Source organism: Maribacter spongiae, from assembly GCF_047345125.1.
Taxonomy (GTDB): Bacteria; Bacteroidota; Bacteroidia; order Flavobacteriales; family Flavobacteriaceae; genus Maribacter.
The window spans coordinates 1-57,671 of the sequence record NZ_JBLFEQ010000010.1; the positions used below are offsets into that span (position 1 = coordinate 1).

Annotated in this window: 51 protein-coding genes (1 of these 51 running past the window's edge); 17 read left to right on the forward strand and 34 right to left on the reverse strand. The window is 38.4% G+C overall.

The features are described 5' to 3' along the window. Positions 1–244: 244 nt before the first annotated feature. The 11 genes from lgt to ACKWB9_RS13095 form a co-directional block, all read right to left on the reverse strand. Positions 245–1,075, reverse strand: coding sequence for a prolipoprotein diacylglyceryl transferase (gene lgt, locus ACKWB9_RS13045; protein ID WP_414003461.1), 831 nt, complete (start codon positions 1,073–1,075; stop codon positions 245–247). A gap of 336 nt (positions 1,076–1,411) precedes the next feature. Beyond that, positions 1,412–1,783, reverse strand: coding sequence for a hypothetical protein (locus ACKWB9_RS13050; RefSeq protein ID WP_414003462.1), 372 nt, complete (start codon positions 1,781–1,783; stop codon positions 1,412–1,414). Positions 1,784–1,951: 168 nt separating this feature from the next. Next, positions 1,952–2,266 carry a transposase gene (locus ACKWB9_RS13055; protein WP_414003463.1) on the reverse strand — a complete coding sequence of 105 codons (315 nt, stop codon included), beginning with the start codon at positions 2,264–2,266 and terminating at the stop codon, positions 1,952–1,954. A gap of 186 nt (positions 2,267–2,452) precedes the next feature. Further along, positions 2,453–4,606 carry an ATP-dependent helicase gene (locus tag ACKWB9_RS13060; protein ID WP_414003464.1) on the reverse strand — a complete coding sequence of 718 codons (2,154 nt, stop codon included), beginning with the start codon at positions 4,604–4,606 and terminating at the stop codon, positions 2,453–2,455. Positions 4,607–4,673: 67 nt separating this feature from the next. Next, on the reverse strand, positions 4,674–5,411 hold the full coding sequence (gene rnhA, locus ACKWB9_RS13065; protein WP_414003465.1) for a ribonuclease HI: 738 nt from the start codon (positions 5,409–5,411) through the stop codon (positions 4,674–4,676). A gap of 174 nt (positions 5,412–5,585) precedes the next feature. Next, entirely contained in the window at positions 5,586–6,347 is a 762-nt protein-coding gene (locus ACKWB9_RS13070; protein ID WP_414003466.1) for a hypothetical protein, read from the reverse strand. Positions 6,348–6,417: 70 nt separating this feature from the next. Further along, positions 6,418–7,413 (reverse strand): redoxin domain-containing protein, encoded by a 996-nt coding sequence (locus ACKWB9_RS13075; RefSeq protein WP_414003467.1) that lies wholly within the window; start codon positions 7,411–7,413, stop codon positions 6,418–6,420. A gap of 346 nt (positions 7,414–7,759) precedes the next feature. Continuing rightward, the gene (locus tag ACKWB9_RS13080; RefSeq protein WP_414003468.1) at positions 7,760–8,197 is read right to left on the reverse strand and encodes a GNAT family N-acetyltransferase; all 438 of its coding nucleotides are present in this window, start codon (positions 8,195–8,197) and stop codon (positions 7,760–7,762) included. Positions 8,198–8,340: 143 nt separating this feature from the next. Next, on the reverse strand, positions 8,341–8,976 hold the full coding sequence (locus ACKWB9_RS13085; protein WP_414003469.1) for a hypothetical protein: 636 nt from the start codon (positions 8,974–8,976) through the stop codon (positions 8,341–8,343). A 142-nt stretch (positions 8,977–9,118) separates the two neighbouring features. Continuing rightward, a complete protein-coding gene (locus tag ACKWB9_RS13090; protein WP_414003470.1) occupies positions 9,119–9,775 on the reverse strand; it encodes a hypothetical protein in 657 nt (218 codons plus the stop codon). A gap of 348 nt (positions 9,776–10,123) precedes the next feature. Beyond that, complete coding sequence (locus ACKWB9_RS13095; protein ID WP_414003471.1) at positions 10,124–11,698, reverse strand: PorP/SprF family type IX secretion system membrane protein; 1,575 nt, start codon at positions 11,696–11,698, stop codon at positions 10,124–10,126. An 83-nt stretch (positions 11,699–11,781) separates the two neighbouring features. On the opposite strand from ACKWB9_RS13095, the gene ACKWB9_RS13100 reads away from it, so the two are divergent. After that, on the forward strand, positions 11,782–12,324 hold the full coding sequence (locus tag ACKWB9_RS13100) for a phosphoglycerate mutase family protein (RefSeq protein ID WP_414003472.1): 543 nt from the start codon (positions 11,782–11,784) through the stop codon (positions 12,322–12,324). Here ACKWB9_RS13100 and ACKWB9_RS13105 read toward each other — a convergent pair. After that, positions 12,302–13,093: a DUF6503 family protein gene (locus ACKWB9_RS13105; RefSeq protein ID WP_414003473.1), complete on the reverse strand. Its 792-nt coding sequence runs from the start codon at positions 13,091–13,093 to the stop codon at positions 12,302–12,304. The genes ACKWB9_RS13100 and ACKWB9_RS13105 overlap by 23 nt on opposite strands. A gap of 99 nt (positions 13,094–13,192) precedes the next feature. Between ACKWB9_RS13105 and smpB the strand changes: the two genes are divergently transcribed. Continuing rightward, positions 13,193–13,654 carry an SsrA-binding protein SmpB gene (smpB, locus tag ACKWB9_RS13110; RefSeq protein WP_414003474.1) on the forward strand — a complete coding sequence of 154 codons (462 nt, stop codon included), beginning with the start codon at positions 13,193–13,195 and terminating at the stop codon, positions 13,652–13,654. 7 nt (positions 13,655–13,661) lie between these two features. Here the strand turns inward: smpB and ACKWB9_RS13115 are convergent, their stop codons facing one another. Next, positions 13,662–14,303, reverse strand: a complete 642-nt coding sequence (locus ACKWB9_RS13115; protein WP_414003475.1) for a protein-L-isoaspartate(D-aspartate) O-methyltransferase — start codon at positions 14,301–14,303, stop codon at positions 13,662–13,664. A 135-nt stretch (positions 14,304–14,438) separates the two neighbouring features. Between ACKWB9_RS13115 and ACKWB9_RS13120 the strand changes: the two genes are divergently transcribed. From ACKWB9_RS13120 to ACKWB9_RS13150, 7 genes are all read left to right on the forward strand, one after another. Continuing rightward, positions 14,439–15,428 carry a Gfo/Idh/MocA family protein gene (locus tag ACKWB9_RS13120; protein WP_414003476.1) on the forward strand — a complete coding sequence of 330 codons (990 nt, stop codon included), beginning with the start codon at positions 14,439–14,441 and terminating at the stop codon, positions 15,426–15,428. 69 nt (positions 15,429–15,497) lie between these two features. Further along, positions 15,498–16,388, forward strand: coding sequence for a 3-hydroxybutyryl-CoA dehydrogenase (locus ACKWB9_RS13125; protein WP_414003477.1), 891 nt, complete (start codon positions 15,498–15,500; stop codon positions 16,386–16,388). 25 nt (positions 16,389–16,413) lie between these two features. Continuing rightward, a complete protein-coding gene (locus tag ACKWB9_RS13130) occupies positions 16,414–17,067 on the forward strand; it encodes a YggS family pyridoxal phosphate-dependent enzyme (protein WP_414003558.1) in 654 nt (217 codons plus the stop codon). A 51-nt stretch (positions 17,068–17,118) separates the two neighbouring features. Beyond that, on the forward strand, positions 17,119–18,492 hold the full coding sequence (locus tag ACKWB9_RS13135) for an exonuclease domain-containing protein (RefSeq protein WP_414003559.1): 1,374 nt from the start codon (positions 17,119–17,121) through the stop codon (positions 18,490–18,492). A gap of 68 nt (positions 18,493–18,560) precedes the next feature. Further along, positions 18,561–19,352: an ion transporter gene (locus tag ACKWB9_RS13140; RefSeq protein WP_414003560.1), complete on the forward strand. Its 792-nt coding sequence runs from the start codon at positions 18,561–18,563 to the stop codon at positions 19,350–19,352. Continuing rightward, positions 19,345–20,265: a tRNA (adenosine(37)-N6)-dimethylallyltransferase MiaA gene (gene miaA, locus ACKWB9_RS13145; protein WP_414003478.1), complete on the forward strand. Its 921-nt coding sequence runs from the start codon at positions 19,345–19,347 to the stop codon at positions 20,263–20,265. The genes ACKWB9_RS13140 and miaA overlap by 8 nt, the downstream gene beginning before the upstream one ends. A gap of 3 nt (positions 20,266–20,268) precedes the next feature. Beyond that, a complete protein-coding gene (locus tag ACKWB9_RS13150) occupies positions 20,269–20,751 on the forward strand; it encodes a gluconokinase (protein ID WP_414003479.1) in 483 nt (160 codons plus the stop codon). A 52-nt stretch (positions 20,752–20,803) separates the two neighbouring features. On the opposite strand, the gene ACKWB9_RS13155 is transcribed toward ACKWB9_RS13150, so the two are convergent. The 13 genes from ACKWB9_RS13155 to ACKWB9_RS13215 all read right to left on the reverse strand — a co-directional run bounded on the left by ACKWB9_RS13155 (position 20,804) and on the right by ACKWB9_RS13215 (position 33,194). After that, complete coding sequence (locus tag ACKWB9_RS13155; protein WP_414003480.1) at positions 20,804–21,520, reverse strand: response regulator transcription factor; 717 nt, start codon at positions 21,518–21,520, stop codon at positions 20,804–20,806. Between the two features lie 5 nt (positions 21,521–21,525). Further along, a complete protein-coding gene (locus ACKWB9_RS13160; RefSeq protein ID WP_414003481.1) occupies positions 21,526–23,106 on the reverse strand; it encodes a sensor histidine kinase in 1,581 nt (526 codons plus the stop codon). An 82-nt stretch (positions 23,107–23,188) separates the two neighbouring features. Beyond that, positions 23,189–23,770 (reverse strand): dephospho-CoA kinase, encoded by a 582-nt coding sequence (coaE, locus tag ACKWB9_RS13165; RefSeq protein WP_414003482.1) that lies wholly within the window; start codon positions 23,768–23,770, stop codon positions 23,189–23,191. Continuing rightward, positions 23,767–24,729 (reverse strand): CdaR family protein, encoded by a 963-nt coding sequence (locus tag ACKWB9_RS13170; protein WP_414003483.1) that lies wholly within the window; start codon positions 24,727–24,729, stop codon positions 23,767–23,769. Before ACKWB9_RS13170 ends, coaE begins: the two co-directional genes overlap by 4 nt. Continuing rightward, the gene (locus ACKWB9_RS13175) at positions 24,726–25,742 is read right to left on the reverse strand and encodes a glycosyltransferase family 2 protein (RefSeq protein ID WP_414003484.1); all 1,017 of its coding nucleotides are present in this window, start codon (positions 25,740–25,742) and stop codon (positions 24,726–24,728) included. Before ACKWB9_RS13175 ends, ACKWB9_RS13170 begins: the two co-directional genes overlap by 4 nt. 53 nt (positions 25,743–25,795) lie before the next feature. After that, entirely contained in the window at positions 25,796–26,602 is an 807-nt protein-coding gene (locus tag ACKWB9_RS13180; protein WP_414003485.1) for an enoyl-ACP reductase FabI, read from the reverse strand. Positions 26,603–26,684: 82 nt separating this feature from the next. Continuing rightward, positions 26,685–28,337, reverse strand: coding sequence for a DNA repair protein RecN (gene recN / locus ACKWB9_RS13185; protein WP_414003486.1), 1,653 nt, complete (start codon positions 28,335–28,337; stop codon positions 26,685–26,687). Between the two features lie 54 nt (positions 28,338–28,391). After that, positions 28,392–29,279 (reverse strand): type IX secretion system protein PorD, encoded by an 888-nt coding sequence (gene porD / locus ACKWB9_RS13190; RefSeq protein ID WP_414003487.1) that lies wholly within the window; start codon positions 29,277–29,279, stop codon positions 28,392–28,394. After that, positions 29,272–30,477: a bifunctional phosphopantothenoylcysteine decarboxylase/phosphopantothenate--cysteine ligase CoaBC gene (coaBC, locus tag ACKWB9_RS13195; RefSeq protein ID WP_414003488.1), complete on the reverse strand. Its 1,206-nt coding sequence runs from the start codon at positions 30,475–30,477 to the stop codon at positions 29,272–29,274. The genes porD and coaBC overlap by 8 nt, the downstream gene beginning before the upstream one ends. A 4-nt stretch (positions 30,478–30,481) precedes the next feature. Next, positions 30,482–30,808 (reverse strand): DNA-directed RNA polymerase subunit omega, encoded by a 327-nt coding sequence (locus ACKWB9_RS13200; protein WP_414003489.1) that lies wholly within the window; start codon positions 30,806–30,808, stop codon positions 30,482–30,484. Positions 30,809–30,825: 17 nt separating this feature from the next. Next, positions 30,826–31,659, reverse strand: coding sequence for an outer membrane protein assembly factor BamD (locus ACKWB9_RS13205; RefSeq protein WP_414003490.1), 834 nt, complete (start codon positions 31,657–31,659; stop codon positions 30,826–30,828). A 109-nt stretch (positions 31,660–31,768) separates the two neighbouring features. Further along, positions 31,769–32,659, reverse strand: coding sequence for a 4-hydroxy-tetrahydrodipicolinate synthase (dapA, locus tag ACKWB9_RS13210; RefSeq protein WP_414003491.1), 891 nt, complete (start codon positions 32,657–32,659; stop codon positions 31,769–31,771). Between the two features lies 1 nt (position 32,660). Next, complete coding sequence (locus ACKWB9_RS13215; RefSeq protein ID WP_414003492.1) at positions 32,661–33,194, reverse strand: DUF6913 domain-containing protein; 534 nt, start codon at positions 33,192–33,194, stop codon at positions 32,661–32,663. A 45-nt stretch (positions 33,195–33,239) separates the two neighbouring features. Between ACKWB9_RS13215 and ACKWB9_RS13220 the strand changes: the two genes are divergently transcribed. From ACKWB9_RS13220 to ACKWB9_RS13230, 3 genes are all read left to right on the forward strand, one after another. Then, entirely contained in the window at positions 33,240–34,025 is a 786-nt protein-coding gene (locus tag ACKWB9_RS13220; RefSeq protein WP_414003493.1) for a 5'-nucleotidase C-terminal domain-containing protein, read from the forward strand. After that, the gene (locus tag ACKWB9_RS13225; RefSeq protein WP_414003494.1) at positions 34,026–34,934 is read left to right on the forward strand and encodes a bifunctional metallophosphatase/5'-nucleotidase; all 909 of its coding nucleotides are present in this window, start codon (positions 34,026–34,028) and stop codon (positions 34,932–34,934) included. Positions 34,935–35,234: 300 nt separating this feature from the next. Continuing rightward, a complete protein-coding gene (locus ACKWB9_RS13230) occupies positions 35,235–35,858 on the forward strand; it encodes a hypothetical protein (RefSeq protein ID WP_414003495.1) in 624 nt (207 codons plus the stop codon). 293 nt (positions 35,859–36,151) lie between these two features. Here the strand turns inward: ACKWB9_RS13230 and ACKWB9_RS13235 are convergent, their stop codons facing one another. The 6 genes from ACKWB9_RS13235 to ACKWB9_RS13260 all read right to left on the reverse strand — a co-directional run bounded on the left by ACKWB9_RS13235 (position 36,152) and on the right by ACKWB9_RS13260 (position 50,811). Next, positions 36,152–37,297: an IS110 family RNA-guided transposase gene (locus tag ACKWB9_RS13235; protein ID WP_414003496.1), complete on the reverse strand. Its 1,146-nt coding sequence runs from the start codon at positions 37,295–37,297 to the stop codon at positions 36,152–36,154. A 128-nt stretch (positions 37,298–37,425) separates the two neighbouring features. After that, positions 37,426–38,193: a 4'-phosphopantetheinyl transferase family protein gene (locus ACKWB9_RS13240; protein WP_414003497.1), complete on the reverse strand. Its 768-nt coding sequence runs from the start codon at positions 38,191–38,193 to the stop codon at positions 37,426–37,428. Beyond that, positions 38,180–42,175, reverse strand: coding sequence for a non-ribosomal peptide synthetase (locus tag ACKWB9_RS13245; protein WP_414003498.1), 3,996 nt, complete (start codon positions 42,173–42,175; stop codon positions 38,180–38,182). Before ACKWB9_RS13245 ends, ACKWB9_RS13240 begins: the two co-directional genes overlap by 14 nt. Before the next feature lie 120 nt (positions 42,176–42,295). Continuing rightward, positions 42,296–43,180, reverse strand: a complete 885-nt coding sequence (locus ACKWB9_RS13250) for a cupin-like domain-containing protein (RefSeq protein ID WP_414003499.1) — start codon at positions 43,178–43,180, stop codon at positions 42,296–42,298. 16 nt (positions 43,181–43,196) lie between these two features. Then, entirely contained in the window at positions 43,197–49,823 is a 6,627-nt protein-coding gene (locus tag ACKWB9_RS13255; RefSeq protein ID WP_414003500.1) for an amino acid adenylation domain-containing protein, read from the reverse strand. Between the two features lie 136 nt (positions 49,824–49,959). Then, positions 49,960–50,811, reverse strand: a complete 852-nt coding sequence (locus ACKWB9_RS13260) for a class I SAM-dependent methyltransferase (protein ID WP_414003501.1) — start codon at positions 50,809–50,811, stop codon at positions 49,960–49,962. A gap of 519 nt (positions 50,812–51,330) precedes the next feature. Between ACKWB9_RS13260 and ACKWB9_RS13265 the strand changes: the two genes are divergently transcribed. From ACKWB9_RS13265 to ACKWB9_RS13285, 5 genes are all read left to right on the forward strand, one after another. Continuing rightward, a complete protein-coding gene (locus ACKWB9_RS13265; RefSeq protein ID WP_414003502.1) occupies positions 51,331–51,585 on the forward strand; it encodes a type II toxin-antitoxin system Phd/YefM family antitoxin in 255 nt (84 codons plus the stop codon). 1 nt (position 51,586) lies between these two features. Next, positions 51,587–51,844: a Txe/YoeB family addiction module toxin gene (locus tag ACKWB9_RS13270; protein ID WP_414003503.1), complete on the forward strand. Its 258-nt coding sequence runs from the start codon at positions 51,587–51,589 to the stop codon at positions 51,842–51,844. A 385-nt stretch (positions 51,845–52,229) separates the two neighbouring features. Then, positions 52,230–53,039, forward strand: a complete 810-nt coding sequence (locus tag ACKWB9_RS13275; protein ID WP_414003504.1) for a hypothetical protein — start codon at positions 52,230–52,232, stop codon at positions 53,037–53,039. 170 nt (positions 53,040–53,209) lie between these two features. After that, positions 53,210–53,959, forward strand: coding sequence for a hypothetical protein (locus ACKWB9_RS13280; protein ID WP_414003505.1), 750 nt, complete (start codon positions 53,210–53,212; stop codon positions 53,957–53,959). Between the two features lie 37 nt (positions 53,960–53,996). Continuing rightward, positions 53,997–55,304, forward strand: a complete 1,308-nt coding sequence (locus ACKWB9_RS13285; protein ID WP_414003506.1) for a redoxin domain-containing protein — start codon at positions 53,997–53,999, stop codon at positions 55,302–55,304. Positions 55,305–55,650: 346 nt separating this feature from the next. On the opposite strand, the gene ACKWB9_RS13290 is transcribed toward ACKWB9_RS13285, so the two are convergent. Both ACKWB9_RS13290 and ligA read right to left on the reverse strand, forming a co-directional pair. Further along, positions 55,651–55,953 (reverse strand): hypothetical protein, encoded by a 303-nt coding sequence (locus tag ACKWB9_RS13290; protein ID WP_414003507.1) that lies wholly within the window; start codon positions 55,951–55,953, stop codon positions 55,651–55,653. Positions 55,954–56,054: 101 nt separating this feature from the next. Further along, a protein-coding gene (gene ligA / locus ACKWB9_RS13295) for an NAD-dependent DNA ligase LigA (RefSeq protein WP_414003508.1) crosses the window boundary here: on the reverse strand, positions 56,055–57,671 show its 3' portion. 378 nt of this gene lie beyond the right edge of the window; only the last 1,617 of its 1,995 coding nucleotides appear in the window; the start codon falls outside the window, past its right edge; it ends in the stop codon at positions 56,055–56,057.

A 57,671-nucleotide genomic window follows, 5' to 3' on the forward strand; every position in this document is an offset into this window, starting at 1 on the left:
TTTCCGCCGTCATTTCATTTGTACTAACACGAGCTTCATTTTTAGCAAGCAGTTCTAAAATCCGTTGTAATATTTTATTTGTTTCTTTTGATTCGCTCATTTTCACAAATTGTAGCTAACGGTCTCGTATAACCGTCAGTTACGGGTTTTAAGTTATGGTTTTTCGGTTTGGCCTGACTTTAGCAATTCCGCGTGGATTCGGACGTAGTCGTCCCGATAGCTATCGAGGACGCCGTAATTGTGGTTATACATTGTTGTACACAGGGATTTTTTTCATAAATATTAAAATCAGTCCGATAATTATAAAAGGAATACTCAATATTTGCCCCATATTTATCGTCATTCCGTTTTCAAATCCGACTTGGTTTTCTTTAAAAAACTCAATTATAAATCTCGCTAAAAAGATTAATACTAAGCATATTCCAAAAATTAGCCCATTATGCTTTTTGTTAGAAGTTTTTTTGTAAGTGTACATTAAAATTCCAAATATCAAAAGATAAGAAAATGCTTCGTAAAGTTGGGTTGGATGTCTTGGGATTAAGTCATCTCTTTGAAAAATAATTCCCCAATTTCCATTTGTCGGTTTTCCATAAATTTCAGAGTTCATAAAGTTTCCAAATCTTATAAAAGCTCCAACTATTGGTGCAACTATCGCAATTCTGTCCATTAGCCACCAAAAATTTGTTTTGTATTTTTTGCAATAAATTCCAAGTGCAATTAAAACTCCGATTGTTCCTCCGTGACTTGCTAGTCCTTGAAATCCGATAAATTTATAAGAGGTACCAATTTTTTTAATTGGTAGTAGAATTTCAATTGGATTTTGAAAATAATAAGCAGGTTCATAAAAGAAACAATGTCCTAATCTTGCTCCTAAAAGTATTCCAATAATGACATAAATAAATAGTTTGTCTAACCTCTCAACTGGAATGTTTTCTGTGGTATAAATTCTTTTTTCAACCTGAAAAGCTATTAGAATTCCAGTCATAAATAGTAATCCATAATATTTTAGAGGAAAAGAGTCTGTAATCCAATAAATTACTGGGTCGAGATTCCAATTTATAATTCCATCATTCATTCGCTATTGTAGTTTTTTCGCATGTCTCGTCCTGAAATATGGCTACAGGTTAAAAAATGATTTACGCTGTTTTTAAATATACCACATTTGGTGTTTTATAGTTATAGTCTAAAGATAAATGTAATCTTATTTCATTATATAAATTAATTGCATTTTTTGTAGCTCTTTTTGCGTGTGCCTTGTCAATAAAGGTTTAATCTATCTTATTTCTTTCAAGGATCTGTGTGTATTGATTGCTACAATACTGTATGCCCCTGTCCGAACGATGAATAAGCTTTTTGACATCTTTGGATTGATATAGTGCTTTGTTAAGCACTCTAACACATCCTTTAAGTTCTAAGCTATCACTACGACCTTTCTAGAATACATGTCCGTAACAAGGGCGAGATAACAAAACCCTTTTACAGTTCTAATATAGGCAGTATCAGATACCCAAACTTGATTGGGCATGGTTACCTCTACATCTTTAATGATGTTTTTATACTTATGGGACCTGTGTAACGAATTGGTTGTTCTGGAGCTGTATTTCTTTCTAAGGGTAGGCATATTGTGTTTTCTAAGGACATTGAACAATGTATCTCTACCGACTTTAAGGCTGGCTTTGTTAAACTCGTCATGCAATGATTTTTTGAGTTTGCGCACGCCTTCCCTAGGAAGGGATCTGCGTCTTTTTCCAACTATGTTTAGAATCTGTTGTTCTAACTCCAAGCGTTTGTCCGCTCCATCCCTATACTTGTAGAATGCATCACGTTCGAGTCCAAAACAATGGGTTATAGTTGTTAAAGAAGCAAATCCCTTGGCTTTGTCCTTGGCTTTTATTAAGGCTGGATATTTAGCTTTTTTTTTAGTTCGGTAACAGATTTATAACCTAACCGTTCAGCGGCTACTTCCAGAGTAGGAGTCCAATACTAGTGCATCTAAATCCTTTTTTAAAAGGGGTTTTTTAAGTTGTTCGATTTCCTTTTGAAGTTCTTTGATACGTGTTGTTTCGTCTTTGGTTTCCACTTTAATTCTGGTGTTCATTAGGTCTTTGCGGTTATACTTCCTGATCCATTCGTTAATGGTGGTAGGAGCAACACCATAAAGTTTACCGAGTTGATACTTGTTAAGTCTGCCTGTGGTAAGTTCGTCCAGAATTTTCAGTTTAAAAGGTTCTGAATACCGTCTGATCATTTTGTCGTTTTTGTACATAATGTTTAAAATTATGTAGCCTTTATTCAGGACGGGGCACTATTGAAGATAACGGTTATGTATATGGAAAGTAGCAGTGTAAAAATGCACTTACTTTCGGTTAAATAGAGACCTTTTTTATATTTATATACTTTGGTTTTAGCGATTAAACCGCTATTATTTTTATACAATGTTAGCTGCTGGTTTTTATTCAACTATTTTTTGTTCTTCTCCGCAATATGGACAAAATGCAAAACCTTCACCTAATCTGCTGCTACAATGCGAGCATAAAGTTATTTCCTCAATTACTGATTTAAAAGGAATACTTGTTTTGAAAGTAAAATTGTCTGGAATTTCCTTTATAAAACTCGATTCATTTCCCTTTTCCGTAATTAGGAATAATTCATCTTTTGCTCTTGTAATTGCAACATAAAATAGTCGTCTTTCCTCTTCAAGTAATAAATCGTGATTTGATTTTTTAATTACTTGATATATTCTGTCTTCCATCCAAATGTCTGGAAATCCACCATTTCCCTCTGTTAGTCCGATTATGAATACTGCTTTTGCTTCAAGTCCTTTTGAAGCGTGAATTGTTTTACCTGAAACCCATACTCGCTCTTGTTTGAATCTTTCAAAATATGGACTATACATTTTACTTCTTCGATAAAGAAATAAAATATCTTCTTTTGTATAGCCTTTGTCTTTTAGTTGATTAACTTGGTCAAGCACGTACTCAAGGTTTTCAGCTTGATTTTTACCTGCATAAACGTGAATTTTACTACTTGACTTTTTATTTGAACGAACATCTTTATCTACCTTGAATTTGTTGTGCTTGATTACTTCATTACTTGCACCAACAATATGTTCGGTACTCCTGTAGTTCATACTCAATTTTATGGTTTCGGATTCTTTAAAATGCTCTTTGAAGTTGACTATGTAATCTACATTTGAACCTCTGAAACCATAAATACTTTGCCAATCGTCTCCCACGCAGAAAAGTTGATTGTTATTTGTAAGCAGAAGTTTTATTAACTCAACTTGCAAGTTATTCACATCTTGGAATTCATCTACAAGAATGTACTCATATTTTCCTCTAAACTTGTCCGCTATTTCTCCGTGATTTTTGAATAACGAAATAGTTCGTGTAATCATATCATTAAAGTCTAAATATGATTTATTGGTGCAATACGATTGATATTGCTTGATAATTGGAATTGCAAGTTTATAAAAGTCTCTTACTCTTTCATGTTGGTCTTTTTGTGATTGTTCTAAAACCTTTTTGAGTGGTAAGTTTTCCACTTTGACCATATCAATCACTCGCATTGTTTGACGCAGAAAGTCCTTAACTTCTTTATGATAAGATTTGAATTCTTCTTCAAATGATAAAGCAATTGAAAAATGATAGTTTGAAGGAAGTCTATTTTTTACAATGCGCTCTAATGCTAAATTAAATATAGCAGTATCCTTTGTTTGATGCTCAAAAGTTTTAACAAGTAATTTATTTGCTTTATTAAATTGTTGCTCTTTCCCCTTTGTTGGGTAGCTTTTTTGACTTACGTGTTCTAAATATAAATTAGCCTCTGGAATGTAGAAATCTGGGCGAAAATCAAAATTCCTAAAGTTTACATTAGGTTCATATTCAAATTTAATGCTATGTCGATAAAGCCAATCAGCTATATACTGTTCAGATTTAGACCGAACTTTTGTTCCGTTTAATGTTGTAAAGAATTTCCCGTCTTTTGGTAAAGAAATACGTTTATTCTTCTCGATGTGGATTTTGTCAATCATATAATCCAATATGTATCTTTTCAAATCGAGCAGATATTCATTGGCTTCGCAATTTTCGATTAAGATTTTATGATTAACCTCAAAAGCAGTTTCAGTTGCCGAGTATTTTGCAAATTCATCATCTTTTGCTTTAGTGTCTCCAATTATTTTGAACTTGTTGTCAAACTCATTTACACCAAAATTTCTGATTATGCTATAACACAAACTGTGAAACGTCCGTAATGTTAAGTTGTCAATCCATTTATGTTTTTTAGTGAAAAAATAGCGTTCTGTGTCTTTCTCTTTGGTTGTTCGGTTTTTATCAGCAAGAATTTCAGCATATTCTTCCGTGTCGTCCGCTGAAATGATTAATCTATCAAGCATTTCATTAGCGGCATTTTTAGTAAATGTGATTGCTAAAATATTACTTGGATTTACACCTTTTTCTTCAATGAGATAAATTAATTTTTGAAGTAGTGTTTTAGTTTTTCCAGAACCTGCTCCTGCAAGAACAAGAAGTCTTTTACATTCGGAAACTACTGCTTGTCTTTGTTTATCATTCAGTCCGTTTAAATCAGTTTTGGTTGTCTGCATGGTATATTTTAGTCCTTGGTCTGCTGGAATTTCGTTCTAATTGAGCTATTGCTTACAAGTATTGAATTTATTTAAATAGTTTGTTTCGGTCAATGATTTCTCTTTTTCCGTCTTCGGTCATATACATTGTTTTGCAAGACGGACAATAAAGATAATATTCAAAATAGTATGTTTGATTTGATTTAGTCTTTTTCTTTTTAGGTATTTTCTTTATTACTTGCTCTCCACATTTTCGACATTCATCTCCAACGTTTTCTATTTTAACTTTGCTTTGTTTGCTAAACGTTTTGTTCGTAGGCAAACTTTGGTCATTGTCGATTCCTTTAGGTTTATACCCAACATCCTCAATGAGTTCATTTGAGTTTATTCCTTTATTTGCAAGAGCGTCACAGCATTCATTTTCCAAATGTCCTGAATGTCCTTTAACCCAATTAAATTCAACATTATGTTCAGCTATTGCATTTAATAGTCTGTTCCATAAATCACTATTAATTGCTGGGTTATTCTTTTTTCTTTTCCAGCCGTTTTTTTTCCATTTTTCTGCCCAACCTTTTGTTATTCCATCAATCACATATTTTGAATCTGTAAATACTTGAACATTAGATTTTGTTTTTAATCGCTCAAGTCCAAAAATTACTCCCATCAATTCCATTCGGTTATTGGTAGTCAATTCATAACCTTGAAAAAATTCCTTTCCTTTTCCTTTATATGACAAAATCACTCCGAAACCACCTTTACCGGGATTTGGTTCAGCTCCTCCGTCAGAAAAGAGTTTAATATCCGGGATTTCAGTCCATTCTTTCATTGGTTGTTTAACTTGCAGCTAACGGACTCGTATAACCGTCAGTTGTGTGTTTTAAGCTACTGTTTTTCAGTTTAGAACTGACTTTAGCAATTCCGTGTGGATTCGGACGTAGTCGTCCCGATAGCTATCGAGGACGCCGTAATTGCGGTTATACATTGTTGGCAACTGGCCTTTTTACTTTTTAATTTCAAATGGTAGATTATCTGAATTATCCGTTAGATAATTGCTTATAAATAGCCTTAAACTTTTGTCTTTTTCCATCATTTTATAAAGATTGTTTTTAGCTGATTCCAATAGAATAGAATTGCTTAAACTATCAGGGTTTTTTATTATATCTGAAAAATAAATTCTCGCATTAGATATAAATTTAGGTCGCTCATTTTTTTTCTTTTCAAAGGCGCTAATTATTGCTTCGTATGTCAACGCCTCTAACAAAGAAATATCTTTGATAGCATTTAAATCTTGAAATTCGTTTCCTCCTCCGCAAATTTTTAATCGAAATTCATTTCTTGAATTTACTACCACCACAAAAAACCTAGAAGCTACTTTAATGATTTCATCCACTGAATAACTTTCATGCTCTTGATTTTCAAGAGCTAATTTTGAAAAGTTTGAAAGGAATTGTTTTTCATTAATTTGTTTTAGGAATATTTTTTTAATAGCTATAGTGTCTGGATATAACTGTTTAAGACTATCGGTATTTAGTTCCAATTTATTGAGTAAGAAATAACCAAATCTTGGTTTGTGACCATTGATAAATGTTCCAATACTATCATTGGAGTTTTTAATTTGTGATTGTATACGACTCAAAATTTTATTATCATTTTTATCCTTAAAATAAACTAGCTCGATATAATTATCGGGATTTATTTGATTCTTTGTATTGCAACTAATTAAGGAAAAAATAAATAGTACTAAAGTGATTTTTTTGGTCATTGAATTAAACGATTTATAGCTTTTAAGTAGAGCTGTATTACTGTTAAATGATTTGAGAAAAGATTACTGATTAGTTTTGTTCAAGTATTTCAATTAATTTATGGTTTAACTTTTCTCCTCTTAAATCTCTGGCAATTATCGTTCCGTTTTTGGAAATTAGAAAATTATCAGGAATTCCTTTAATCCCATAAATTAATGAAGCTTCATTTGATTGTCCTTTTAAGTCACTAACGTGAAGCCAATTTAAACCATCTTTTTCAATGGCACTAATCCAACTTTTCTTATCCTCGTCTAAAGAAACTGCAAAAATTTCAAATCCTTTAGGGTTGAATTTTTCATAGGTTTTTACAAGATTCGGATTTTCTTTTCGACAAGGACCACACCACGATGACCAAAACTCAAGAAGAACAGTTTTTCCTTTAATTTCAGATAATTTTCGGGAATTCCCATTTTGGTCTGCCATTTCGAAGTCCGCAAATTGTTCTCCTATTTTTGGTTCTTTATTTAATTCGATGTATCTAGCAATTTTTTGCCCGTATTTAGAGTTTTTATTTTGTTCTGAAAATTGTTGAAAAAGTTCATTCGTTTTCTTTTTCCCAAAAGTTGTGGAATATACTGCTAGCATTGATGCACTTACAATGCTATTAGGATTGTTCTTAACAAACTCCATTTCCATTTTTAGTCGCTTTTCTCTTGGCAAAGTGTCAGCAACTCTATATAAATCTTGACTTAAATTCTCTGATTCAGAACCTGTTACATTTGCAGTTAAAAAATCTCCATTCGATGCATCAAATGTCATGGAACTTTCCTCCAACCATAGAAATCTATATGCGAAATTGTCTTTCGTTCGTAGAACTGCTTGGATAGGTGAGTAAGACAATTTAGTTTTAAAATGGAATGTGTTATTTTCAATTATGGTAGAATCTCTGAACTCATCATTTACTAAATAAATAACCATTCCGTTTTCAACGTCCTTTGTTTTTCCATTTAGTGAAAATTCCGTTTTTGGATGTTCTTTACAGGAAAATATCAATAATGTTAAAATTCCAAAAGTTAATTTCTTCATCAATTATTTGTCTTGCTTGTTGCCAACGGTTGAGCTATGAACAGTACGGGAGCAAACTAGCGTTTGTTTTTCGCCACGCACATAGCGAAATCTTTTTGTTTTTTTGTGTTAAAGCGAAATCCAAAAGATTTTGCGATCTTCATAAAAACACACAAACCATTCGGCAAAGACCTGAGAACGTATTGTTTATAGCGGTCTCGTATAACCGTCAGTTACGGGTTTTAAGCTACTGTTTTTCAGTTTAGAACTGACTTTAGCAATTCCGTGTGGATTCGGACGTAGTAGTCCCGATAGCTATCGAGGACGCCGTAATTGTGGTTATACATTGTTAGCAACTGGCTTTTGTTTATTCTGTTAACTGTTTTGAAAAATATATTCGTCTATGTCCTTTTGGAAAACCTTTCATTTCTCCAATTGGTTTATATCCGTTCTTCAAATAAAATTTCTCTGCTTGGAAATCAAATGTATCAAGCATTGAAATTTCCGCTCCTTTTTCAATAGCTATTTTTTCAGCGTGTTTTAAAATTTTAGTTCCAATTCCTTTTTTTCGGTATTCTTCTTTTACCCAAAGAATTTTAATTTCGAGACCATTCCAATATCCAAGTCCAGCTAATATTCCACCAATTTCGGTTCCGTTTTCGTCTTTAGCGACAAATTCTAAGCGAGTCCAAATATCAGCAATTGCAGGAACTTTGCTCAAATTATATTCGTTAATTCCGTCAACGATTTTCTTTATATTTTCCTTTTCACAATGTTCAATTGTAAATTCAGTTTTGATTTCCATCTGAGTGATTCAGCTTGTTACTAACGGTCTGGGCTATGATTTCGTTGCGGAATCATCCGCAGGATTATTCCGCTTAGAAATCGGCAGTTGATTTATACTCTCATTTTGGTTTGGCACAAAGTCACAATGAATTATAGCCATTGTTAGCTACTTTTAATTTCTATAATTGCGGCAATAACATCATCAGAAAATCTACGCCAATATTTATCACCAATTGTCTTAAAGCCCTTAATTCCTTTTAATGTTCTGCTTAATCCAGTTGCTGTATTGGCTACATAAGCGTATTCAGAAATGTCTTTGAGTGACCTTGATGAATAATGAACTTTCGCATCTTCAATATGTCTTTCCTCATAGAAAACTGAAACTTCAGGTTGAATATAGAACTGAATTTCAGATTTAGACAACATCTCTTTATCACCAGTAAATTTTCGATTTTTAGTCTTGTATACTCCTTCACTTACTGTTTCTCCCATAGTATCCCAATTCCAATTTGTATGTTCGATTGGATTTATTTTGGTTATTCGTCCATTACATGGTGCTTTAATGTTGGCTTTTAGTTGACGATTATTATATGAGATGGAACGTACATTAAATTTGCCAATAATGGTTCCTTCTTTAACTTGTTCACCAACTTTCACAGTCCAAGTCAAGAAAGACTCACCATCTGGGATGTTTGCCATCTTAATCAATTCTGTGTGTAGTTCACTTGGTATGGCAGGAATTCCTACTTCCACTTTCTGAAAAGTATGTTCGTAAATGTCGTTTGATATTAGTTCCATATTGTTTTTTTAATTGTAGCTAACGGTCTCGGCTATGATTTCGTTGTGGAATCATCCGCAGGATTATTCCGCCGAAATCCAGCCGTTTGATTTATACTTTTACTTTGGTGTGGCACAAAACCACAATGAATTATAGCCATTGTTAGCGCCAGTATTTTCTATTCTTATTTAAGAATCCAAGAACCTCATTAGATATAGCACTTGTCAAATTATTTGTCACGCAATTAATAGTTCCAGATTCACAAGCGAATGTAAATCCTGGATTTTGGTCGTCAGCGTTCAATTTTTCATCAAGGACTATTTCGTCAAATTTTAGGTTGTATAATTGATATCTTATTTCTCCACTCATTCCATTCTCATTCTTTGAAAATTCAACTTTTGGAATATTCACAACCCAATTCATATTATGTTTTTCCGCAATCTTTTTCAATTCCGATTTTGTTGAATTATTCGCCTCATGAGCTGGATAAACCATATGGTTTTCGTGGTATTCAAAAAGTTTGTAACTGAAGTAGAAATTTAGTCCGAATGTAATTTGAGAGCCTAAGTCCATTTTTTCCATAAATAGGATTTCCTTTTCGGATTTCAATTCAAAATTTTCTCCGTTACTTTCCCTTACTCTCTGCTTGTGTTCTTCTGTCAGTTTCTGTTCGCGCTCATACATTTTTGCGATTGAGTCAAGTCCTTTGTCTGTAACCGTTTCTTGAGGACTTAATACAACTATAGATGGCACTCTATTTTCTTGGGAAAAACAGGTCAAAGAGTAAATCAGCGATATTGTCAGTAGTAGTTTTTTCATATTAGCGCCAACGGTCTCATATAACCGAGTTACGGGTTAAATTAGCATTTATTTTCGGTTAAGCACCAACGTTAGCAATTCCGAGTGCCTGCCTACGGTATGCAGGGGTTTGGGCATAGTCGTATCGATAGTTATCGAGGATGTCGTAATTATATTTAGCACCTATGTGAAAATTGTCAGAATTCAATTGGTTTAGGTATCGACAAGAAAACAAAGCCAAAAATATTGTTCCAATTATTATCAGTTTTTTCATTTTTTCAAAGTACTCACAACAATTGTATATAGTAGTTACCGGTAACTACATTTCTTTTTTAGAAATACTAATAACCTAAACGGATTCTACATCTACTACTCTCCTACCACCCTAAATATCCAGGTCTTACCAAAGTATGTTCTGTTAAACTTGGAATCCCTTGCCTTCCTAGCGGCACTGATGGAGTCATACCTCCTTAAATACACATAATTGTAGCGATTGCGTTCCCTATAAAACGATTTTGGGTTTAAGCCTTTCTTCTTCAGGTCGGCCATAAAAGCCTCAAAATATCTTTTGGTTCCAAATACATTAGCGATTAGATAATACCCCGGTTCCAATGTTCCTTCTTTGATCACCTCCTCATATTTTTCACCGGCCTGTACCTTTACTACTTCCTTTTTCCGGGCCAAGCGTTCCTGTTCCGTTTTTTCCTTGGCTGCTTCTTTCTTCAATGCTACAGTGGCTATGGAATCCCGTATGCGTCTTTGTTCCAACATCTTGGCGGTCAGTGCTTTTTCCCTTTGCGCCTTATTAATGGAATCCGTTCTGCGTTTTATGTCCCGTTTGGATATTTTTAAGGCAATATCCTTAGCTTTATCGGCTTGTTCAATAGAATCCTTTAAGCGTTTGGTATGTTCTTTGGCAAGACGCTCCTTTTGCCTAGCTTCTCTTTTAGCGGTTAATTTCTCCGATTTTTCCTGTGCTTTCTTAAGTTTTTCCTCTTTTTTTATTTCCTCGGCAATCAATTCTTCCTCCCTGTCGTAAGGATTCTTATCCAGATTTCCGAACTTATAGGAAGTCACCAACTCAAAGGACGGGTCTTGGCCATCAAGGTCGGGACCTGTACCAAATTCAACCAGGGCGCCTAAGGAAAATCGCTTAAAAAACCTTCCGCCCACACCTCCGGAAATACCATAAAAACTATTATATCCCGCCTGGGCCCAAAACCTACTCGTGGACAATAGACCCGTAAACCCTATTTGGGTATCCAATCCCGGAATAGATTTAAAATAAAGTGCCGGGCGAAATACAGAATGATCATCGGGGCCCATGATCAACGGTATATCATAACTGGCCAATCCAAAAATTATCCTATCGGAAGCACTGGAATTACGCTCGTTGGTATTAAAATTATAATCGAACAGGTTTTCCGATGTAAAACCTATGCTAAATTGATCTATTTTAAGATTGATACCCGGGGCCAAATGTACGATAAAATCATTGGGAGGGGTAGTCTGTATGGGATTGGGTCTAAAAAAACGATCATCTGCCAGTTTTTGCTGGTATCCAAAGAGGTTCAATCCAACCCCTAAGGTAATTTTTGGACTAAATTCAATAGCATAGGCATAATTAAGGGTCCCCCCCGTATTCAAAAAAATCCCCGTATTGTGCTGAAAAAAACCCAGACCTGCAACAGACGATCGGTTGATCCGTGCCGTATAGTTCAAAAAAAGAGAAGTGGGATCTGCATCGTAGACCTGCCATTGCCACCTTGACCAAAACGCAATGGAGGATGGCTTGTTGCGATCTAGGGCATATGCGGGATTTAATATACTGGAATTATATTCCGTGAGGTTATGTTGCCTAAAATCGCTTGGTAATGCAACATCTTGCGCCCTAAGGCCAAAAACCGTAAAAACAACAAGAAATGCCCCACAAAAATTTTTCATATGCAAAAAAACGAAAAATAGGTAATTTATCGTTCTATTTTCAGTTAATTTTAGTTTTACAACAAATCATATACATTGTAACAATGAAATATTTAAAATATATTGCCCTAAGCATGCTGTTTATTACGTTGTCCTGCAAGGATGAAAAGCCCATAGCACATCAAGAGCAACAAACTAACATCTCCACTTTCTATCTGATCAGACATGCCGAAAAAGACAGAAACGATACAGAAAATACAGATCCGGAACTCAACCAAAAAGGCCTGGGAAGAGCCATGCACTGGGCAGAAATATTAAACGATGTGGATCTGGACGTTATTTATTCCACGGATTATAACAGGACCTCCATGACCGCGGCACCAACATCTGTAAAGAAAAATATAGATGTACGGTATTATGACCCGAGAACTATGAATGTTGAGCAATTTAAGGCGGATAACCTAAATAAGAAAGTACTCATTGTAGGCCACGGCAATACCATTCCGGCACTTGTAAACCAATTTTTGGGGGAAGAAAAATACGGACAGATAGATGACCATGAAAATGGCACACTATTCATAGTTCAAATCGTAAACGGCACTGCTACGGACAGCAAACTTACCTTTAATTGTAATTGCCCGGATTAACGTTGATATGTTCCAATTTGATTTCCGAAAGCAACTCCAACTTATCCAATTGGTACAGACTATCTATTTGATAAATGGGGACTTCTAAATAATCGGATTTAAAATTTTTGTAATCCACAAACCTGATACCACCTACCGTTCTTTCATTGTAGGCCTCCCTAAAACGTTGACCGCCACCGTTTACATGAAATTTATAGGCCAAAAAATCCGGTGAAAAGGTTTTTGTATTGAACCAATAAATATAAGTATCGTCATAATCGTCCCCGCCACCATCTTGATCAAAAGTAATTTCTATTTTGTAATAGGTATTGGGGCCAATTTTGGTCTTCCCCAATAATCTTTTGTTCACGGCCCGATCGTTGAGTCCATAAGGCAAATAGGCAAAGTAATGGACAGAGTTTACAGCGTTGGCATAAGCGTTGGCCATAGTATCCGCTATAATGACCGGACTGTCGTTCACAAACCGTTGAAACCCTTTTGGGGATTTAACATCAAGAATATTTACCGTGTCATTTCTGGTATGGCGCTTTAGTATTTTTTGTTTTCCAATAGCCTTGGAACTGTAATGTCTTCCTCTAAAATCAAAGGAAATATCGTTTTTGACATACAAGGTTCCGCCACTTGCTTCAATACTTTTATCTATTATTTCCTGGGCCGTAAGCGAAGTCTTTATTTCTTCACAAGAGAACAGGAAGGTAACAAAAACAAAAATCCAGCATTTGTCCATCATCGGTTTTTTAGCCAATTGAAAAAGTTTAAACAAGTTCATTCTTAAATATTCGATTTTCTTTACAAATGAACGCTTTTAATTCCTGAACCTTTTTTAAATCTATCTTAAATTCTTTAATAGTCCTTATTTTTGCAAGGCATGCAGAACAATATCAATATAAAGAATAAGAAAGCCCGTTTTGAATATGAACTTTTAGACAAGTTCACCGCCGGTATCGTGTTGGCGGGGACGGAGATAAAATCCCTTAGAAATGGACGTGCATCCATCTCGGAAAGTTTTTGTGAGTTCAATGACAAAGGCGAACTTTTCGTTATAAATATGCAGATCGATGAATATTCGCACGCCTCCCATTTCAACCATAGGCCCAAAGCTGAAAGAAAACTCCTTTTGAACAAAAGGGAATTGAGAAAACTCGCCAAGGAGGTAAAGGTTTCCGGGCTTACCATTGTGCCATTACACCTCTTTATCAATGAAAGGGGGCTTGCTAAAATAAACATTGCACTGGCAAAGGGGAAAAAACTCTATGACAAGCGAGAAACCATAAGGGATAGGGACAACAAAAGGAATCTGGACAGAATAAAAAAGAATTTCAATAATTAGGACAAGCCTAGTTCTTGTCCTCCAACAAAGGTACAAACCTAAAGGATCCGTATTCCGTTTTTTCAAACTCCTTGTCGGAAGTTCGTTGGTATAAGGTCATGATCTGCTCTTTAAAACCTACGGGTATCACCAATCTCCCCCCTATTTTAAGTTGCGATAGTAGCGCTTTAGGGACTTCCGGAGCTCCGGCAGTAACAATGATCCTATCAAAAGGTGCCGCTTCGGGAAGTCCTTTATAACCATCCCCAAAAATTACTTTTTTAGGCCTATAGCCCATCTTTTTAAAAAAGAGATTGGTCTTCTTAAAAAGCTCCAATTGTCTTTCTATGGTATATACCTTGGCCTTACATTTTAATAACACCGCTGTTTGATATCCGCTCCCCGTACCAATTTCCAAAACGGTCATACGAGGCGTCAATTCCAAAAGTTCGGTTTGAAAAGCAACGGTATAGGGCTGGGAAATGGTCTGGTCCGCAGCTATGGGAAAAGCCTTGTCCAGATACGCATGCCCTTCAAAACCGCTATCCATAAATAAATGCCTGGGCACATCCCTGATCGCCTCCAAAACGGCCGTATCCTTTATGCCTTTATCAATTAATATCTGCGCCAATTGGTTGCGCATGCCCCTATGTTTAAAGGTATCTTTCAATGGAAATTCGGTTTAATCCCCAAAGTTAACAAAGTTCCCCTTAGAACTAAACCATCTTGAATTTAAAATCCCGAAGTTTTGAAAAGTCCGTCGGCTAACTTGAGAAGTATGCTTATTTTTGAAAAAAAGAAATATATGCTCAAAGTAGGAGTTTTAGGTGCGGGACATTTAGGAAAAATTCACCTTCGCTTGCTCAACGAATCCAATAAGTATGAACTCATAGGTTTTTATGATGCCGACGATATTAACGGGAAGAAAGTATCCGAAGAATTTGGATATACCTATTTTGAAAATATGAACCATTTGATAGATGCCGTGGATGTAGTGGATATTGTTACCCCTACCCTTTCCCATTACAAGTGCGCAAAAAAAGCAATGGAGCAGGGGAAACATATTTTCATTGAAAAACCCATTACCAATACCCTGGAGGAAGCCCAACATTTATTGGAACTGGAAAAGGAGTTTGACGTGAAAGGGCAGGTAGGCCATGTGGAACGTTTTAATCCTGCCTTTGCTGCGGTCAAAAATACCATTCAAAACCCTATGTTCATTGAAACGCACCGGTTGGCGGAATTTAACCCCCGTGGAACAGATGTACCCGTTGTCCTGGATTTGATGATACACGATATCGATGCTATTTTAAGTGTTGTGGATTCGGAGGTCAAGCAAATCAATGCCAGTGGTGTCTCGGTAATCAGTCAATCTCCCGATATTGCCAATGCCCGATTGGAATTTGATAATGGATGTGTGGCCAACCTTACGGCCAGCAGGATTTCATTAAAGAACATGCGCAAATCCCGATTTTTTCAGAAAGATGCCTATATCTCCGTAGATTTTCTGGAGAAGAAAGTGGAGGTCGTAAAAATGAAGGAAGCCCCGGCAACACCTGGAGAATTTGATATGATACTGCAAAATGCGGAAGGTGAAAAAAAACAAATCTATTTTGAAAACCCCGGCATAGCTACCAATAATGCCATTTTAGATGAACTGGAATCTTTTGCCGATGCCATAAATACCGATACGGTCCCCGTAGTGAGCCTTAAACAAGGCACCCAGGCCCTGGCGGTGGCCCTTCAAATAATCGCATCGTTCAGTACCAAAAAAATATCTAGTGAAATGCAATGAACATATCCATATAAATTCCAGTCGGAATCTATAAATTATGCCGAGAGGTTAAACGACTAAATGAAACAGATGAAAAATATAGCGGTAATCGGTGCAGGAACCATGGGCAATGGAATAGCCCACGTATTTGCACAAAGTGGTTTTAAAGTGAACTTGATCGACGTTTCAAAGGAAGCATTGGAGCAAGGTTTGCTTACGATTTCAAGAAATTTGGATCGTATGATCGCCAAAGAACGTATTACGGATACGGACAAATCCGAAACTTTAGGGAATATTACATCCCATACGGATACAAGGACCGGGGTTGAAAATTCGGACCTGGTAGTAGAGGCCGCAACCGAGAACATCGATCTTAAATTAAGGATATTCCAAAATCTGGATACATTTTGTAAACCGAACACTATTTTGGCTACCAACACTTCCTCCATTTCCATTACCCAAATAGCTGCGGTTACCAAAAGGCCGGGGAAAGTCATCGGGATGCATTTTATGAATCCCGTGCCCATCATGAAACTGGTCGAGATCATCCGGGGATATAGCACCACGGACGAAACAACCAGGGCAATTATGGATCTATCCGTAAAATTGGGCAAAACACCTACCGAAGTCAACGATTATCCGGGATTTGTTGCCAATCGTATTCTAATGCCCATGATCAATGAGGCCATAGAGACACTACATCACGGTGTGGCCGGTGTAGCGGAAATAGATACCGTTATGAAACTAGGGATGGCGCATCCCATGGGGCCGTTACAATTGGCGGATTTTATTGGGTTGGATGTCTGCCTTTCCATTTTGCAAGTAATGTACGATGGATTTAAAAATCAAAAATACGCCCCCTCCCCTCTTTTGGTGAATATGGTAACGGCAGGTAAATTGGGGGTGAAATCCGGGGAAGGCTTTTACGATTATTCGGAAAGTAGAAAAGCGGGGAAAGTAGCGATACGGTTCACCAAATAAGTTTCTTTATCAGAATTACCAAATGATGTCCATCCAAAAAAATCTAAATTCCATAAAGAATGCAGTGCCGGAACATGTTACATTGGTAGCCGTTTCCAAAACCAAACCCTTGAACGACCTTCAAGAGGCCTATGATGCGGGGCAACGTATTTTTGGAGAGAACAAAATCCAGGAAATGACCCAAAAGTGGCAGAAAATGCCAAAGGACATCCAATGGCATATGATCGGTCATGTACAGCGGAACAAAGTAAAATATATGGCGGAATACGTTTCCCTGATCCACGGTGTGGATAGTTTTAAACTGTTAAGGGAAATAAACAAGCAAGCCAAAAAATATGATCGTACCATTTCCTGTTTGTTACAAGTACATATCGCCGAAGAAGACAGTAAGTTTGGGTTCAATGAAGCCGAATTGTTGGAACTGGTAGGGCAAGGGGAATTTACCCTATTGGAAAATATACATATTAAAGGGTTAATGGGCATGGCCACGTTTACGGATGATATGGTACAGGTACGAAGGGAATTTAACGGCCTTAAAAGAAGCTTTGATATACTTAAAAAGTCGCTCCCGGAAATAAACACGCTATCCATGGGAATGAGCGGGGATTATAAAATAGCCATACAGGAAGGAAGCACCATGGTCCGTATAGGAAGTAGTATCTTTGGTGTTCGCAATTAAAAATTAGGTATGCAGGCCCCTCTTGTGCCTGCAAACCATGGAAAAGCATACATGTACGCAATATTGGATATTGAAACTACCGGGGGAAAATTCAATGAGGAAGGCATTACGGAAATTGCAATACACAAATTTGACGGTCACGATATCGTAGATACCTTTATAAGCCTTGTCAACCCTGAAAAGGAAATTCAGCCCTTTGTTGTCAACCTAACGGGAATCAACAATAAAATGCTTCGCACCGCCCCAAAATTTCACGAGGTGGCCAAGAGAATCGTGGAAATTACCCAGGACACCGTTATTGTTGCACATAATGCCCAATTCGACTATCGTATCCTACGAACGGAATTTAGGCGGTTGGGTTACAACTTTGAACGCAAGACACTATGTACGGTAGATCTATCCAAATTATTACTCCCAGATGCGGAATCCTATAGCCTTGGCAAATTGGTAAGGTCATTGGGAATACCGGTCAGTGACAGGCATAGGGCCAATGGGGATGCCCTGGCCACTTTAAAATTGTTCAAACTGTTATTGGCAAAAGACTCCGAAAAAAAAATAATCAAAAAGGTCATAAGAAGAGAAGCGCACGGCGAACTTTCCGAAAAACAGTTGGACATTGTGCAAAGTATGCCCAATGAAACGGGGGTTTTTTACCTGCATAATAAGGATGGTGAAATTATCTACCTGAGCAAAAGCACGGACATTAAAAAAAAGGTCAACCAATTATTCACCAAAAATGGCAACAGTGCCCGAAAATTGGTCAAGGATACCAAAAAAGCAACGTATGAGAAGACAGGAAGCGAACTGGTTGCACTGTTAAAAGAACATCAAGAACTATTAAAAAACAGGCCGAAATATAACCAGGTCCCGCGCAAAAAAATGTTTTCCCATACTTTATGTCAACAAAAAAACGATTCGGGCTATTGGGAGTTTAAAGCAGTATCGTTACGGGACTGTACGACCAAGTGGGGCCGTTTCAATGGGGAGTTTAGCGCAAAGAACCATCTTTTTAAGGTTACCCGGGAGTTTTCGCTCTGTGACAAACTCAATGGTATTAGCGAGGCCAAAAAAAACTGCTCCCAATACGAAGAAGGAGCGTGCCATGGTGCCTGCATCGCCCGGGAAGATACAGCGTTGTACAACCAGAGGGCAACCGAAGCGTTATCCAAATACAGTTTGCTCAATAAGAACGTAATATTGGTGGATAAAGGTCGGGAAATTGGGGAGCATAGTGCAATTCTTATTAAAAATGGTTCTTTGGTAGGAATAGGATATTACGATCTTAACCATCAAATAAATAATATTCATATCTTAGAAAGCCTGATCACACCAATGAACGGTACCGAAAATGCTAACTTTATCATTGAATCTTTTTTGAGAAAGAAACGAAGAATCAAGAGTATACCGATCAACGATTTAAATTGAAAAAAGAACGACCAAAGGCCAACTGGAAAGGTAAACTTCATGAAATCATTTATGAGGCGGACACCCCCATGGGCAAATGGTTCGATCTGGTACTGATCCTGCTTATCATCATTAGTGTACTGCTAGTTATGATGGAGAGCATTAAAGAGATCGATGTTAAATATCACAAGGTATTGTTGGCCTTGGAATGGGTCATCACCATATTTTTTACCATAGAATACATTGCACGGATCATTGCCATCAAAAAACCGTTCAAGTATATTTTTAGTTTTTACGGGATCGTAGATTTTATTTCGACCATTCCGCTTTACCTGTCCTATATTTTTGCCGGTTCCCAGGTATTGCTCGCTTTTAGGGTCTTTAGAATGCTTCGAATCTTTAGGATCTTAAAATTGGTCCAATTCATTGGTGAAGCTTCCCAGCTAAAAAAAGCGCTAAAGGCAAGTAGAACAAAAATTGCCGTATTCATCTATGTGGTACTCATCCTTTCCGTAATCATGGGAACGGTCATGTATCTAATCGAAGGTGACGAATCCGGATTTACCAGTATTCCCAGAAGTATTTATTGGACCATTGTAACATTGACCACAGTGGGATACGGAGATATTGCCCCGCAGACAAATTTGGGCCAGTTTATCGCTACGGTAATTATGATCATGGGATATGGAATTATCGCAGTCCCTACCGGAATCGTAACCGTGGAGTTTTCAAAACAACCAAAAGGGAATGGTAAAATTGCCAAGGTCAATGATAAATTCGATGTCCATCTAAATACCCAGTCCTGCCCCTATTGTTCAAAGGAAGGACATAGGGACGATGCCAGTCACTGTTACAATTGCGGGAATATCTTAAATGAATAATATATTAATATCGGTAATAGGGCCCACGGCAATCGGAAAGACCAAACTGGCCATTTTATTCGCACAGCATTTTGGGACCGAAATCCTGTCGGCAGACTCTCGGCAGTTCTATCGGGAAATGGACATTGGGACCGCAGTGCCCTCAAAAGAAGAACGGAATGAGGCCCAACATCACTTCATACAGCACAAAAGTATCAAGGATGTTTATTCTGTAGGGGAATTTGAAAGAGATGCCATCCGAAAATTAACGGAAGTATTTAAAAAACAACCTTTGGCCATAATGGTAGGTGGTAGCGGGCTTTATGTGGACGCCGTTACCCAGGGTCTGGATAAATTTCCAAAGGTGGATGCCCATATCAGGTCGAATTTGAATGAACTGTTCGAAAAAAAGGGAATTTCGGCACTTCAAACCAAATTAAAAAAATTGGATCCCGATTATTTTGACAAAGCGGATGTTCACAATCCGCATCGCCTAATTCGGGCCCTGGAAATTTGTATCGGCACAGGAAAACCCTATTCCAGTTTTTTGGACAAACCCAAACCCAAACGGGAATTCAAGGTTTTATCCGTTGGCCTACGGGCGGAGCGGGGGGAGCTTTATGAAAGAATCAATAAAAGAGTGGATATAATGATTGCGGAAGGGCTTTTGGAAGAGGCAAACCGACTTTTTCCATACCGTACCTACAATGCGTTACAAACTGTAGGTTACAGGGAGCTTTTTGAGTATTTTGATGGAAAGTGGGAATTGGATTTTGCCGTCTCCGAGATAAAAAAGAATACCAGACGATTTGCGAAAAGGCAGATTACCTGGTTTAAACGAAACAAAGATACACTTTGGTTGGACAATAATTATGATAAAGGGGAAGCCCTACAGCTGATCGAAAGCGAATTAAACAGATTAAAGAATGAATAGGCCATGGTCATCTATGTCATAGGGGTCTCCGGAAGTGGCAAATCTACCGTTGGAAAATTATTGGCCAAGGCATTGGATTACCCTTTTTTTGATGGTGATGATTTTCACCCTGAAGCCAACTTACAAAAAATGATCCAAGGGCATGCGTTAAACGATACCGATAGAAAACCCTGGTTGGAAAAATTAAACCAATTGGCCATAGAACATAGGGGAAAAGGCACTGTTGTAGCTTGTTCTGCTTTAAAACAGTCCTATAGGGACATTCTGGGAACTAATTTAGGTGACAGATACGAATTTGTATTCCTAAAAGGAAGTGTGGAAGAAATACAGATTCGCCTGAACCAACGTCAAGATCATTTTATGCCACCGTCATTGCTTTATTCCCAGTTTGAAGCCTTGGAACCACCCCTGAACGCCATTACCGTTTCCATTTCTAAAATACCCGGGGAAATTGTAGCCGATATTTTGCAAAAACTAAGAAACTAAAAAAGCACCCGTTATGAACGGATGCTTTCAAGATGCGTTTATAAAAAATCCTTTATTCTTCCTCTTCTGTTTTAACCACTAAACGGAAACCTTCGCCATGAATATTCAATATCTCTACCATATCGTCACGTTTTAGGTATTTCCTCAACTTGGCGATATAAACATCCATACTTCTAGATGTAAAGTAATTATCGTCCCTCCATATTTTTGTCAAGGCCAATTCCCTGGGCATCAAATCATTTTCGTGCAATGCCAAAAGACGTAACAATTCATTTTCCTTTGGAGAAAGTTTAATGGCCTCTTCATCTTTATATTTTAAGAACCTTAGTTTGGAATTCAAGCTAAACCCTCCTATAACAAATTCAAACTTTTTGCTATCCGCCAAACTGTTAGATGCTTTTCTTTGAAGTATAGCTTTAAGTTTCATCAACAATACTTCAGAATCAAAAGGTTTGTTCAAATAGTCATCCGCACCTGCTTTGTATCCCTTTAATACATCTTCTTTCATAGTTTTGGCGGTAAGAAATACTATGGGAACATTTTCGTTCTTTTCACGAATCTCCTTGGCCAGGGTAAAGCCGTCCTTATACGGCATCATAACATCCAAAATGCAAATGTCATAATTGTCCTTTTTAAACTTCTCAAAACCTTCCATTCCGTTTTTGGCCAAGGTAACATCAAAATCGTTCATGGATAGATAATCCTTCAATACGATACCAAAATTAGGATCGTCCTCTACTAAAAGTATTTTCTTGTTTATTGTTTCCATAATTGTTATATTAAAGGTAGTTTAATGTAAAAAGTGCTGCCTTTGCCTTTTTCACTTTCCGCATATACTTCACCCTGGTGATCGTCTACTATTTTTTTTACATAGGCCAATCCCAATCCATGACCTTTTACATTGTGTATGTCTCCCGTGTGTTCCCTATAAAATTTCTCAAAAACACGCTTGAGTACCGTTTTGCTCATTCCCGCACCTTGGTCTTTTATCTTGATGATGATGAAATTTTTAGCCTTTTCCGTATAAACATCAAGTTTTGGCGCTTCGGGCGAATACTTTATCCCGTTATCCAAAATATTCACGATAACGTTCGTAAAGTGCATTTCATTTGCCAAAATCTCCGAGCGTTCCGCATCTAAATGTGTTTCTACATACCCCCCGCGATCCGCTACTATCAACTTCACATGTGCGATCGCATCCTTTATAATGTCGTGCGCATCCACTCTATCCTTACTAATATCCAATTGGTTTTTTTCCAATTTGGAAATCCTGAGAACGTTCTCCACCTGTGCATGCATTCGTTTGTTTTCATCCCTTATCATCTTCAAATAACGGGCAACCTTTTCTTGGTCGGATATTATTTTTGGGTTCTTGATCGCCTCCACCGCCAAATTAATGGTTGCAATAGGCGTTTTGAACTCATGCGTCATATTATTGATAAAGTCGGTTTTAATTTCCGAAATCTGCTTTTGTTTTATCAATTGATATATCGCTCCCGAATATGCTACAACAATGATCAAAGTAAACAAGAGCGATAAGAGTGCCATTCCTAAAATAGACTGTACCAAAAATCGTTTCTTCTTGGGAAAGGATACCAACAGATCAAAACTGGAACCTCCTTCAATATCCGTAAACATGGGGGACTTATAGATATTGTCCTTGGCATATTTAAATTTTTTCGACTTTACCTTTGTTGGAAGCTCATTGCTATATATACCGTATTCAAAATTGATACCCACGCCCCTATTCTCCAACTCCCGCACTAAAAGGAGTTCTATTTCCTGTTTGGATACCCGCTTATGAATGGGTACCCGTTTGGCATAGGTTCCGAACATATCTTCCATGGCCGCTTTTTCCATAGCCGAGAGACCCCCAATTTTTTCTACCCGTTGAATGGGATCCAAGCGATATCGCTTTCCATCCAAATCGAAATCCTCTTTAAAGATCGATGTAGTCCGCTTACTTGTAAACTTTTTTATAGTGGTGGCCTCATTGCCCTCACCATTATCAAAGAACGTTGATGAAATACCGTAATCCTCCTCTAAAATACCATGCTCGTAGAGCAATATCTCATTGGAATTGATATCCCTATCAATAAAAAAGAAGTTCGTAAACTGTTTTCCTTTTAGTTCCCCAACGCTATCCTTCACATGCAGATAACGGTCAAAATAATTTTTGGTCTCACGTTCCTCAATTTTGCGTGTAACGCTATTAAGAGCTTCTGTAACTATATTTGAAAACTGTTCTTCTTTGTCCTCAACGGATTTTTTGATCCAAAAACTTTGAACAAAAATAAGTCCGATAAGCGAAAGGCTCATCAGAATAACTAAGAGCACAAATAACCTCTTGTTCATTATATGTTAAAATTAAATATTTAACAGGAACGAAATAGTACGTTTAACCTAACCTTAACAAAAATGTTAAAATCCGCTAACCCTAGCAAAATTCAAGCAGAACGTCGTTCAACTTCGCTATTTTCAACTTTGTATCGGCCAATTCAATATTCTCTATTCTAAAGTCCGAAAAACTGATTTTTCCGAAATCGTCCATCTGATTTTTTAAACGTGCAAGCACTTCCGATCTCGTGGTTTTATCTCGATTCAGAATTCTTTTTATCCGTATTTCCTTTGGTGCCGTGACCAGAACGATTTTGTCATAAAACCCACGCATCCCATTTTCAAAAAGTAAGGCCGTTTCCTGTATTACATAGGGATGATCCTGTTCTTCCACCCATTTCAAAAAATCTTCCCGAACGGCAGGGTGTACGATTCCATTTAGTTTTTTAAGTAACTCCTTATCCCTAAAGATTCTTTGGGCAATATATTCCCTTTCTAGATTTTCACCGGAATAAGCACCTTCTCCCAATAATTCGATGATGGCTTTTTTTATTTTTTCGGAAGAGACCATTAAACGTTTGGCTTCCGAGTCGGAATCATAAACGGGAACACCCAAATTTTTAAAAAACCGGCCAACGGTAGATTTGCCACTTCCCATACCCCCTGTTAAACCAACGATCATTCTTCCCGTCTTAATATGAATTCTATCTCATTGTCCAAAAGATAGGCATTACTGATGGTTTTAGGGTATTCCTGCAGTGCCAAAGGCAGTTTATTTTCCGGGTTCCCTACAACTTTCATGTAATCGGCCGTTATGGTGAAGTTCCTAGGATCCAACAATTTTAAATCGGCTATCTTACCCTGGCACAAAACTTCCACCACATCGGGAAAGGTCCTGACCTTAACACCGTCCGGCAAATTTACCATAGTAACGGGAACCTTAATGACCTTTTCCGAAAATCGAAAAATTTGCCCTGTAACGATTACGTTATCTGGACTGAATATAGTCGTTTTTAAACCTTTTGGCCTGATCAGGTTTACTCGTTGGGAAAAATCGGAATTCAATACACCCAATTCAATAGGAGCTGTCCGCACCTCCTGTATCGTATCTATTTCGGTACGTGCTCCCCTTATTTCAATAGTCGCCGGTTCAATGGATATTTCTTCTTCCAGGGCATAATTGTTCTCTAAAGTGAAATGCACTCCGGACACTACCGGAACCGTTTTGGAAACAACTTTTATAAGGTTTAAAAAAATGGTATCCCTTTCCAACTCCAATAAGGTCATTGAATAGGATAGTTGACGCTCTATCTGTTTTTTGTAAACTTCCGGTGCTATATAAAAAACGGTGTCCTTTAGACTCATTTTAGAGATATCTATTTTCACCTTCTTTTTTCTAATGGTAAACCCTAAAAACTGAAACCCGACAGCTTTTAATTTAACATGTACCGAAGCTTTGGGCGTATCGGAAAGCTGAAACGCCTTGGGTATGTTCACATATTCCAAATCAAAGACGGCATTCCCTATAATGGGGCGAGACAAATTATTAATGAACCAGGCCAACGCCGAAAACAGTAGAAAAACAAGAAATATCTTGACTTTTCGTTTCCCAAGACCGGTTTTGATTCGTTCTAAAATCACATCTTGTCATTTACACCGAAAAACAACTTTGGAAAGAGCTTTTCTGGTTTTTGTTTACTAAAAGTAACGTAAATAACAGACTTCAAAAAACCAAATCCATAACCGATAAATTGAACACAGGTAGCAAAAATTGCCATAAAAGCTATACTCGGACTTTTATTTTTATAGAATGCATCTAAAAACAACAGTACAAAATATAACCCGTATAGGCCCAGGGGAATCCATATATTCCAGGCCAATGCGATCAGGGACACTACAAATCCCAAACAAAATAATGTTGGGAACCAATAGGTTAGTTTTGCCGTTTCCGGATGCCAGCTGTTCAATATGGGCCGGACCATTCCAAACTTATTGACTTGAATGAAAAATTTATTCCAATCGATCCGTCTTTTGTGGTATACAAAAGCTTGGGGTATCAATTTAGTCTCATACCCCCCATTCCAGATACGAATGGTCAAATCCGGATCTTCGCCCGGGTGAATATTACCGTAACCACCTATTTTTTCAAAGGCCTCTTTTGAAATGCCCATGTTAAAACTCCGTGGTTGAAATTTATTCACCGAGTCTTTTCGTCCCCGTATTCCTCCCGTAGTCCAAAAAGAGGTCATGGCATAATTAATGGCCTTTTGTACCCGGGTAAAAGATGTATGGGCAGCATCGGGCCCGCCATAGCAATGTACAAAATATTCTTGGAGACTTTTTTCGGTTTCCATTAGATATTGGGGCGGCAATATACAATCGGAATCCAGTACGATAAAGTAGTCCCCCTTGGCCCTGCGCATTCCATAATTTCTGGAGTCACCGGGTCCCGAGTTCGCTTTCTTGTAATAGGAAATATTTAATTGCCGGGAAAACTCACCGACAATTTCTTCAGAAGAAAGTGTTGAACCATCCTCAACAATAACAACCTCATACGGTTTTTTATACGTCTGCTCCAACAAGCTGCCCAAAAGTTCCTTTATCTCGTGAGGCCTGTTGTAAACGGGTATAATAAAGGAAAACGATAAATCCATGAACAGCGTGCTGTTTAAAAAGCCAAAAAATAGTTGGAAAACCTTTCTTTTCCCTAAAACTTATCAATCACCTCCTGGCTTACCCCTGTATTGGAAAAGCCTCCGTCATGAAACAGGTTTTGCATGGTCACTTTTCGGGTCAGATCGGAAAACAAGGTCAAGGTATAATCGGCACAGTCCTGAGCGGTGGCGTTCCCTAAGGGCGACATTTTTTCCGCATAACTGATAAAACCGTCAAAGCCCTTAATTCCCTGTCCGGCCGTGGTAGCCGTCGGGGACTGGGAAATAGTATTTACCCGTACCTTTTTTTCCTTGCCGAAAAAGTAACCAAAACTTCGTGCCACGGACTCTAAATATGCTTTGTTGTCCGCCATATCATTATAATCCGGGAAAGTACGCTGGGCGGCCATATAGGTCAGGGCCACGATACTCCCCCACTCGCTCATGGCGTCCGCTTTAAACAACGCTTGCATTACCTTATGAAAGGAAAGTGCGGAAACATCCCAACCCTTGGTCGTAAAGTCGTAATTTTCATCGGTATAGGCCCTTCCTTTACGGACATTTACGCTCATCCCGATTGAGTGAAGGACAAAATCTATTTTACCCCCAAGAATTTCCATGGACTTGGTCACCAGGTTTTCCAAATCTTCCTGATCGGTAGCATCCGCCGGAATAATCTCTGAACCGGTTTTCTCCGCCAATGTCTTTATCTGTCCCATTCGCATGGCTATAGGAGCATTGGTCAACACAAACGTACCTCCCTCATCATGCACGCTTTGCGCTGTCTTCCAGGCAATTGAATTTTCATCCAATGCACCAAATATAATTCCCCTTTTACCTTTCAATAGATTATAAGCCATAATAGGTCGTTCTTTGTATTTAAAATGAAGGCAAAGATATTTAAAATATGTTAAAACGCTTATGTGATTATTGTTTTGGGCATTAATTCAATAACTGTTTGGCATGGGCCAAAGCGGAATCGGATATTTCCTTACCACCCAACATCTGGGCCAATTCAACTACACGCTCATCACCTACAAGTTGCTTCATATCGGTTTTTGTAATCTCCGCCTCTTCGGATTTGTACACTTTATAATGTTGATTTCCCTGTGAGGCTACCTGGGGTAAATGGGTAATGGAGAAAACCTGCATGGTCTTGCTCATTTCACGCATGATAACGGCCATCCTATTGGATATCTCACCAGAAACCCCGGTGTCTATCTCATCGAACATTATTGTTGGCAGTTTTTCGTATTTGGCCATTAAAGATTTAATGGTCAACATAATACGGGACAGCTCCCCGCCCGAAGCTACTTTTTTCAACAGACCGTGCTCGCTTCCCTTGTTCGCCGAGAACAAAAATGAAAGGTCGTCCATTCCATTTTGTTTAAAAGTTTCGCTATCGGTCAATGCTATCAAAAAGGAAGCGTTGGGCATTCCCAATTGGGAAAGGTCTTTTTCCAGTTGTTTTTTTAAGTCGGGGATTGCCCCGTTCCTTTCGTTCCGCAAAGTAGCGGAAAGTTTTTTTAGCTGTATTTTTAATTCCGTTACCTCTTTGTGTTTGGATTGGATCTTCTCTTCCAAATCGGCCGTTTCGCTTACCTTTTCCGAAAGTGTAGACCGGATTTGGATCAATTCCGATATTTCCCCGACCCCATGTTTTTTTTGAAGGTTATATAGCAATTGCAGTTTGGTATTCACATCCTCCAAAAGTGCCGGATTTGTTTCAATGCCTTCCTGAAGTGCCTGAAGCTCCCCGTTAACATCGTCCAATTCTATGGCTATGGATTGAATTCGGGAATTCAGGTCTGCATATTTGGAATGAAACCCGGATAGTTTGGACAGGGTCTGTTTTAGTTCCGAAACCAGGTTCAATACTCCAATTTGCTCATCATTGAGCAGTTGATTTCCTTTGGAGAGTTGTTCCGTAATCAATTCCACATTATTCAATTGCTCGTACTGCTCCTCAAGCATCTCTAAAATACCTTCTTCCAACGGGGCCGCCTCCAATTCGTTCAATAAGAATGTATTGTAATCCTGTTCTTTATTTGCCTGATCTTGAAAGTCCGTTAATCTTTGAAGCTCTTTTTCAGCATGGTGATATGTCTTTAGCGTATTTGAATATGCTTCTAAAGTTTTTTTGTTATCGGCCAGGGCATCGATCAACTTTAATTGAAAATCATTTTCGGTCAACCGCAAGGTTTGATGTTGCGAATGAATATCGATAAGCCTATCGCCCAATTGTGAAAGTACATCCAAAGTAACGGGAGTATCGTTTATAAAGGCCCTGGATTTTCCACTGGGAAGTATTTCCCGTCTTATAACGGTCGTCTCCTCGTAATCCAGATCATTTTGTTCAAAAAAAGTGACCAAACCATACTGTGCTATATCGAAATCCGCTTCAATAATACATTTATGGTTTTTATCCCGTAGTGAAGATAAATCGGCCCGTTTGCCAAGGATCAGGGAGAGTCCGCCCAACAAAATTGATTTACCCGCACCTGTTTCTCCGGTAATCACCGTAAATCCATGCTCAAAACCTACGTTCAAGCTATCGATCAGGGCATAATTGGATATGGAAAGATTGGATAACACAATTCAGGATTTAAAGATTCCAAAGGTAACCTATATTCTGAATTGAAAAAAGGGTCAATATTTAATATCGTTCCAGGTACTGGAATACAGTGGTGCTATTTTGTTCAGGGTCTCCTTTAGTTTTACGATATCCACCTTGGGGCCATCTGAAAATATATTTCGGATTTCCTCGGATTTGGCATCAAAAAAAGTCTGGATCAAAAAGGCGTTCGGTCGCCTGTTTATCATGGTCTCAAAAAGCCTCATGGTACCGGTCACTACCTGTTTTCCCGTACTGTTATTATCGCTCATGATATCCATACCCTTTCTATGATAATTATACATGGCTACACGATATTCTTTATAGGTATTGGACAACAGGTTGTCTACCAACTCAAACCTGCTCCGGTCTGTAGACTGGCTCCAGCCCGCAGTATTACTCCCCTGGGCCTGGGTAACAATATTCTGTGCCTTTCTGAACAGGTCCGTTCCACCTTCCAATGCAAAAGTATCGGCATCCAACCCAAGAATAATATAGGAATAATAAGCAACGACCCCGATCAAATTGGATTCAAAGACATTTTCGTTAAAAACCAAAGGTTGAAATTCTATATACTGAAAATTGAATTGATTGTCCTTGTAATTAAAAACAGGGCTTTCATAAGAAGTATTATAAACCGGTCTTGAGGACTGAATCTGGATATTCGCCTTAAACCTATCGGATTCATATTCCGTTACCGTAATGAACATTTGGGCATTGACCCTTTCATTTTCCTTATAAATTCTATTGGTCCATTTTGTCTTGTTGACAAAATCGCCCAACGAACGCTCCAATGTCTTGAAAATTTGCTGGTTGGTCTGCGATACCTGATCTGAATTTATGGTTATGGTACAGTTTAATTCCTGTGCCGTTACCACAACGTTTAAAAGACAAAAAATAAATAAAAGCAAAAGTTTACGCATAGCGTCTTTTGATAATTTCATTAAGAATATCCCGCGCAACAGCGGCCTTGGTCTTCAATTCAAACGTAGTTATTCCAGAATTGGTATCTATAAAGGTGATTTTGTTGGTTTGACTGCCAAATCCCGCACCTTTATCGTTTAGGGAATTCAGGACAATGGCGTCCAGGTTTTTCCGTTTGAGTTTGCCCTTGGCGTTTTCCAGTTCATTTTCCGTTTCCAAGGCAAATCCGACCAAATATTGATTTTTTTTGAGCTCACCCAACGAAAAAAGAATATCCTTGTTTTTTACCAAGGCTATATTAAGATCGGCATCGGATTTCTTGATTTTTTGATCGGCTATTGATTTAGGCCGATAATCCGCAACGGCGGCGGCACAGATTACAATATCCGCATCGGCGTACCGTTGGTGTACCTCTTCGTACATTTCATCGGCGGACATCACCCGTTTCAGGTGAATATTTTTCTCTTGGGTATCCAGGTGTGTCGGGCCTGAAACCAAAAATACTTCTGCACCCAATTGGGCCGAAACTTTGGCCAGTTCAAAACCCATAAGCCCGGAGGAATGATTGCCGATAAAGCGAACGGGGTCTATAGCTTCATAGGTAGGGCCGGCCGTAATCAAGACTTTCTTTCCTTTTAAAGGGAGGTCTCTTTCTAAATAGTCCGTAAGAAAATCTACTATAACTTCGGGTTCCGCCATTCTACCCTCTCCGTGCAATCCACTGGCCAGTTCCCCGGAAGCTGCCGGAATCATTATATTTCCAAAAGATTTGAGCTTTTTAAAGGATGCTGCCGTACCGGGATGTTTGTACATATCCAAATCCATGGCCGGCGCAAAGAAAACAGGGCACTTTGCGGAAAGATAGGTGGCCAACAGAAGGTTATCGCAAGCACCGTTGGACATTTTGGACAATGTATTCGCCGTAGCCGGCGCAATGATCATGATATCCGCCCAAAGTCCCAATTTTACATGATTGTTCCAGTCCGTGGTATTTATTTCTTGCTGTACAAAATCCGAAACAACGGGGTTTTTGGATAAAGTAGCAAGTGTAAGGGGTGAAACAAAAGAACTGGCACTATCGGTAAGTATGATCTTAACGTTAGCACCAGCTTTAATCAATAATCTTGTCAGAAATGTTGTTTTGTAGGCAGCAATACCTCCTGTTATGCCTAAGAGGATGTTTTTACCGCCCAACATACATTTATGCGTCTTTTTCCGTGTTTCTGTGGTATATCTTATCCATTAACCACTCTTCAACCGCCAGGGCGTGTGGTTTGGGAAGTTTTTCGTAAAACTTGGAAACCTCTATTTGTTCCTTGTTCTCAAAGACCTCTTCCAAACTATCACTATAGGTGGCAAACTCTTCCAGTTTTTCCAACAATTCCTTTTTTATTTCAGAATTGATCTGGACGGCCCGTTTTGCAGCTATTGAAATTGCTTCGTAGATATTATCGGTCTTTTGATCAAACTCGTTTCTATTAACGGTTACCGTAGAAACGGCGGCCCTGGAGTTTTTTAAATCGTTCATATTCATAATCGCAATTATTATTTAGATTCTGTAGCGTATTGTTGTAATTCCTTTTCTATTTTTTTGATCAAGTAAGTAGCACCTTTTTCAAACTTTGTTTCGGGGTATTGCTTTTTTAAAACGGCATAGGCCGATTTTGCTTCCAATAGGCGCTCTTTTTTTAGATATTCCACACTGTTCATGGCCAAATTGGTCATGGCCTTCATTTTATAATAAAATGCTTCTTCCCTATAAATAGAGCCGGGGTAATCGGATATAAAATTATCCACGGCAGCAAGAGCGGATTTAGAATAGTCCAAAAGATAAAACTCTCCCAGTTTGGCAAATTGTTGGGCAATCTCTATTTGTTTCTTTTCTTTTTTTGTTGTCAGGTCCTTGGCCATCGCATTGGCTTCCGCAAAATATTCGGATTCCGAATGGGCATTGATAAAGTTCTGTAGTTTCAATAAGGCCTTGTCCGTATCTGACTGATCCAGAGAATAGATAGGAGATAGTTTATAGTAGCTTTTAGCACCAAGAAACGAAGCCTCCGCCAACTTTTCACTTTTGGGATAAGATCTTATAAAGCGTTCAAACTGATAGCCCGCCATATTGTAATCTTTCCGTTGAAAATAGGTGTCGGCCAAAAAGAACATGACCCGCTCCCCTTGGGGCTTTCCAATATATTTTGGGGCAATTTGTTCAAACAACCGATTGGATCGTTTAAAATCCCCCTCATTGTAATATTTTTGGGCCGCATCATATTTGGCCTTGACATCCTCATTTTTAAGGACTTTTTGGTATTCGCTACAAGAATGTAACGAAACGATCAACATCAGAAAGAAAAAAGTTCGGCTTGTTCTAAAAAACATTTTGCAAAATTAATGATAATCAACGGATTTAAAAAACATTTTCGATATATCAAAAATAGTTTCAATCTGCCATAAAAATCAGAATTTAGCGAAGATTTAACGTATGGTCTTAAGCAGGTATTCTGGCTATATCTTTCATAAATGCCCCAATACGTTCCTTAAGATCTGTACTTGCGGCCACCAAAGGAAGTCTCACGGTCGCCTTGGCCAGCCCAAGGTGTTCAAAAACAGCTTTTATCCCCGCAGGGTTGCCTTCCTCAAAAATGAGGCGCATTCCCTCCTGTAACAGATAATGGTAATGATACGCTTTTTGCGCATCGCCCTGTAATCCATGGTCGACCATTCTTGAGAATTCTACGGGCAATCCCTGTCCAATGACCGAAATAACACCATCACCTCCGGCCAGTATCGTAGGCAATGCCGTAATATCATCCCCCGAAAGCACTTTAAAATCATTAGGTTTTTTTGCAATGATTTCCATAATTTGGACCAAATTGCCCGAAGCTTCTTTTATCGCAACAATATTTGAAAAATCATTGGCCAAACGAAGTACGGTGTCTGGCAACATATTGCTGCCCGTTCTGCCGGGTACGTTGTACAGTACAATGGGCAAGGGAGAAGCTGCTGAAATTGCCCTGAAATGTTGGTATATTCCCTCTTGGGTCGGTTTGTTATAGTATGGCGATACGGATAAAACAGCGCTAAAAGACGATAGGTCCATGGAGCGAAGTTCCTCTGTAACCTCCCTTGTATCGTTACCTCCAACGCCCAGGACCAATGGTAACCTTCCAGCGTTCACCTTAATTGTCGTAGCCACGGCCACGGCCTTTTCTTCTTTGGAAAGTGTTACGGATTCCGCCGTTGTTCCCATAACGACCAGATAATCGATACCGCCATCTATACAATGTTCCACTATGCGGGCAAGGGCATCCCTATCCACCTCGCCATCTTCCATAAAAGGCGTTATCAATGCAACACCTGTTCCCCTTAACTCTTCCATATCATATTTCTTTAAATACCTCTAAATACTTTTTTAATTCACTCTTAAAGGTTATAAAATCCGTAATGGGCGTATCCAATATCAAATCATTGAACTCCTGTCCTACATCTTTAAAACCAACTTTTATTCTGGCCTTTGTCTGCACGGACATCAAGTTTGGAAGTAAATTATCCTCATTGTAATAATTGATCAAAAGATCATATTCCCTACTTAAAAATTCCAAGGCATAACTATTTTCTATCGTTCCGTTCCATCCCAAATCCTTATCGGAAAAAATCGGGGTGGCATAGGGTGAGTTTTTATCATAATAGCTTTTATACCCGATTATTTTAACGGCATTGGGCCTTAAGGAAAACTCATCCAAAAACTGATAAAAAACATCGGCATTTTGAAATTTGTCCAAATCAACAATACAACCCAAAGAACTTATTCCCTTGTTTCTATTCGTTAAAGGCTCCGGTTTCCCAAGAGCTTCCTTAATGAATTTTCGTCCGGATTTCTGTTTGAACTTGTCTTTAATTCCTTTTAAAAACATGTATTTTTACATTTATACAAATGTAAATAATATCCGTTCAACTCTATGGCGAAGTTAACACTGTTTAGGGTTTTGAAAATAAAACATTTTGTTATATTTATAACATTTACCTTTTTAATTTCCTGTGGCAATCGTACTCCAAAACTTTCTGAAGTAGTTTCCGAACAAATTGAAATCAACACCTCCTACCCTGCCGTAGATTCCATTGAACAGTTTATTCTTCCTTATCAAGATCGGATAAATAATATATTGGACAGTACCTTGGCCTATGCACCGTACAGGATTTCAAAAGAGGATGGACCCTATAATACTACGGCGGGCAATCTCATGGCAGATATATTGTTATCCGAAGCCGGGCCAGTATTTAAAAAAAGGACCGGAAAGAACATTGATTTTGTTTTAATGAACCACGGTGGTATCCGTTCCGTAATATCAAAAGGGCATGTATCGGCAAGAACGGCCTATGAGGTCATGCCTTTTGAAAATTCCATTACTGTTGTGTCGTTTTCGGGAGCATCTGTAAGGAAACTGGTAAATTATGTCATCTGGTCCAAAAAGGCACATCCCATAGCGGGGATTCAAATTGTCTTAAGGTCGGACGGCAGTTTGGATCATATAAATATTCAAGGAAAGCCTTTGGACATGAACCGATATTATAATGTGGCCACTTCCGATTATTTAGTTTCTGGCGGGGATGATATGGTTTTCTTTAAGGATGCCAGGAAGATCTTTGCACTGGACTATAAGGTTAGAAATGCGATGATAGACCATTTTAAAAAAGTGGATACGCTTTTGCCCAAAATTGATAATCGGTATTACAGATTAAACTAAATGAATAGGCGAAAGTTCATTAAAAATGCATCCGCTTCCGCTACGTTTGCGGGAATAGGGGGATCGATACTGAATGCATGTGATCCGGGGGCAAGAAAGCATATCACCATTTTACATACCAATGATATGCATAGCCATATTGATGCCTTTTCCGAAGGCCATGCATCGTTTCCCGGCTTGGGAGGGTTGTCCAGAAGGGCCGGGTTGATACGGCACATACGAAAAGAGAATGCCCATACTCTATTGCTGGATGCCGGCGATATTTTTCAGGGCACCCCTTATTTCAATTTTTATGGCGGAGAACTGGAATTTAAACTTATGAGTATGCTCCATTATGATGCCGTCACTATCGGGAACCATGATTTTGATAATGGGGTCGATGGGCTTTTGGCACAACTGCCCCATGCCAAATTCGATTTTATCATCGGAAACTATGATTTTGGCAATACGGTCTTGGACGGGTTTACAACACCTTACAAAACATACTTTAAAGATGGCATTAAAATTGGCGTTTACGGGTTGGGGATACAATTGCAGGGATTGGTTACCCCCAAATTATATAAGGAGACCCAATATTTGGATCCTTATGAAATTGCTACGGATCTGGAACAAAAACTTAAAGAGGAGGAACAATGTCATTTGATCGTTTGCCTTTCCCACCTGGGTTACAGTTATCCAAATGAAAACCGGGCGGATGATCTGACACTCGCCAAAAAAACCCGACATACGGATCTCATCATAGGTGGCCATACCCATACTTTTTTAGAACGGCCAACGATAGTTACCAATGCTTTGGACCGAGAAGTTTTGGTAAATCAGGTAGGATGTTTCGGTATTAATTTGGGCAGGGTGGATTTCTATTTTGATACCGATAGCAAAAAGGGTGAGGGAATTTCCATCAAAATATAAACGGTGCTGTGGTAATCAAATTAATTAAGGCCAAAAATACAGTTATAAGGTCAGTCCTAACTATCTACCTTATGAGAAAATGGAAAATGGCATTGGTTTTTAAGAAGGTGATTTCGTTTTTTTAGATTTCTCATTGCCCATACTTCGCAATATCGATATGACAAAAGACACAGTGTTAAAAACTTTCTTACAAATCCAGTGAGAACGGTTTTAAACTAATTCCAGAATCAACGAACTTCGTTATCGGCAGCTATAAACAATTAAAACAGATTTATAGCTAAATCGTTGTAAGTAATTTTGATGAAAGAACTTGAAGAGTCAATTGAGAAAACATTAGAGACTTCCGACCTATCAAATATTAATATAGATTTGGCGGAATTGACTCTTGATGCCATATTGGAAGATGGAATTGCTAAGGATTTACCAATTGTAGGTTCAATAGTCGGTATATCAAAATTCGGGATAAAAGTCAAGGAACAAATATTTTTAAAAAAGGTTCTAAAATTTTTAACCAAATTAAATAAAACTACACCTGAGGAAAGAAGTGAATTTATAAACAGAATTGAACAAACAGAAAAGTATAACAAAAAGGTCGGACTTGCCATAATACTGATACTTGATAAACTTGAAGACCTTGAAAAGCCAGAAATAATTGGAAAATTATTAACTGCCAATATCAAAGAAGAAATTGATTACGAAACTTTTCTAAGAATATCTTATATGGTTCAAAAGGTCTTCTTACCTGATTTAAAATTTCTTCAAGATATTAAGGACGGAAAAGAAGTTTATTATCATAAACAAGATGAACTGTATTTGTCAGGATTAATGATTACAGAAGATACTGGAGGAGCTCGTTTTGACGGAAGAAATATTTACAAAATAAGTCCATATGGCGAGATACTATTAAATATCATAAAAAGTTAAAAAACTACTTACAACAATGTGTCCTATGAAAAGCCCTAGTCCAGTTCTCTAAAGTTAATCAATATTTTCTTTTTTTGCTTAAACCACCTTTTTTCTTTTAATATAACTTGCTCCGCATCCTATGTGGGATACATCTTTTTTTAGGGTTCACCGGCATCTGTATGATCATAAGTTATAATAGGCCCGGCCACTTGCCATAAATTTGTAATCCTCGATGGCTATCGGGGTCACCCACGTTGTTTTGTGGTACAGGTCCTATCTACTGTTTCGTGAGCTTTGTTATTTAATTACTTTTATTCGATTATACCTATCGTATAGGGTGTCTCGGTCTTTATAACCGCCAATGTCCTACTTAGCGGCTTTCTCGCTACTTTGATGATGGTACTCATTGTGTTCTTGCCCTGATGTTCACGGTAATACGCCTGCATGACCGGATCTGCCCGTATCGCCTGCCAGGCGGCCTCCACGAAATACGATCGGATCAAACGGTGGGCCCGCATGCTCATGCCCGTGGTCTTGTAATTGCCGCCACTTTGGTGCACCCCGGGGGCAAGGCCCACATAGCCCGCCAAATGCTTTATGTTGTTGAAACGACGAAGATCGCCCGGTTCGCAGAGTATGCCACAGGCCACTATGCCCCGGATACCCGGGATACTGCGGAGCAACATATAGTCTTTCTTGTAGTTCACCTTGCAATAGCGTCTGAGTCGGGTCGAGACATCCCTGAGCTCTTGGTCCACGAAACGGAAGGAACGCATCCCGCTCTCCAAGGTGGCCTTGGCCGTGGGGTATCGGAACACCGTATCGTCCAACCATTTCCGGTACCTATGGCTCCAATGGTCGTTGTCGAACCCCTCGGGCTCCTTGATCCCGAAGTACAACAGCTGCATCTTGATATAGCTCTCGATCCTTCTAAAATCCTTTACCAGGTCGTTCCTACGCCTGAAAAGACTACGAAGTTCCTCTCTATGGACATCGGGAACATGGATGCCATCCGATCGACCGTCCCTTAACTCCCTACTGATCAGCTGTGCATCTATCCTATCGGTCTTCCTATGGCGCTCCTTCCCCTTGCGGTGGATATCCGCTGGGTTAACTACCAGACTTCGCCGGCCATAGCCCTCGAAACAACGGTGCGCATGATAGCCGCAACAACCGGCCTCGTAGGCCGTGGCAACTTCATAGTCCGGGAAATGTTTTGAAACATAGGTTCGCAATCGTTCCGGATCAGGGGACATGCTGAAGGACTTGCCCGTGAAAAGGTCCGTAACGCAATGCACCTTCCAGCTCCGCTTGTGAATGTCGATACCAATGTATAGCTTTGGATAAGCGGTAATTCGAGGTTCCATATCTTTTCTGATTTTCGTGAATTCTAAAGATACTCGACTTACTGCTTTTTCATAGATGCTATAAAAAATTGCTGGTAAGGGCTTACTCACGAAAATTCCGCTGGAATTTTCTATCTGTGATTATTTACTAACTTTAAGGCTTAAACACGCAACGAAATCATACACTTTACCGATAACGAAACCCTTACTTTCCCTTAAACCGGTAGCTTTTCCATTTTTTAAGAATATTGCAAAATAGACGGTATTTTGTAACATGGTATATTCCTTAGGTCAACATCATGGTCCGTAGTCGCCAAGGCACCCATATATTGATCATCAAAATCGAAGCTTTTTACCTGTAATTTATGGATCGCTCCCAACAAGGAAGGTTTTCTTGAATGAAGCCCATCCATTGAGGGAATTTCTTTAAAAGTATCATCAATACCTTTTCCCGTCGCTTTGACAATAGCCTCTTTTCGGGTCCAAAAAGTATAAAAAATCCGTAAAGGATTTTTGGATTTAAGTAATTCATCTATTTCGGTTTCACTGAATATTTGGGGAAGAACCTGCGAGTAGTCATAGGCGCTATCAATCCTTTCCACATCTACACCCATAGCCCTGTCGCCTAGGGCTATCAAGGCGCGATCACCGGAATGGGAAAGATTAAAAAACATAGCGGGATCGGACGCTAAATAAGGTTTTTTATTGCCATCATTTTGAATAAAGATGTCTTCAGTCATTAAACCAGTTTGCTTTGCCAATAAAAACTTGAGCGCCGAACGGCAAATTATAAATCTATCAACATCTTTTTTATAATGATAACGCCGTGCACGAAGAACCTCGTCCGGTTGAAGAAAACGGATCAAAAGATCAACTTCATCTTCAAAATCCGATAATTCGATTTTAAAAAGTTTCAATCCCGAACGTTTCCAATCCAATTCCGAATAGTCATAAAAAACGATCTTGGATTTGGCACACAATACCTGTGATCGATTATTCCGAGTCATTGTTATCTAATGTATCTTGTAATAGCTTTGCAAAATCCTCAACGTTTGGAGAAATAAACATATCGTTATGATTGCCGGGTACCTTATGCTTTCTAATCCCTTTGGTAGCAAGGCCTTTCCATCCTAAAAACTTAAAGTCATGGGCAAAATACACGTTTTCAGATGCTCGGAACATGTCCACTATTATATCCTGTGGTTCAATAGTATACCGGAAGAATGCCAAACTATGCATTTCGTCAATATTCGTGGAACGATTGAATTGCATTTTAATCTGTTTTTCCTTCCCATATCTAAATTTCAAATACAATCCATTAAATGCAAGTTTTAATAGCCTTACTCTTCTATTGAAATTTTTCTTATTGCTGAACATATTTAAAAAGACAAATGTCAGTTGGCCTAGTTTATATAGCCCGTACATCATCTTTTTCTTGGAAGGTTCGGGATAGTAATAATTGGGATAAACATAACTATCCAATAAGGCAAGTATCTTTACTTTTTTACCCTTGGCCTTTAATTGCTTGTACATTTCAAAGGCAATGATACCTCCAAATGAAAAACCTGCCAGTGAATAGGGACCATTAGGATATACCGTAGTAATTTCCGATATAAAATTAGCGGCCATTGTTTCGACCGTATCGTCAGGTTCGTCGGTACCATCAATACCTTTTGCCTGCAACCCGTAAACAGGTTGATCAACGTCAAGACATTGTGCCAGCTTTTCAAAGACCAAAACATTATAGTTGGCCCCATGCACTATAAAAAGCGGGGGCTTACTACCTTTTGGTTTCATTGGAACAAGGGACTTCCAAGTGGATGATGGATTATCTTCATCTAGTATTGATGCCAGTTCTTTAATGGTAGGATATTCCAATAAAGCGGACAATGGCAATCTCTTATTTGTTTCTTTTTCCAGTAGCGACATCACCCTGACCGCCACCATGGAATGGCCCCCAAGTTCAAAAAAGTTACTGTTCGTATCAATGTCGCCCACATTAAGACACTGTTTCCATATTGCCGCTACAAGTTTTTCATTCTTGGTATTGGGTACGGTAGTACCTGAATATTTTTCTTTGTTCAGTGTTTTGGAAGACAACGCCTTACGGTTTATCTTTCCATTAAGTGTAGTAGGAAATTCTTCTATGACGTTGTACTCCCGGGGTACCATATGATCGGGAAGTTGCTCTTGTAACGTATTTTTCCAATCCTTGAAGTCGTACTGGGGTAAAACTCCATTTTTATCAAGAACGACATGGGCAACAAGGCTGTTGTTCTTTACTAAAACAACCGCACTTTGTATTTCTTCTATGGTATTTAATATTTCTTCAATTTCTTCCAGTTCCACCCGATGCCCCCTTATTTTCACTTGTTGGTCCTTACGGCCCAAACATTGAACGTCACCGGCAGGAAGCAATTTTCCCAAGTCACCTGTCAGGTATAGGGTTTTATGAATCCCTGAACTGAAAGTATCGGGTAAAAACTTACTTGCTGTTAAATCTGGCCTTTTCCAGTAACCATTGGCCACGCCATCCCCACCAATTGCTATTTCCCCTATTGTTCCAGGTGCCACAGGGAGTCCCAGCTCGTTTAAAATATAGATTTGCGTGTTTGCAATGGGATGACCAATTGTTATTAATTCATCGTCAACCGTTATTTTTTTTACCGCGGACCAAATGGTCGTTTCTGTTGGGCCGTACATATTCCAGAGTTCGTCTGCCCTCTCCAGTATTTTTTTGGCCAAATTTATTGGCAATGCCTCCCCTCCGGATAATGCTTTAATCGGTAAATGTTCTTCCCATCCGGCATCCAACAACATTTGCCAAGTGGTTGGTGTGGCCTGTAACATGGTAATGGTTTTATTTTGCAATACCTCCAGTAGTAAACGGGTATCTTTGGCGGTTTCATCATTGGTCAATACCAGTGTAGCTCCCTTTAATAAGGGTAAAAACAATTCTAGACCGGCAATATCAAATGAAATCGTAGTAATGGACAATAACCTGTCGGTTTCCCTTATACCTGGTTCCTGGGCCATACTATAAAGGAAATTGACCAAATTTTTATGGGTAACGGGTACGCCTTTTGGTTTTCCGGTAGATCCAGAGGTATATAACAGGTAGGCTAAAGAGTCATTATCCATAGTTATACTCGGGGCAACAGTGGGATACCTGTCAATTCCGGAAAACAAATCCTTCTGAAGCAATATTTTAGAACCGGTATTTACCTTAGCCAGTATCGCCTCGTTGGTTATAAAAAAGGCTGCCCCAGAGTCTTCCAGCATATAATCCAGTCTTTTAACGGGATAACCGGGATCTAAGGGAAGATACGCGGCACCGCATTGCATAATCGCCATTAAGGTAATTACCAGCTTTTCGGAATGTGGCAGGGATACGGCCACAAAATCACCTGGGCATACTCCTTGTTCAATAAGTTGATGTGCTATACCATTCACCTGTTTTTGGAGGTTTTCATAGGAAATCCGGGTTTCGTTGAATTCAATGGCAAGTTTTTCCGGAGTTTTTCGTGCCTGCTCGGTAAGCAGTCGATTCAAAGGGAAGACAGGATAGGGAACTTGGGTATCATTCAATTTTTGATAAGGAGAATCATCGGCCTTAATAATACTGCCAATGGTACTATCTGGCTTTTGTACAATTCTCATCAATATTTCCACAAAAATACCCATCATCCTTTCTATGGTAGATGGTTTAAAAAGGGAGGAGTTATAAGACCATTCCAAAAGCAGTGCATCCTGCGTTCCGCTAACATTTAAAAAAAGTTCAAAAGCTTCAAATTCCCTTGGATTGGTTTTTAGTTCAAAGGATAATTCCGCAAAAGATATCCGGTCCGTCATTCCCATATCTATATTAAACATCACGGGAACAAGTGGTACACGGGAAGCGTCCCTGACAATCGATAATTTTTGTAACAATTGACCAAAACTCAGGGATTGATGTTCATAGGCATCAAAGAGGTCGGATTTTCGTTGTTTAAGATATTCGTTAAAAGTAGTTGCGACCGAAAGTTTGGTGCGTAAAGGCAATAGGTTAACGCAATGGCCTATTAATTGAGTTTTTCCGGTAAATGATTGATTAGAAGATGGTAACCCTAAAACCAAATCATCTTGGCCCGTTTGCTGATATAAAAAAACCTCAAAAGCCGATATTAAAGTGGTCACTAAACTGCAACCTGCCTTAACACCTACTTTTTTTAAAGAAGCAAGCAATTCGCTATTCAATAAAAAATCTTGTCGATTGCTTTTGAATGTCCGTAGTCGGGGCCTTGGAAAATCCGTGGGCAATGTTACTTGTGGTATGGAATCCGAATATTGCTGAAGCCAAAACTGTTCTATTTTGCCATAATCGGCACTCTGGACGAATTCTTGCTGGTCATCCGCATATTCCGAAAAGCTTTCCGGTTTTGGGAGCTTAGGGGGCCGATTATGAACATGACTGGAATATAAGCTGCCCAGTTCTTCCAAAATAATACCGGTGGACCAACCATCGCAGATAATGTGATGCACGGTAAGCACCAAATGGTGTTCGGCAGCCTTAGTTTTGATGATACCAACTTTAAGGAGGGGTCCCTTAACAAGATCAAACACATGCCGGGCCTCTTCCGAAAGATAATTCTTGAGAGCGATTTCTTTTTCGGTACCATTAAATTGTGAAAAATCCCGATAATCGGGTACGAGCCTCAAATCCTTAAAAACACTCATAAAACGCCCATCTGTACTAAACACGGATCGAAGGGATTCGTGTCGCTGTGTCAAAACGGTGATGGCATTTTCCAAGGCAGGTTTTTTAAGGTCGCCTTTTAATATAAGGGTAACAGATTCATTATATGCCCTGTTAGCATTTTCCCCTCCAATTTTACAGCCAATCCAAATTTCTGCCTGAGACTGAGTAACATGAACTATTTTTTCAAGTACCGGTCCGGCAAAAGGGTTGAATTTATTTTCACCTTTCGAAATAGTGGTTTGGTTGATCATTTTTCCGATATATTCTTATTTAAGAAAATTAAAGCAGGGGCAGAATATTAAGAGACCGTTTTAAAATATGCCGATTATTGTTTTTCATGCTATTGTAGTGCTTTTCCTTAACCACTAATTTTAAACCTTGGCCTTTACGATTTTAAATGCACCCCCTATTACAGAAAGATACACGTCTACCATTTTCGCAATTAAGGAATTCCGTTTAGAAACTTTTGCCTTGACCTCCTTTTGAAACCTTCCCCAATTGGAGGCGTTCAAGGAATCAAGGGCAACAGAAATGGTCATATTCAGCGAACGCGCAGTATGCCACCACCCATTAGGGATAAAAAGTGTTTCCCCAGGTCCCACCGTAAAGGTAATGGGGGTGAGATTAGTGGATAGCGGATATTTAACTGAATCTATATTCTTAATGTCCGGTATTTCCGAAACCCATGAATTGTTTTCTTTAGGATAAACATAGGGTGTTTGTTCAGGCGGAATTACGGTAAATTCCTTAATCCCATAAAGCTGTGTTATAAAAGCATGAAATCCCATATAATCATAATGTACATATGGAAATTGTCCACCGGGACTTCCCAAGAAAACCTCATGGGTATCAACATGTCTTACAAATGGTTTGATCATATTACTATGGGTCCAATCCGGCAGGGCAAATTGAAATCTGGGCAATATATCAGGAATTAGTTCAGGATAGTCTTTGTCAATTTGAAGTTTGCAGGGGTATGGTGCCGGATTTTCAATAGTGGATGTTTTCATTAAGTCGATATACTCCTCAAGTTTGAATCGTTGGCCCTCGACCACAACATCTCGAGAACCATACTCATTTTTAAAAAACTCCGGTGTGAACTTATCTTTTGCCGCCCAATCCTTACAGGCATCCCCTATCACTACAGGCTGACAGGCGAAAAGGTGTTTCTTCGCAAACTCTTTGTAAGTCATGCCATATTTTTTCTCCACAACGTAAGAACCATTATTAACCAATTCAATAACTTTAGTTGCCATTTATTTGCTTTTATGTTTATATATCGATTTTTACGTACTCACCTTCTTTTTTAGCATCCGCAACAAACCAAGCGGGATTCCCATTCTCGTCCATACCAAGCCTGGCGCCATTAACCGGCGGTTTATTAAGTACTTCCGTAGAAGATTTTTTGCTTTCGGGGACTGTTTCCTCAATACATTCGGACTTAAAAATACCTGCCTCGATGAGTTCTTCGATACTGGAAACGCATGCAGTTTTAATTAGGGCTATATCTTCTTCAACATAAGCACTGGTTATAAAACACGGAAAACCGTCCCAAATATGAATCCCTTTATCCCTCATCAAAACAAAAAACAATTCCGAATAGGGTATTTCCTCTAAGAACTTTAGCCGCCATAATGAACCAAAATACATTATCTTCATTGGTAATTTATGCTTTGCAAACTCGGTGTTTAGGGCATTAGCCAATTGTTGGGTAATGTCATTAAGACCATTTTGAAGAGCTTCACCCTTTTCTTTCATGTATTGTAATGATGCTTTTGAGGCAGCAAGGGCCAATGGGTGGCGTACAAATGTACCTGCAAAATAAGTTACCCCTACCTCCGGATAGGAGTTGTCCCCATATTGCCAAAATCCACCATCAAGTGCATCCATATATTTACGGTCACCCAGAATAGCACCAATAGGCAGGCCACCACCGATTACCTTTCCATAGGTAGCCAAATCCGCTTTAATACCGAACATGGCTTGTATACCACCAGGATGCATACGAAATCCGGTAATTACTTCATCAAAAATCAGTACCGTATCCGATGCCTTTGTTATCCCACGAACTTCTTTAAGGAAATCTATGGGCTGAAATTCAGGTCTGCGACTTTGCACAGGTTCTACGAGAACAGCCGCCAATTCATGTGCCCGTTCCCGAATTATCCTTAGGCTTTCCTCGGTCCCGTATTCCAATACCAGTATATTTTGTAAAGATTCCGATAAAATACCGGCCGAAGCTGGGAAAGTTTTTAAATTTTTAGATCCCCGCACAAGTGCCTCATCATTTATTCCATGATACGATCCTGAAAATACGACAATTAAAGAGCGACCCGTAACTGTTCTAGAAATCCGCATTGCGCCTAATACGGCTTCTGAACCCGTATTACAAAGTGCCGCACGTTCATGTCCGGTAAATTCACAAAGTAGTTCACATACCTCCCCTGCCAACGGGTGTTGGGGCCCCACCTCAAATCCATTGTCTACCTGTTGATGAATCACCTCTTTTAAAAAGTTTGGCTGATGACCAAATAAACAAGAACCAAATCCATTTAAAGCATCTATATACTCATTACCATCCAAGTCCCAAAGACGGTTCCCTGAAGATTTCCCAATAACGATCGGATATACGAGTTCTTTCGTTAAAGGTTTAAACCCAGAGACTACCCTGGGATCCGCCATATGGGCGCGATGCTTTTGGGAATAGGATTTGCTACCAGCCGTTTTCCTGTTATAACGATCGATAAGGTCATTCAAAAAAAATTGTTGTTGGGTATTTAATCCCTGAGATTTTCGTTCAATTCGGGGAGATGCGCCAAAAGGTTTTTTATGTTCTTTCTTTTCATCTTCCGATAAATTCACCGCTAAGGGATTAATAGGTGTAACCAAATTATCTTTAGGTTCTACAGGAGCTTTTGGAGCAATTCCGTTGCCTTGTAATAAATCTATTTGTTTGCCCAAAAGCTGAAGTTGCTGTGCTATGAGACCTAAGGCCGTATTTTGATCGCCTTGCGCCGCAAAACCGGCATTAGATATTATCGTTGGGGATTCCGTAGTGTCAGAAGCCACATTGGATACTAATGGTTCGACCGGAATAGCGGTCGGCTTTGGCGCATATTGTTCCGAGGGTAGGTTTTGGTCCAGGTACTCGGCCAATAAGTTTGGTGAGCCCAGTTCATCATTGAGTTGACGAAAGGTTATGGGAAGGTCGAATTCATTTTTACAGGTAATCGCCATTTGTGTTAGAACAAGCGAATCAAGGCCAAGTTCCAAAAAGTTTTGGTCATATTCCGTAGCACCCAATTCTATTCCCGAAGTATTCAAAATTACTTCTGAAATTTTTAAAAGGATATTGTTTTTTCTCATAAATTTTACGGTATGGGCTGTTTTTGGTTTGATTGATCCGTTTTCTTTGGGAAAACCATGAACGATCTTATTTGTAGTTGCTTCTTCCAAAGCTAGGGGTTCTACCCAGCAGGGCTTGCGGTCAAACACATATGAAGGCAACGAAACTTTCTGTCTTGACTGGCCTTTATAGAACGATTTCCAATCTACCCCTACGCCATTTATCCATAACTGACCTACTGCAGATAGTAAAGTATGATAAGAACTTTCGTCTTTTTTTGGAATGGACAAACTGGGTATGGAAATCAGAGGGTTTTCTCCTTTTTTTTGATGCGATAAAGTAGTTAATGCACGACCGGGACCTACTTCCAATACTACCGGGTTTTCCAATTCCATGACCGTTTCCATGGCATCCGAAAAGCGAACAGTTTCCCTAAGGTGGTCTGTCCAATAATCCGGGTCGGTCGCCTCATCATCTTTAAGCCATGTTCCCGTTACCGTAGACACGATAGGCAAGCGAGGTATGTTTAAAGTTACCGCTTTTACTTCTCTTTTAAAAACTTCTAAAATAGGATCCATCATCGCCGAATGAAATGCGTGACTTGTAGATAAAAGCATATTCGGAATACCTTCGGCCTTTAAGGCTTTTACAAAACTTTCAATATCCTTATCAGGGCCGGATACTACACATAATCTGTCTGAATTTATAGCGGCAATTGAGAGGGTATCGGGAAGTAAATCGGTTAAAATGTCCGCAGTTGCCCGCACAGACAACATACTGCCCGTAGGCAACTCACTAACGAGTTGTCCTCGTATGGCAATTAAGCGTAATGCATCCGGTAAAGTAAAAATACCGGACAAATGGGCCGCAACAAACTCTCCAATACTGTGGCCACATAATAAAGTAGGCCGTACTCCCCAACTTATCCAAAGTTGAGAAAGGGCATATTCAACAACAAATAAAGCAGGCTGTGTAAATCGAGTATCCTTTAACCTATTTTCGGAATCGGTCGAATTGGTCTCGGGATAAATTATTTGTCGAATATCTAATTTTAATTCTTCTTTTAACAGTTTGGCACAATAGTCAACAGCTTCTTTAAATACCTCTTCTTGTTCATAGAGTTCCCTGCCCATTTGCAGGTATTGGGAACCCTGACCGGGAAAAAGAAATGCCAATTCACCGGGCACTTCCTTTAAGTTATTGGTCTTGACAGCTTTATTTTCCTTGGATAACAGGCTTGTAGCAACATCCCCTGTTTTGCCCACCAATGCAAAACTTCTGTGGTTAAAAATATCCCTAGTTGTATGCAATGCGTACGCAACGTCCGCCAACTGCTCGTTAGAGGAGGATTTCAAATAATTACCTAATGCTATTTGGTAACCTTCCTGGCTATTTTGAGTTTTGGAAGACCATGAGAGTAGTTGAACCGGCCTACCTAATGAAGAAGGTAATTGTTTTGTCTTATATTCCCCTACAATAACATGTACATTGGTTCCACCAACGCCAAAAGAGCTGATTCCCGCTCTTCTAGGACCATTGGAATTCCAATCGCTCAAAGTATGGTTTACGAAAAAGGGGCTATTTTCAAAATCAATAGCCGGATTAGGTTGCTTAAAACCTAGAGAAGCAGGTATCTTACCGTGCTTCATGGCCAATACGGTTTTAATCAATCCGGCAACACCAGCTGCAGCCGTAAGGTGCCCCATATTACTTTTAATGGATCCGAGCGCACAATAACCATTGGAAGATTGTTCACCAAAAGCCATGTGAAGCCCTTCTATCTCAATCGGATCTCCTAAGGGGGTCGCGGTACCATGGGCTTCTATATAGCTGATATCCTTTGGATCAGTCCGTGCATCTTTCAGCGCACTATTGATTGCCCCTGCCTGCCCTTCAACACTTGGAGCTGTAAAGCTTCCTTTGTTACCGCCATCATTATTGATGCCAATCCCCTTGATAATGCCATGGATGGTATCACCATCTTTTTTTGCGTCCGCTAAGCTTTTTAACAACACCACACCTGCACCATCACTAAAAACGGTTCCCTTGCCTTCTGCATCAAAAGAACGGCAATGACCATCTGGGCTTAGCATAGACCCTTCCTGGTAAAGGTGACCGCTATTCATAGGTGAAGTGATACTGACACCTCCGGCCAAAGCCACATCACACTGCCCATTTCTGATTGCCTCTGTAGCTTCGGCAATTGCGAGAAGTGAAGTAGAGCAAGCGGAATGAACACTAACGGCAGGCCCTTTAAGGTTCAAATGATACGCCGTACGCGAAGCAATGTAGTCTTTTTCATTGACCGTATTTGCTTGAAAATGCCCTACAGTATCGAGTATTTTTTTATTCGGGAGTACATTGTTTTTATAATAAGTATTCGTTCCGGTACCTGCATAGACACCTATGCTACCGGTATAGTGCCTTGGTAAATAACCCGATTGTTCCAAAGCCTCCCAAGCTATTTCTAAAAATAACCGCTGTTGCGGATCCATTGCCTCGGCCAGTTTTGGATTAAGTCCAAAAAAGTGGGCATCAAACTCTTTGGCAGAAGGGACAACACCACGAGCTTTTACATAAAGTGGGTCGTTTCGCAATGCTTCTGGAATCGTTTTATCGAGTTCTTCGGGTGTAAAAAAGGATATTACCTCCTTTCCGTTTTTAAGAACCTCCCATAACTCATCTATAGTCAATGCTCCGGGAAATCTCCCCGCCATCCCAATAATGGCGATATCTCCCGATAATCTTTTTTTTGCCCGTTTTGATGGAACAGTAATAGAAGACGTTTTTCTATCTTTCTCCAGATACTCTGAAATTGCCGAAGTGGTCGGATATTGATAAATTTTAATCGTCGGAACCTCCAGATCAAGGCGTTCCCTCATTAAGGCAGAAACTTTTTGGGACAAAAGGGAGTTCCCTCCCATTTCAAAAAAATTGTCATCAATACCGATATCAGGTATCCTTAACAGTTCACTCCATATTTTTACAATTCCTTTTTCAAGGGGTGTACGCGGTTTTTTGAAAAGTGGAGCAGAACCCGGCCTATTATATTCAGGGGGAGGTAGTGCCTTTTTATCTATTTTTCCGCTAGATGTTTTGGGGAAATCCTCGACCCGGATATAAAATGCCGGCAGCATATAATCGGGAATTAAGGTTGCAAGCTGTTGACGAAAATCGACCGTATCCCAAGGTTGGGAATTTGACTGAAAATATGCAATCAACTGGGTTTGCCCCGCAATATGATTACTTGCAAGGACCACGGCCTGCTGAATACCAGGCAATGTATTGAGCGCAAGTTCTACTTCCGCAAGTTCTATTCTATGACCTCTAATTTTTACCTGGTCATCTTGCCGGCCCAGAAACTCAATATTGCCATCCGGTAAATACCGGGCAATATCACCCGTGCGATATACACGAATATGATTATTTTCAGGGGTTTCCATGAAAATAAACTTTTCATCCGTTAACTTTTCATTGTTTAAATAACCTTCCGCTAAACAATCCCCGGCAATACAAAGTTCCCCAGACTCACCTGTAGGCACTAGTTGTTGCTCCCGATCAAGTATAAAAATTGATGTATTGGCAATCGGTTTTCCAATTGTTGGCAAAACCGGCCAATTAACCGGATCACCTTCTAATCGCAACTCACTTACTACGTGACATTCCGTAGGTCCATATTGATTATACAATACACAATCACTTATTTCCGAAAAAAACCTGCTTATCTGCGAGGTAATTTTGAGTTGTTCGCCCGCTGTCATAATTTCCTGAAGACAAGATGGGAAACGCATTGTACTTATAGCCGTTTCGGCCAAGGCTTGGAGCGCTACAAACGGAAGGAACAACCTGTTTATGGATTTATCTTCTATAAAGTTCAAAAGTGCAGCCATATCCAACCTTAAGGTATCATTTATCAAGACAAGAGTCCCCCCAATACTTAGGGTAGACATAATCTCCTGAAACGACACATCAAAGCTCAGTGGCGCAAATTGCAAAGTGCGCGTACCCCTGGTGGCACTTGAATTTTTGTTCTGCCAGTTAATTAAGTTAACAGCTGCTTTTTGCCCCATACATACACCCTTAGGTTCGCCGGTAGAGCCTGAAGTATATAGAATATAAGCTGGATTATCCGAATTTAGATCCAATGGCTTGGATTTGGAAGGAACCTCGTCATCATGACCGGGCAATAATTGAAGTCCCAACTGTAAAACCGATGCTTCATCGGCTTTTGTAGAAAAGCAAAAAGAAACGTTGGAATTGTCGATAATTCCTTGTAGACGACTTTGGGGATATCCTAAATCTATGGGGAGATATGCCTTCCCCGCTTTCAAAATCGCCAATAGCATTATCACCTGATCGACACTCCTGGAGGTAGGAATACCAATTATTTTTTCATCGGCGGCATGTTCCATAACCGCATGATGTAACTTAGCTACCGCTTCCTCAATATATTGGTATGTGAATTCAGTGGTTTCTGAAATTACACAGATTTCATTAGGACACGATCTCACAGTCTGCTCAAAAAGCAAGTAAACGCTATTAAGCTTATTCATTCCCTTTTAATTATACCTATGGATCAAGGTTTAAGAAACTAATTTAATAAAGGGAGGCAAGAATGATCAAAATTATCGATGAACGATAGTTTTAGATGGCTTAAGCATAAAATGTATAGTTTTCGGAATCAAAAATTTAATTTTTTGCACCGATAAAATTCATAAAACAAATGTTGCCTTCGAGTGTTTTTTTTGAAGAATGCCAAAATTCAAAACCTGAATTTTTAAATAGTTTTGGGTAATTATGAGAAAAAGAACGTTCAGTGCCATATACCTGGGAATGAGGATTTTTAACAAAATCATGATTGATTCCGTTCGGCTCGATGGCGACGAATATAATCTTTCCCAAACTGTTCAATCTTATTAGAAAATCCTGTAATTTCTGCTCCGTAAAGTACTCCAACACGCCCATAAAGGTTAAAAAAATGGTATTTCCTTGACCATGCTTATCAACCCAATCAAAAGCATCCGAGGTTACAAACTCAAGTTTAGGATTCTTCTTGTAATACCTTGTATTGTTATTGGTTTGAACTTCACTTAAATCTATGCCAATGAATTTATCCAATCCGTGAAATTTTGTACTTAAATAATCCAGAACCCGTCCATTTCCCGTGCCAATTTCTACAAGGGTATGGTAGCCTTCATTTTGTTTTGATAGTTCTTCTCCCAATAAATCAAAAATAAAATCACAAAAAGGTAAATTGATATGTTCTAACCGCTTATTGTTCGCATCAAAAAAATCAGCTCCTTTATTCGCCCAATAATTCTCATGAAATTCCGCCAATTCCTTAAAATTGCCTTTTTTCTCTGTTTTTTTGAGTATTGCCCTACGCATCAATCGTTCCTTTACGGATAGATCATTTTTCATAACCAGGGTCATTCCCTTTTTTGATAATTCCCTTGCTTTATGTGGTTGAAGAAATACAAGTAAGTTCCCCAAGGTATTTGAGAGAATGTTAATTATTATGGTTCTGATTTTATTCTTCATAGAAATAAATTAAGCTTTTAGGATCGAAAGATGGGTTTACAGGTATTTGTGTTTCAAAACATAAAGAAGCTAGAGAACAACCCTTTATGTACGGTGTACCCAACAAAGATAAAATTAGAAATGGAAACCGTTCCATTTATTCCGAAAACAAGAAGAGGTTTTATATAAACCGTTCCGGTGGCCATGTCAAAGTCCAAAGAAAAGACATAGCTTCCCTGCTATTATTCGGAACTCGAAAAATGGGCCAAGGAACCGGGGATGGGCATTGCGTTCCGGAAACGGGAAACGCCAAGCGAAAGTCATGACCTTTACCGAAAGAACTGTTAAAAGCTTTCTTACAAATCAAATGAGAATGATTTGAAGTTGATTTTAGAATCAACGAACTTCGTTATCGGCAGCTATAAACAATTAAAACAGGTTTATAGCTAAATCGTTGGCAGTACTAAAAAAATTCACTTTCATAAAATTTTGAAAAACAATTAAATGTACATATATTTGTACTTATTATAACACACTATTATGTTAACTACAAGTGCATCGGATTTTAGAAAGGATATCAAATATTACTTAGATAAAGTTGTGCGAAATTTTGAAACTTTGATTATCAATCGAGGGAAAGATACTGGAGTTGTAGTAATGTCGTTGAGTGAGTATAACTCATTAATGGCAACAAATCACGAATTATCTTCAAAGAAAAACGAATTAAGATTAGATTCAGCGATAGAAAAGCTAAAAAAAGGAGATTCCTTTACCAAAGATTTAACCCAAGATTAAAATGAAATATATTTTCGTAGATGAATCTTGGGAAGATTATCTATATTGGCAAAAGACAGATAAAAAGAAAGTTAAAAAAATCAACGAACTACTAAAGGATATAGCAAGAAATCCTTTTGACGGAATCGGAAAACCTGAACCGTTAAAACATAAATACTCCGGATTTTGGTCGAGAAGAATTGACAGTGAACATCGACTGATTTATAAATATAATGAAGGAGAAATTTTAATTGCTAAATGCAGATTTCATTACGATTGATAAAATTACTACTGCCAACGGTTATATGAGACCGATAATGAAACACTTACTTTCCCTTAAACCGGTAACTTTTCCATTTTTTAAGAATATTGTAAAATAGACGGTATTTTGTAACATGGTACATTCCTTAAATCAATAGCATGGTCCGTAAACGCTAAGGCACCCATATATTGATCATCAAAATCGAAACTTTTTACCTGTAATTTTGTCCTCGAATTAGTTGACTTTTACAGAAATGACAAAAATTTTATGTTAAAAACTTTCTTACAAATCCAGTGAGAACGGTTTTAAATTAATTCCAGAATCAACGAACTTCGTTATCGGTAGCTATAAACAATTAAAACAGATTTATAGCTAAATCGTTACCAAACATTAGAGAAAATCGATGAAATTAAAATTAATATTTCCATATCCAGCTTGGAAAGAAGTATCTGAAAAATATTTCATCACAATTCATCGAAACAAAATTCATAATTATATTGGACTTCATCCTTTAAGAAAATCTATTGGTTTTGGCGAACAAGAGAAATCTAAAAAATTCATAAACTCATTTTATAAGATTTACAAGTTAGACAAACTTGACCGAAAGGAACTGAATACTAAAGCTACGCACGAGATAGTTTCACAAGAACTACATAATACTGTTCAAGGACATAAATATTGTCTCAAACTGAATTGGTTTCAAGAATTTTATATTAATTGGTTTCACAAAAAATATATAATCCAATCGTTAGATTTTAAGAAGAGTATTCTAACTGGATTTGCAGGTGCTATTATTGGAGCTTTGGTAACATTGGCTTTTCAAACCAACCAAAACACAAACAACGAAACGAATATTCCTGTTAAAAAGGAAATTGAAAACCAGAATGAACAAAAACCAATTATTAAACTAACCGAATTTCAAGATGGACGTTGGATAAGTACAGTAGACTCGCTTGCTGGAATTGAAATTAAAAACGGAAAATGGATTATGTTTTATAAAGGAATGGAAACTGACTCTTCCGATATTTACGATTTTAAAATACGAAGAGAATACATAAAGGAATTAGGAACTGAACATAAACCTTTCGAATTTTTAACAATAACAAATGATTCTGACACTTTAGAATATTCTATACTTGAATACAGTAATGAATTATTGAGTTTGAGCTATATTCCGAGAGGAAACACTCTAAACTATAAACCTGAAAAATAAAAACGTTTGGTAACAATGTATAAACGCAATTACGGCGTCCTCGATAGCTATCGGGACGACTACGTCCGAATCCACTCGGAATTGCCTAAGTCTGTGCTAAACCGAAAATAATCGCAAATTAACCCGTAACAGACGGTTATACGGATCGTTGTAGCCAATTAAAGCAAAAAATGAGCGAATTAAAAAGTAAAATATTTAAAGAGAAAGCATTTTGGGTAGGAACATTTTTAGGTGGACCATTAGTTGCAGGTTATTTATTCTCTGAAAATTTTAAAGCCTTTGGAGAAAAAGATAAAATAACCCCAACTTGGATTATTACAATTGTAGTTACAATAGTTGTTTTTGGAATTGCTTTTATGATTCCTGAAAACGTTAATATTCCAAATCAACTAATACCAATAGCATATTCCGCAATTGCATATGGACTTTTTAAAAAGTATCAAGAAAATCAATCTAATGAACATATTGAATCTGGTGGTGAATTTTATAGTTGGTGGCGAGTTATTGGAATTTCAATAATAGGTTTATTAATAACTATAATTCCAATTTTTGGAACAGCCTTCGCTATGGATTCAATGGAACAATCTCAAATCTCGACCAAATATTACGGAGTTAATGTTAAACACGAAATTTCATATAATTCTGAAAGTATTAGTGAAACAGAGATAGATAAAATAGCAGACGGTTTTAGAGAAACCGGTTTTTTTGACTTATCTGTAGCAAAATATGTATACGCTGAAAAAGAGAAAAATAAATATATAATCTCAATTTCGGTTATTAAAGGAATTGAAAATGACAATACCGCACTTGAGCCTTTTATAGATTTAAGAAAGCAAATGGATAACTACTTCCCGAATAAGAAAATTGAATTTAATTTAACTGTAGATTATCTCGACAACATAATTAAAGTACTAAAATAACTGGCTACAACCAGTAGTTGGCAACAATTACTAAACTATGAAAAAAACGATTTCAATTTTAACTGTAATACTACTTATCTCTTGTAATTTAAAACAAAATACTAGTTGCAATTTAAAAGGAAAAACTAACAACTTAAAAGATGGAACTAAATTATATTTAGTAAATCCATTAAATAATAAAAGAGTTGATTCTTCTGTGGTAAAAAATAATACATTTTTGTTTGATATTGTATTAGAAAACGCTCCATCATTGTATGTATTAGAAAATAAATCTGAATATAAATATTTGTGGATAGAAAATAATTCAATGACTTTTGATGCTTCTAAGACAGATTTTAACAATGCCAAAATTACAGGTTCAAAAACACAAGATATATATCAAAAACTAAACGAGACTAAAAACAGCCTCTCTGAAAAAGAAAAACAAAAAGTAGATATTGAGTTTATTGAAAAAAATCCTGACAGTAATATTAGCAGTGTTTTATTATGGCTCAATATGAATTCACTTGGCAAAGAAAAAACCACTGATTTTTTAAAAAAATTATCATTAAATAATAAAAATTCTGAGTTTGGAAAGGTAATTTCGGATTATATCAAATTAAATGAAGATGTAAAAATTGGAGACCATTTCATAGATTTTGAAATGAATGATATTAATGGTAATTCTAGAAAACTCTCCACTTTTAAAGGAAAAACAATACTTCTTGAATTCTGGGCTTCTTGGTGTGGACCTTGTCGTCAAGAAAATCCAAATCTTTTAAAAACTTACGAAGAATTCAACACTAAAGGATTTGAAATATTTGCTGTATCCTTAGATAATAATAAGAATAATTGGATAAAAGCAATTAAGGAAGATGAACTCAAATGGGAACACGTTAGTGACTTAAAAGGAAATTCAAATACTGCTGCGCTTATTTATGGAGTTCATAGTGTGCCAAATAATTTTTTAATTGACGAAAATGGGATTATTATAGCTCAAAACTTACGGGGAAATGAATTAAATAATAAACTAACAGAAATTTTTAATTCTGATAGATTGAATTCGCTAGACATAATTAGTTCTAAATTTTTTAAAACATTAAATACATCTAATATTGAAGAAATAAAAACCTTTTTTTCTTCTTCAATAATAGAACAATTAACTGATAATGTACTTCAATCAATCATTACTAAAATTAATTATCCTCAGGAGCTTAAGCTTGTTGATTCTAAAGTTGCATCTGGAAAGAATAATACTTCTAACCTAAAACTTAGGTATAAACATTTGAAAGAAAGTTTGTATTATATAAATATAGTTTTTGACAAAGAAAATAAAATAGAAAAGTTATTCTTTGAAAACATTTAATAGACGGATTAAAAAAAAAATTGAATGTCCGTAATCAATCATAAACCTCATTGTTAACCTGAACTTGTTTCAGGTTCTCAACATAAAATAGCAATATTTATAGGTGTTATGAGATGCTGAAACGAGTTCAGCATGACATCAAAAACAGTATTATGACACAAAACGGACAATCAGAAAAAAAAATAACAGTTGCCAACAAAGTATATAAAAAATTGCTAGTTTTAGCTTATCCAATGTTAGTTGCTTTGTTTGCTTGCTTCTGATTTTCCTACGGAAAATTCTCGTACACAAACACGCAACTTTCCATATACATAACCGATAACGAAACTCTTATCCCCTTTAAAGTTTACTCCCTATTTAAAACATAGATTACCAACTCCCTTAACTCCTCTTCCAAATTGTTTTCAGGGTAGGGCTTTCCGGCCTGCCCGTACCAATAGCCTGCATTAAAACGGTCGCCCTCCTTTCTATGCAGATAGGCATGGATCCAACTCCCTAAATGGTCATGCATATCCTGTGCAATGTTATGGGAGCTTTCCCAATCGCCTTTGGCCTCATACCATAGGGCCTTTAAGGCTTCCGGCCAGATAGACGGAGCTTGGGGCAATGACCGTGTTTTTTCAAATTCAGGAAAATCCTTGGGTATCATAGGGTTATTTATTTAAGCAACTTTTTAATAACAAGACTTTATACAAAAACCATCGATAAAAAAAGAACGGAAAACATCCCCAAAATAAGCCATAAACATTTTTAAAGCATGCCCAAAAAGTCCTGTTCCGAAATAATGGGAATGCCCAATTTCTCCGCTTTGGTACGTTTGCTGGGACCCATTTTGTCCCCCGCCACCAGATAACCGGTTTTTGAGGATATGGAAGATCCCACCTTGCCCCCATTGTCCTCTATCATTTTTTTTAATTCGTCCCGGCTTACGGTTTCAAAGACCCCGGAAACTACAAAGGTATTTCCGGTCAATACATCGGTTTGGTTTTTCAATTTATCCGCGGAAAGCTCAAATTGGACTCCCTTGAGCATTAGGCGCTCTATGGCATTTCTATTTTTTTCATTGGCAAAAAATGCGACCACACTCTGCGCAATGCGCTCCCCTATTTCATCCACTGCGGTCAATTCTTCCAGCGTAGCGATTTTTAGGGCTTCTATATTTTTATAGGCCCTGGCCAACTTTTTGGCTACGGTTTCCCCAACATAACGGATGCCCAGGGCAAACAATACCCGTTCAAAAGGTACTTGTGTAGAAGCGGCGACCCCATTGATCAAATTCTCCGCGGATTTCTCCGCCATACGTTCCAAAGGAAGTATCTCTTCCTTGGTCAGGTCATACAGGTCGGCATAATCGTTTATCAATCCTTCCTTGAACAATAGCTCTACGGTCTCTCCGCCCAAACCTTCTATATCCATGGCCTTTCTGGAGATATAATGCTGGATACGACCTGTTATCTGTGGTGGGCAACCATACTCGTTGGGGCAATAGTGCTTGGCATCGCCATCGGTACGCTCTAAACGTGTATGGCATTCCGGGCATTCGGTAATGTATTGTACGGGTTCCGAATCCAAAGATCTTTTGGATCGATCTACCGCAATGATCTTGGGAATGATCTCTCCTCCTTTTTCTACAAAAACGGTATCCTTTTCACGAATATCCAATTTTGCTATCTGATCTGCATTGTGGAGGGAGGCCCGTTTGACCGTGGTTCCCGCCAAAAGTACCGGTTCCAAATTGGCGACCGGGGTTATGGCCCCTGTACGCCCCACCTGATACGTGATTTCATTCAACACCGTAAATACCTGTTCCGCCTTAAATTTGTAGGCCAGGGCCCAACGGGGTGATTTGGCCGTATGGCCCAACTCGTCCTGATGCTGAAGGTTGTTGACCTTGATCACCACACCATCCGTTTCATAAGGCAAATCGTGTCGGTTGGTATCCCAATGTTCTACAAATTCCAATACCTCATCCGTAGTTTTGCACAACTTGGCCACCGTAGGTACTTTAAACCCCCATGCCCTGGCCTTTTCCAACATTTCAAACTGGGTAGAAATATTCGTGTTCTTTCCAACGATGCTATATAAAAGACATTCTAAAGGTCTTTGGGCGACCAATGAACTGTCCTGCAGTTTCAAACTCCCGGAAGCGGTATTCCTGGGGTTCATATAAGGTTCTTCCCCATTGGCCACACGCTCCTCGTTCATTTGGGCAAAACCGTCAAATGGTAAAACGATCTCCCCACGGATATCGAATTTTTCGGGATAATCGCCTTTTAAACGTAACGGTACGGATTTGATGGTCTTTATATTCGTCGTCACATCATCGCCCTGAAAACCATCGCCACGGGTCACGGCACGGACCAATTC

Bases quoted from the DNA above. Each gene is read 5' to 3' on its own strand.
- lgt (WP_414003461.1), bottom strand. From the start codon at position 1,075: ATGAATGATGGAATTATAAATTGGAATCTCGACCCAGTAATTTATTGG.
- ACKWB9_RS13055 (WP_414003463.1), bottom strand. From the start codon at position 2,266: ATGTACAAAAACGACAAAATGATCAGACGGTATTCAGAACCTTTTAAA.
- ACKWB9_RS13060 (WP_414003464.1), bottom strand. From the start codon at position 4,606: ATGCAGACAACCAAAACTGATTTAAACGGACTGAATGATAAACAAAGA.
- rnhA (WP_414003465.1), bottom strand. From the start codon at position 5,411: ATGAAAGAATGGACTGAAATCCCGGATATTAAACTCTTTTCTGACGGA.
- ACKWB9_RS13070 (WP_414003466.1), bottom strand. From the start codon at position 6,347: ATGACCAAAAAAATCACTTTAGTACTATTTATTTTTTCCTTAATTAGT.
- ACKWB9_RS13075 (WP_414003467.1), bottom strand. From the start codon at position 7,413: ATGAAGAAATTAACTTTTGGAATTTTAACATTATTGATATTTTCCTGT.
- ACKWB9_RS13080 (WP_414003468.1), bottom strand. From the start codon at position 8,197: ATGGAAATCAAAACTGAATTTACAATTGAACATTGTGAAAAGGAAAAT.
- ACKWB9_RS13085 (WP_414003469.1), bottom strand. From the start codon at position 8,976: ATGGAACTAATATCAAACGACATTTACGAACATACTTTTCAGAAAGTG.
- ACKWB9_RS13090 (WP_414003470.1), bottom strand. From the start codon at position 9,775: ATGAAAAAACTACTACTGACAATATCGCTGATTTACTCTTTGACCTGT.
- ACKWB9_RS13095 (WP_414003471.1), bottom strand. From the start codon at position 11,698: ATGAAAAATTTTTGTGGGGCATTTCTTGTTGTTTTTACGGTTTTTGGC.
- ACKWB9_RS13100 (WP_414003472.1), top strand. From the start codon at position 11,782: ATGAAATATTTAAAATATATTGCCCTAAGCATGCTGTTTATTACGTTG.
- ACKWB9_RS13105 (WP_414003473.1), bottom strand. From the start codon at position 13,093: ATGAACTTGTTTAAACTTTTTCAATTGGCTAAAAAACCGATGATGGAC.
- smpB (WP_414003474.1), top strand. From the start codon at position 13,193: ATGCAGAACAATATCAATATAAAGAATAAGAAAGCCCGTTTTGAATAT.
- ACKWB9_RS13120 (WP_414003476.1), top strand. From the start codon at position 14,439: ATGCTCAAAGTAGGAGTTTTAGGTGCGGGACATTTAGGAAAAATTCAC.
- ACKWB9_RS13125 (WP_414003477.1), top strand. From the start codon at position 15,498: ATGAAAAATATAGCGGTAATCGGTGCAGGAACCATGGGCAATGGAATA.
- ACKWB9_RS13130 (WP_414003558.1), top strand. From the start codon at position 16,414: ATGTCCATCCAAAAAAATCTAAATTCCATAAAGAATGCAGTGCCGGAA.
- ACKWB9_RS13135 (WP_414003559.1), top strand. From the start codon at position 17,119: ATGTACGCAATATTGGATATTGAAACTACCGGGGGAAAATTCAATGAG.
- ACKWB9_RS13140 (WP_414003560.1), top strand. From the start codon at position 18,561: ATGGGCAAATGGTTCGATCTGGTACTGATCCTGCTTATCATCATTAGT.
- miaA (WP_414003478.1), top strand. From the start codon at position 19,345: ATGAATAATATATTAATATCGGTAATAGGGCCCACGGCAATCGGAAAG.
- ACKWB9_RS13150 (WP_414003479.1), top strand. From the start codon at position 20,269: ATGGTCATCTATGTCATAGGGGTCTCCGGAAGTGGCAAATCTACCGTT.
- ACKWB9_RS13155 (WP_414003480.1), bottom strand. From the start codon at position 21,520: ATGGAAACAATAAACAAGAAAATACTTTTAGTAGAGGACGATCCTAAT.
- ACKWB9_RS13160 (WP_414003481.1), bottom strand. From the start codon at position 23,106: ATGAACAAGAGGTTATTTGTGCTCTTAGTTATTCTGATGAGCCTTTCG.
- coaE (WP_414003482.1), bottom strand. From the start codon at position 23,770: ATGATCGTTGGTTTAACAGGGGGTATGGGAAGTGGCAAATCTACCGTT.
- ACKWB9_RS13175 (WP_414003484.1), bottom strand. From the start codon at position 25,742: ATGGATTTATCGTTTTCCTTTATTATACCCGTTTACAACAGGCCTCAC.
- ACKWB9_RS13180 (WP_414003485.1), bottom strand. From the start codon at position 26,602: ATGGCTTATAATCTATTGAAAGGTAAAAGGGGAATTATATTTGGTGCA.
- porD (WP_414003487.1), bottom strand. From the start codon at position 29,279: ATGCGTAAACTTTTGCTTTTATTTATTTTTTGTCTTTTAAACGTTGTG.
- coaBC (WP_414003488.1), bottom strand. From the start codon at position 30,477: ATGTTGGGCGGTAAAAACATCCTCTTAGGCATAACAGGAGGTATTGCT.
- ACKWB9_RS13200 (WP_414003489.1), bottom strand. From the start codon at position 30,808: ATGAACGATTTAAAAAACTCCAGGGCCGCCGTTTCTACGGTAACCGTT.
- ACKWB9_RS13205 (WP_414003490.1), bottom strand. From the start codon at position 31,659: ATGTTTTTTAGAACAAGCCGAACTTTTTTCTTTCTGATGTTGATCGTT.
- dapA (WP_414003491.1), bottom strand. From the start codon at position 32,659: ATGGAAGAGTTAAGGGGAACAGGTGTTGCATTGATAACGCCTTTTATG.
- ACKWB9_RS13215 (WP_414003492.1), bottom strand. From the start codon at position 33,194: ATGTTTTTAAAAGGAATTAAAGACAAGTTCAAACAGAAATCCGGACGA.
- ACKWB9_RS13220 (WP_414003493.1), top strand. From the start codon at position 33,240: ATGGCGAAGTTAACACTGTTTAGGGTTTTGAAAATAAAACATTTTGTT.
- ACKWB9_RS13225 (WP_414003494.1), top strand. From the start codon at position 34,026: ATGAATAGGCGAAAGTTCATTAAAAATGCATCCGCTTCCGCTACGTTT.
- ACKWB9_RS13230 (WP_414003495.1), top strand. From the start codon at position 35,235: ATGAAAGAACTTGAAGAGTCAATTGAGAAAACATTAGAGACTTCCGAC.
- ACKWB9_RS13240 (WP_414003497.1), bottom strand. From the start codon at position 38,193: ATGACTCGGAATAATCGATCACAGGTATTGTGTGCCAAATCCAAGATC.
- ACKWB9_RS13245 (WP_414003498.1), bottom strand. From the start codon at position 42,175: ATGATCAACCAAACCACTATTTCGAAAGGTGAAAATAAATTCAACCCT.
- ACKWB9_RS13250 (WP_414003499.1), bottom strand. From the start codon at position 43,180: ATGGCAACTAAAGTTATTGAATTGGTTAATAATGGTTCTTACGTTGTG.
- ACKWB9_RS13255 (WP_414003500.1), bottom strand. From the start codon at position 49,823: ATGAATAAGCTTAATAGCGTTTACTTGCTTTTTGAGCAGACTGTGAGA.
- ACKWB9_RS13260 (WP_414003501.1), bottom strand. From the start codon at position 50,811: ATGAAGAATAAAATCAGAACCATAATAATTAACATTCTCTCAAATACC.
- ACKWB9_RS13265 (WP_414003502.1), top strand. From the start codon at position 51,331: ATGTTAACTACAAGTGCATCGGATTTTAGAAAGGATATCAAATATTAC.
- ACKWB9_RS13270 (WP_414003503.1), top strand. From the start codon at position 51,587: ATGAAATATATTTTCGTAGATGAATCTTGGGAAGATTATCTATATTGG.
- ACKWB9_RS13275 (WP_414003504.1), top strand. From the start codon at position 52,230: ATGAAATTAAAATTAATATTTCCATATCCAGCTTGGAAAGAAGTATCT.
- ACKWB9_RS13280 (WP_414003505.1), top strand. From the start codon at position 53,210: ATGAGCGAATTAAAAAGTAAAATATTTAAAGAGAAAGCATTTTGGGTA.
- ACKWB9_RS13285 (WP_414003506.1), top strand. From the start codon at position 53,997: ATGAAAAAAACGATTTCAATTTTAACTGTAATACTACTTATCTCTTGT.
- ACKWB9_RS13290 (WP_414003507.1), bottom strand. From the start codon at position 55,953: ATGATACCCAAGGATTTTCCTGAATTTGAAAAAACACGGTCATTGCCC.